Source organism: Brevibacillus composti, from assembly GCF_016406105.1.
In the GTDB taxonomy this organism is placed as follows: domain Bacteria; phylum Bacillota; class Bacilli; order Brevibacillales; family Brevibacillaceae; genus Brevibacillus; species Brevibacillus composti.
In genome coordinates this window covers 3,780,164-3,837,834 of sequence record NZ_CP066308.1, presented here as the reverse complement: position 1 = coordinate 3,837,834, position 57,671 = coordinate 3,780,164, and the positions used below count along the sequence as shown (strand labels likewise).

Annotated in this window: 50 protein-coding genes and 1 pseudogene (2 of these 51 running past the window's edge); 35 read left to right on the top strand and 16 right to left on the bottom strand. The window is 56.0% G+C overall.

The window, feature by feature from the left end:
• Together JD108_RS19270 and JD108_RS19265 are read right to left on the bottom strand one after the other, a co-directional pair.
• Positions 1-1,039, bottom strand: the 5' portion of a protein-coding gene (locus JD108_RS19270) for a sensor histidine kinase (RefSeq protein ID WP_198827568.1). Its footprint begins 377 nt before the window's first position; only the first 1,039 of its 1,416 coding nucleotides appear in the window; the start codon lies at positions 1,037-1,039; the stop codon falls past the left edge of the window.
• Positions 1,029-1,703, bottom strand: coding sequence for a response regulator transcription factor (locus tag JD108_RS19265; protein WP_198827567.1), 675 nt, complete (start codon positions 1,701-1,703; stop codon positions 1,029-1,031). Before JD108_RS19265 ends, JD108_RS19270 begins: the two co-directional genes overlap by 11 nt.
• Positions 1,704-1,965: 262 nt before the next feature.
• Between JD108_RS19265 and JD108_RS19260 the strand changes: the two genes are divergently transcribed.
• Positions 1,966-2,715 (top strand): stalk domain-containing protein, encoded by a 750-nt coding sequence (locus JD108_RS19260; protein ID WP_198827566.1) that lies wholly within the window; start codon positions 1,966-1,968, stop codon positions 2,713-2,715.
• A gap of 62 nt (positions 2,716-2,777) precedes the next feature.
• On the opposite strand, the gene JD108_RS19255 is transcribed toward JD108_RS19260, so the two are convergent.
• Positions 2,778-3,656: a LysR family transcriptional regulator gene (locus JD108_RS19255; protein ID WP_228728216.1), complete on the bottom strand. Its 879-nt coding sequence runs from the start codon at positions 3,654-3,656 to the stop codon at positions 2,778-2,780.
• A gap of 129 nt (positions 3,657-3,785) precedes the next feature.
• On the opposite strand from JD108_RS19255, the gene JD108_RS19250 reads away from it, so the two are divergent.
• From JD108_RS19250 to JD108_RS19210, 9 genes are all read left to right on the top strand, one after another.
• Positions 3,786-4,568, top strand: a complete 783-nt coding sequence (locus tag JD108_RS19250; protein ID WP_198827565.1) for a SagB/ThcOx family dehydrogenase — start codon at positions 3,786-3,788, stop codon at positions 4,566-4,568.
• A gap of 26 nt (positions 4,569-4,594) precedes the next feature.
• Complete coding sequence (locus JD108_RS19245) at positions 4,595-4,921, top strand: MGMT family protein (RefSeq protein ID WP_198827564.1); 327 nt, start codon at positions 4,595-4,597, stop codon at positions 4,919-4,921.
• Between the two features lie 338 nt (positions 4,922-5,259).
• The gene (locus tag JD108_RS19240; RefSeq protein ID WP_198827563.1) at positions 5,260-5,835 is read left to right on the top strand and encodes a DNA-3-methyladenine glycosylase I; all 576 of its coding nucleotides are present in this window, start codon (positions 5,260-5,262) and stop codon (positions 5,833-5,835) included.
• 43 nt (positions 5,836-5,878) lie between these two features.
• Positions 5,879-6,250 carry a GyrI-like domain-containing protein gene (locus tag JD108_RS19235; protein ID WP_228728214.1) on the top strand — a complete coding sequence of 124 codons (372 nt, stop codon included), beginning with the start codon at positions 5,879-5,881 and terminating at the stop codon, positions 6,248-6,250.
• A 475-nt stretch (positions 6,251-6,725) separates the two neighbouring features.
• On the top strand, positions 6,726-8,273 hold the full coding sequence (locus JD108_RS19230; protein WP_228728213.1) for an ATP-binding protein: 1,548 nt from the start codon (positions 6,726-6,728) through the stop codon (positions 8,271-8,273).
• A gap of 111 nt (positions 8,274-8,384) precedes the next feature.
• On the top strand, positions 8,385-10,946 hold the full coding sequence (locus tag JD108_RS19225) for a WG repeat-containing protein (RefSeq protein ID WP_228728212.1): 2,562 nt from the start codon (positions 8,385-8,387) through the stop codon (positions 10,944-10,946).
• Between the two features lie 139 nt (positions 10,947-11,085).
• A complete protein-coding gene (locus JD108_RS19220; RefSeq protein ID WP_198827561.1) occupies positions 11,086-12,459 on the top strand; it encodes an amidase in 1,374 nt (457 codons plus the stop codon).
• A gap of 477 nt (positions 12,460-12,936) precedes the next feature.
• The gene (locus JD108_RS19215) at positions 12,937-13,893 is read left to right on the top strand and encodes a tyrosine-type recombinase/integrase (protein ID WP_198827560.1); all 957 of its coding nucleotides are present in this window, start codon (positions 12,937-12,939) and stop codon (positions 13,891-13,893) included.
• Positions 13,894-14,108: 215 nt separating this feature from the next.
• Complete coding sequence (locus tag JD108_RS19210; protein ID WP_198827559.1) at positions 14,109-15,809, top strand: methyl-accepting chemotaxis protein; 1,701 nt, start codon at positions 14,109-14,111, stop codon at positions 15,807-15,809.
• Between the two features lie 45 nt (positions 15,810-15,854).
• Here the strand turns inward: JD108_RS19210 and JD108_RS19205 are convergent, their stop codons facing one another.
• From JD108_RS19205 to pdxR (JD108_RS19195), 3 genes are all read right to left on the bottom strand, one after another.
• On the bottom strand, positions 15,855-16,154 hold the full coding sequence (locus tag JD108_RS19205) for a hypothetical protein (RefSeq protein ID WP_198827558.1): 300 nt from the start codon (positions 16,152-16,154) through the stop codon (positions 15,855-15,857).
• Between the two features lie 169 nt (positions 16,155-16,323).
• The gene (locus tag JD108_RS19200) at positions 16,324-17,952 is read right to left on the bottom strand and encodes a formate--tetrahydrofolate ligase (RefSeq protein WP_198827557.1); all 1,629 of its coding nucleotides are present in this window, start codon (positions 17,950-17,952) and stop codon (positions 16,324-16,326) included.
• Positions 17,953-17,998: 46 nt separating this feature from the next.
• Complete coding sequence (pdxR, locus tag JD108_RS19195) at positions 17,999-19,468, bottom strand: MocR-like pyridoxine biosynthesis transcription factor PdxR (RefSeq protein WP_198827556.1); 1,470 nt, start codon at positions 19,466-19,468, stop codon at positions 17,999-18,001.
• 169 nt (positions 19,469-19,637) lie between these two features.
• Between pdxR (JD108_RS19195) and JD108_RS19190 the strand changes: the two genes are divergently transcribed.
• Positions 19,638-19,826 (top strand): hypothetical protein, encoded by a 189-nt coding sequence (locus JD108_RS19190; RefSeq protein ID WP_198827555.1) that lies wholly within the window; start codon positions 19,638-19,640, stop codon positions 19,824-19,826.
• Positions 19,827-19,928: 102 nt separating this feature from the next.
• Here JD108_RS19190 and JD108_RS22630 read toward each other — a convergent pair whose 3' ends face one another.
• Positions 19,929-20,447, bottom strand: coding sequence for an NAD(P)/FAD-dependent oxidoreductase (locus JD108_RS22630; protein WP_198827554.1), 519 nt, complete (start codon positions 20,445-20,447; stop codon positions 19,929-19,931).
• The gene (locus JD108_RS22625) at positions 20,434-20,784 is read right to left on the bottom strand and encodes an NAD(P)/FAD-dependent oxidoreductase (protein WP_198827553.1); all 351 of its coding nucleotides are present in this window, start codon (positions 20,782-20,784) and stop codon (positions 20,434-20,436) included. Before JD108_RS22625 ends, JD108_RS22630 begins: the two co-directional genes overlap by 14 nt.
• A 17-nt stretch (positions 20,785-20,801) precedes the next feature.
• On the opposite strand from JD108_RS22625, the gene JD108_RS19175 reads away from it, so the two are divergent.
• From JD108_RS19175 to JD108_RS19155, 5 genes are all read left to right on the top strand, one after another.
• Positions 20,802-21,260, top strand: coding sequence for a DUF2167 domain-containing protein (locus JD108_RS19175; protein WP_407649447.1), 459 nt, complete (start codon positions 20,802-20,804; stop codon positions 21,258-21,260).
• Between the two features lie 452 nt (positions 21,261-21,712).
• Positions 21,713-22,111, top strand: a complete 399-nt coding sequence (gene tnpA / locus JD108_RS19170; protein WP_198827552.1) for an IS200/IS605 family transposase — start codon at positions 21,713-21,715, stop codon at positions 22,109-22,111.
• 3 nt (positions 22,112-22,114) lie between these two features.
• Positions 22,115-23,170, top strand: coding sequence for an RNA-guided endonuclease TnpB family protein (locus JD108_RS19165; RefSeq protein WP_198827551.1), 1,056 nt, complete (start codon positions 22,115-22,117; stop codon positions 23,168-23,170).
• 197 nt (positions 23,171-23,367) lie between these two features.
• Positions 23,368-25,650 carry a DEAD/DEAH box helicase gene (locus JD108_RS19160; protein WP_198827550.1) on the top strand — a complete coding sequence of 761 codons (2,283 nt, stop codon included), beginning with the start codon at positions 23,368-23,370 and terminating at the stop codon, positions 25,648-25,650.
• Positions 25,640-27,076 (top strand): ribonuclease H-like domain-containing protein, encoded by a 1,437-nt coding sequence (locus tag JD108_RS19155; protein ID WP_198827549.1) that lies wholly within the window; start codon positions 25,640-25,642, stop codon positions 27,074-27,076. Before JD108_RS19160 ends, JD108_RS19155 begins: the two co-directional genes overlap by 11 nt.
• A gap of 120 nt (positions 27,077-27,196) precedes the next feature.
• On the opposite strand, the gene JD108_RS19150 is transcribed toward JD108_RS19155, so the two are convergent.
• Complete coding sequence (locus JD108_RS19150; protein WP_198827548.1) at positions 27,197-27,778, bottom strand: GNAT family N-acetyltransferase; 582 nt, start codon at positions 27,776-27,778, stop codon at positions 27,197-27,199.
• A 101-nt stretch (positions 27,779-27,879) separates the two neighbouring features.
• Here JD108_RS19150 and pdxR (JD108_RS19145) point away from each other — a divergent pair, with 101 nt between their 5' ends.
• Complete coding sequence (gene pdxR / locus JD108_RS19145) at positions 27,880-29,301, top strand: MocR-like pyridoxine biosynthesis transcription factor PdxR (protein WP_198827547.1); 1,422 nt, start codon at positions 27,880-27,882, stop codon at positions 29,299-29,301.
• A gap of 40 nt (positions 29,302-29,341) precedes the next feature.
• Positions 29,342-29,725, top strand: coding sequence for a DMT family transporter (locus JD108_RS19140; protein WP_198827546.1), 384 nt, complete (start codon positions 29,342-29,344; stop codon positions 29,723-29,725).
• Positions 29,726-29,738: 13 nt separating this feature from the next.
• Here JD108_RS19140 and JD108_RS19135 read toward each other — a convergent pair whose 3' ends face one another.
• Positions 29,739-30,029, bottom strand: coding sequence for a hypothetical protein (locus JD108_RS19135; RefSeq protein WP_198827545.1), 291 nt, complete (start codon positions 30,027-30,029; stop codon positions 29,739-29,741).
• A 104-nt stretch (positions 30,030-30,133) separates the two neighbouring features.
• Here JD108_RS19135 and JD108_RS19130 point away from each other — a divergent pair, with 104 nt between their 5' ends.
• The gene (locus JD108_RS19130) at positions 30,134-30,829 is read left to right on the top strand and encodes a hypothetical protein (protein WP_198827544.1); all 696 of its coding nucleotides are present in this window, start codon (positions 30,134-30,136) and stop codon (positions 30,827-30,829) included.
• Between the two features lie 127 nt (positions 30,830-30,956).
• On the opposite strand, the pseudogene larE reads toward JD108_RS19130, so the two are convergent.
• From larE to JD108_RS19110, 4 genes and pseudogenes are all read right to left on the bottom strand, one after another.
• Positions 30,957-31,538 (bottom strand): annotated as a pseudogene (gene larE / locus JD108_RS19125) (ATP-dependent sacrificial sulfur transferase LarE); the annotation flags it as partial.
• Positions 31,535-32,815: a nickel-dependent lactate racemase gene (gene larA / locus JD108_RS19120; protein ID WP_198827542.1), complete on the bottom strand. Its 1,281-nt coding sequence runs from the start codon at positions 32,813-32,815 to the stop codon at positions 31,535-31,537. The pseudogene larE and the gene larA, both read right to left, overlap by 4 nt.
• A 108-nt stretch (positions 32,816-32,923) precedes the next feature.
• The gene (locus JD108_RS19115; protein ID WP_198827541.1) at positions 32,924-34,042 is read right to left on the bottom strand and encodes a 2-keto-3-deoxygluconate permease; all 1,119 of its coding nucleotides are present in this window, start codon (positions 34,040-34,042) and stop codon (positions 32,924-32,926) included.
• Positions 34,043-34,062: 20 nt separating this feature from the next.
• Entirely contained in the window at positions 34,063-35,208 is a 1,146-nt protein-coding gene (locus tag JD108_RS19110; RefSeq protein ID WP_198827540.1) for a glycerate kinase, read from the bottom strand.
• A gap of 191 nt (positions 35,209-35,399) precedes the next feature.
• Between JD108_RS19110 and JD108_RS19105 the strand changes: the two genes are divergently transcribed.
• The 12 genes from JD108_RS19105 to JD108_RS19050 all read left to right on the top strand — a co-directional run bounded on the left by JD108_RS19105 (position 35,400) and on the right by JD108_RS19050 (position 52,872).
• Positions 35,400-36,494 (top strand): CdaR family transcriptional regulator, encoded by a 1,095-nt coding sequence (locus JD108_RS19105; RefSeq protein ID WP_198827539.1) that lies wholly within the window; start codon positions 35,400-35,402, stop codon positions 36,492-36,494.
• A gap of 635 nt (positions 36,495-37,129) precedes the next feature.
• A complete protein-coding gene (ltrA, locus tag JD108_RS19100; protein WP_228728210.1) occupies positions 37,130-38,404 on the top strand; it encodes a group II intron reverse transcriptase/maturase in 1,275 nt (424 codons plus the stop codon).
• Positions 38,405-38,427: 23 nt separating this feature from the next.
• Entirely contained in the window at positions 38,428-38,919 is a 492-nt protein-coding gene (locus tag JD108_RS22925; RefSeq protein WP_228728209.1) for a hypothetical protein, read from the top strand.
• 24 nt (positions 38,920-38,943) lie between these two features.
• Positions 38,944-40,020, top strand: a complete 1,077-nt coding sequence (locus JD108_RS19090; RefSeq protein WP_198827537.1) for a YhgE/Pip domain-containing protein — start codon at positions 38,944-38,946, stop codon at positions 40,018-40,020.
• Between the two features lie 138 nt (positions 40,021-40,158).
• Positions 40,159-42,537: a DUF7408 domain-containing protein gene (locus tag JD108_RS19085; protein ID WP_198827536.1), complete on the top strand. Its 2,379-nt coding sequence runs from the start codon at positions 40,159-40,161 to the stop codon at positions 42,535-42,537.
• Entirely contained in the window at positions 42,534-43,460 is a 927-nt protein-coding gene (locus JD108_RS19080; protein ID WP_198827535.1) for an ABC transporter ATP-binding protein, read from the top strand. Before JD108_RS19085 ends, JD108_RS19080 begins: the two co-directional genes overlap by 4 nt.
• Positions 43,457-44,347 (top strand): ABC transporter permease, encoded by an 891-nt coding sequence (locus JD108_RS19075; protein ID WP_198827534.1) that lies wholly within the window; start codon positions 43,457-43,459, stop codon positions 44,345-44,347. Before JD108_RS19080 ends, JD108_RS19075 begins: the two co-directional genes overlap by 4 nt.
• Positions 44,347-46,113, top strand: a complete 1,767-nt coding sequence (locus tag JD108_RS19070) for a coiled-coil domain-containing protein (RefSeq protein WP_198827533.1) — start codon at positions 44,347-44,349, stop codon at positions 46,111-46,113. The genes JD108_RS19075 and JD108_RS19070 overlap by 1 nt, the downstream gene beginning before the upstream one ends.
• Positions 46,114-46,170: 57 nt before the next feature.
• The gene (locus JD108_RS19065; RefSeq protein ID WP_198827532.1) at positions 46,171-47,154 is read left to right on the top strand and encodes an AAA family ATPase; all 984 of its coding nucleotides are present in this window, start codon (positions 46,171-46,173) and stop codon (positions 47,152-47,154) included.
• Positions 47,151-48,032, top strand: a complete 882-nt coding sequence (locus tag JD108_RS19060; protein WP_198827531.1) for a DUF58 domain-containing protein — start codon at positions 47,151-47,153, stop codon at positions 48,030-48,032. The genes JD108_RS19065 and JD108_RS19060 overlap by 4 nt, the downstream gene beginning before the upstream one ends.
• A gap of 15 nt (positions 48,033-48,047) precedes the next feature.
• Positions 48,048-49,985 carry a vWA domain-containing protein gene (locus JD108_RS19055; RefSeq protein WP_198827530.1) on the top strand — a complete coding sequence of 646 codons (1,938 nt, stop codon included), beginning with the start codon at positions 48,048-48,050 and terminating at the stop codon, positions 49,983-49,985.
• The gene (locus tag JD108_RS19050) at positions 49,975-52,872 is read left to right on the top strand and encodes a VWA domain-containing protein (RefSeq protein ID WP_198827529.1); all 2,898 of its coding nucleotides are present in this window, start codon (positions 49,975-49,977) and stop codon (positions 52,870-52,872) included. Before JD108_RS19055 ends, JD108_RS19050 begins: the two co-directional genes overlap by 11 nt.
• A gap of 148 nt (positions 52,873-53,020) precedes the next feature.
• On the opposite strand, the gene JD108_RS19045 is transcribed toward JD108_RS19050, so the two are convergent.
• A complete protein-coding gene (locus JD108_RS19045; RefSeq protein ID WP_198827528.1) occupies positions 53,021-53,422 on the bottom strand; it encodes a hypothetical protein in 402 nt (133 codons plus the stop codon).
• A gap of 656 nt (positions 53,423-54,078) precedes the next feature.
• Here JD108_RS19045 and JD108_RS19040 point away from each other — a divergent pair.
• Positions 54,079-54,846, top strand: a complete 768-nt coding sequence (locus tag JD108_RS19040; RefSeq protein WP_198827527.1) for a class I SAM-dependent methyltransferase — start codon at positions 54,079-54,081, stop codon at positions 54,844-54,846.
• A gap of 119 nt (positions 54,847-54,965) precedes the next feature.
• Here JD108_RS19040 and JD108_RS19035 read toward each other — a convergent pair whose 3' ends face one another.
• Positions 54,966-55,820 carry a DegV family protein gene (locus JD108_RS19035; protein ID WP_198827526.1) on the bottom strand — a complete coding sequence of 285 codons (855 nt, stop codon included), beginning with the start codon at positions 55,818-55,820 and terminating at the stop codon, positions 54,966-54,968.
• A 273-nt stretch (positions 55,821-56,093) separates the two neighbouring features.
• Here JD108_RS19035 and JD108_RS19030 point away from each other — a divergent pair, with 273 nt between their 5' ends.
• From JD108_RS19030 to JD108_RS19020, 3 genes are all read left to right on the top strand, one after another.
• Positions 56,094-56,495, top strand: coding sequence for a hypothetical protein (locus JD108_RS19030; RefSeq protein ID WP_198827525.1), 402 nt, complete (start codon positions 56,094-56,096; stop codon positions 56,493-56,495).
• Positions 56,496-56,609: 114 nt separating this feature from the next.
• On the top strand, positions 56,610-57,248 hold the full coding sequence (locus JD108_RS19025) for a SurA N-terminal domain-containing protein (RefSeq protein WP_198827524.1): 639 nt from the start codon (positions 56,610-56,612) through the stop codon (positions 57,246-57,248).
• Positions 57,249-57,410: 162 nt separating this feature from the next.
• A protein-coding gene (locus tag JD108_RS19020) for an MDR family MFS transporter (protein WP_198827523.1) crosses the window boundary here: on the top strand, positions 57,411-57,671 show its beginning. 1,197 nt of this gene lie beyond the right edge of the window; 261 of the gene's 1,458 nt are visible here — the first part of the coding sequence; the start codon lies at positions 57,411-57,413; its stop codon lies beyond the right edge, outside the window.

The following is a 57,671-nucleotide window of genomic DNA, read 5'->3' as shown; positions in this document are numbered from 1 at the left end:
AGGCAGGCGCATGAAAATGAAGATGCAGATTCCGCTGCTGCGCCAGCGTGCGGGTGGAGTGGACCAGCTGCCCGGCGGACGAAGCGAGGTCGAACGGTTCAAATATCAGGGCATCAGGCCGATCCGTATCCGAGCGTGCCAGGGTGAGCAGATCGCTGACCATTTTCGCCATTCGCTTCACTTCGTTCTTCATGTTGACCAGCACGTTTTTGGAAAAGTCCGAGAGGTGCTCTCCGTCCTCCATCTCGAATACATCCAGAGAGGAATGAAGGATGCTGAGCGGCGTTCGCAGCTCATGGGAAGCGTCGGCGATAAATTCCTTTTGTCTTTGAAAGGATTGACGTATGGGGATCATCGCCCGTTTGGACATGAAGTAGCTGAGCAACACGGCAACGCCCAAGAACAGAATGCCGAGCACGATCAGCACGGTTAACAGGCGCTTGGTCAGCTCATAGGTAAACGTAATATCCCGTCCCGTATAGAGGAACCCGACCAATTGCCTGTTGTCATAGACGGCTCGTCCGGTCATCATCAGCTGAATATCCCGCTCTTTCGCCATATGGCTGTTCGACGCGGCATTGTCTCCCCGTTTGTAGGAGGGGGGCGATAGCGTCATGCTTTCATAGCGGACTTCCCGCTTCCCCGGTATCCAGTCTTTTACCATTTCCAGCAGCTCCGGCTGCAGCCGGCGATTCCACTCGTCACCGATGATCAACTGGCCGTCCGGCTCTATGAAGTAGTAGAAAAACTGCTTGCCGCTCTCCCGGATGGTGTTGAGCTCGTCATCCAGCTCCATATCGCCCAGGTTTTCTTCCGGCAGGGCTTCCTTGATGGCTTGGACTTGCTGCTCCGTGCTGGCATGCAGCTGTTTTTCCTGTTCATAGAAAACAGCGAAATCGACCAGAAAATAGACGATCGTGATGAAGAGGGAGAGAAAAATCATCATGATCGCGCTGTACTGGAGCGCCAACCGGGCTTGCGTATGTACAAAAACGTCCCTTTTCCACGGGCGATGCCGCGAAAACCAGTTAGAAATCAAGCTTGTATCCCACCCCGCGAATACTTTGTATATAATCTTTTCCGCTGGTCCCGTTCAGCTTTTTCCGAAGCAGCTTCACAGTGGCATCGATCGTTTTCAGGGAGACTTCCGCCTCGTGTCCCCAGATGCGCTCATAGATCAGCTCGCGGGGCAGGACCTGGCCCCTGTTGCGTATCAGCAGATCGAGAAGCTGATACTCTCGCGGCGTCAGCTGTATTTCGCGATGTTCATCAAACACGGTGCGATTGGTCAGGTTTACTTTGATCGTATCCAGCTGGATCAGTTGATCCTGAATCGGGGCAAAATTTCGCCGGCTGACGGCACGTATCCTGGCCAGCAATTCGTCGATCTCAAAAGGCTTGACCAGATAATCATCCGCTCCGGCATCCAATCCGTTGATCCGGTCTTCCAGCGTATCTTTTGCGGTCAGCATGATGATGGCGCCCGTATAGCCTTGCTCTCGCAGGGACTTGCAAATATGTACGCCTTCTATGCCCGGCAGCATCCAATCGAGAATGAGTATGTCATAGTGGGCTTCCGTGGCATAGTCTTTCGCTTCATCACCGGTGGTGACCCACTCTACCTGATACCCTCCTTTTTTCTTTAAAAGGTGGGCGATCAGTTGGCCCAGCACGAGATCATCCTCGGCAACCAAGATTTGCACAATGCTTCCCCTCCTTATCGTACATCCGGTCCGGAAAGGAATTTTTTCCTTCTACCTATCATCGTAGCTCATTTCTGTAAAAAAAAAATAAAAAAGTAACGGGAAATATTCCCTGGCTTTTCACCGTATTTTCACCGTTTTGTTTTAAATTGTTGATGATAGAAGGCATTTCGTAGCTCACTAGTTCCATGTGCTTACGGAAAAATTTGTACATATAGGTACAAACGAACAGCCAAAAGAAATCATGATGGGAGAGGTACGTATGTGGAAAAAGAAATGGGTGTCCGTCTTGTCTGCTGTTGTCCTGACAGGGGCAGTTCTTATGCCGATCAGTACGGATGCGGCTGTCGGTAAGAAGAATGTTCAAGCTTCTTACAATAATATCAAAATCCTGTATAACGGGTCAGTGGTTCCTACACAACTGGAGCCGTTTATCGTCAACGGCAGCACCTTTATCCCGCTCCGCATGATGGCGGACGTGTTTAACAAGGACGTCACCTGGGATGGCACGACTTACACCATCAATGTGAAAGACAGACCGGATGGCCGCATCGCTTCACTGGAAGCGCAGCTGGCGGAAAGAGATTCCAAGATCAAGAGCCTGGAATCCAAGATTGCCGATCTGGAGGATGAAATCGACGATCTGGAATCGAAAAAGAAGAAAAGCAGCAGCGACGATGATTTTGATGACGACCTCGCAGATCTGGAAGACTATCTCAACGACGAGTTCGGTAAATTCGAAGGCATCACGTGGGATATCACCCTGGATGGGGACGATGAGGACGATATCAGCGTAGAGATTGAGGTAGACCTGTACGACTACGAGGATGAATACAAATCTCTTTCCAAAAGCGATATTCGGAGCTTTGTAGAAGATATCTGCGATGCCATCTGGGATGATTTCGACTCGGCTGACATTGAAGGAGTGATCATCGACATTGACGCAGAAGAGGATCTGTACGAATTCTTTGGCGATGGCTACGATCAAGATGTGGAGCTGAAGTCTCTCTAAGATTTTAAAAAAACAACGCAAAGATCTTGCAGCCAATTCAGGCGGCAAGATCTTTTTCTTTTCTACGAAAAAGCAGTCATTTTCGTTTTCATATATTCCTGGCTATGCAGGATGAACTCCGCCGCCATCGGCGAGACGGATGCAAAGCTGCGCACGCTGATGACCAGTTCACGAGTGATCACGGGCCGTAGAGGAACAGAGACGACCTTTGGCAGCACTTCGGGCATGTAGAGCTGGGGCAGAATCGTGACCCCGACCCATTCTTGCACCATCGCCAGAATCGTGGTCACATCCCTTACCTCAAAAGTAACGGTGGAGGACAAGCCGTTTTCTTGCAGCAGTTTTTTGATACAGTCATCTTTGGGCATGATGAAACAATTTTTACGCAGGTCGGAAAAAGTAAGATAGGGTGCATGCTGCAGCGGATGATCCTCTGGGAGAAAGACCATCATCTGATCAGTGGCAAGCGGCACAAATTCCATCTCCTTGCCCGGGGCAGTGGTAAAGCAGACATCGATCACCGAGCTGTTGATCCAGGTGTTTACCTCCTCGTACTCCCCCTCAAACAGCACGATTTCCACCTGAGGATAGCGCTTGCGGAATGAACCGATCAAGCCGGGCAGCATCTTTGTGGATACGCTGTGGATAGCGCCGATTCGCAATGTGCCGGTTTCGATTCCCTGTGCGGCCGCGGCCTCCTGCTTCATGCAGGCGGTGATCCGCAGAATCTCCCGGGCTTGGCGCAGCATGCGCTCGCCGATGTTGGTCGGGATCACGCCCTTTCGACTGCGGTGGAAGAGCGGGATCCCCAGCTCCTTCTCCAGACTTTGAATCATCTGGGAGACGGCTGATTGGGTAAACCCCAGGGTGTCCGCTGCTTTCGTCACATTTTTGGCTTCGGCCACCGCGACAAACACTTGCAATTGGGCCAGTGTCATCATAGAAACTCCCCTTTTCCATTAGTTCAATCTAATGAAAAGTATTAATAATCATTGTTTTACTAATGAAAACGCGATTCGTATACTCGATTGTAGTCAGTAGGTGATAGAAAAACAAGAGGAGGCTTCATCATGCACCCGGAGTGGCAACGAATATGCAATCAGTTTTTGCTGGCGACATCCTATGCCGCAGGCGATTTGGAGGAGGGCTGGGCGGCCCGGTATGATTTTTCCAAAAGACCGCCCACCTATTTGCGCTATGAAAACGCGGAAATGCGCATACCCTTGGGAAAAAGAGAGCTGCCGCCCTCTCCCGATCTGTGGGAGCTGATGCAGAATCGGCGGTCCAAGCGAAACTTTTTGCAAGACCCGCTTTCTTTGAATGAGCTGAACATCCTGCTGTGGGCGACACAGGGGATTACCGCGGACATGGGCGATTATCAGCTGCGGACGACACCCTCGGCAGGGGCCTTGTACCCGATCGAGACCTATCTGTTGGTAAACAATGTGGATGGATTGGAAAAAGGACTGTACCACCTGGATGTAGAAGAATGGTGTCTGGAAGGCTTGAAGCTCGAAGATGTCTCGGAAACGGCGTATCAATTGACAGAAAATCAGGAGTTGACGCGGCGTGCAGCGGTCAACTTCGTCTGGACGGCAGTCGTCGATCGCACCAAAAGCAAGTACAAGGAGCGGGCGTACCGATACATCTGGTGGGATGTCGGCCATGTGGCCCAGAACCTGCATATCGCGGCGAATGGCTTGGGGCTCGGCGCAACGACCATCGGGCATTGGTATGATAAAGAGATGAATGAATACCTGGGAATTGACGGTCAAAACCATCTCTCGGTCTTGATGGCATCCGTAGGCAAGGTGGAAGGCAGGGACTGGATCCACGACCGCAGACCGACATAAGCAGCAGACAGGATGTGGGGATATCTGTGACAACCGAGAAACCGCTCAAACCTTTTACAAAGAGAGCTGTCCAGCTTATTCGGCAGATTCCGGAGGGGAAGGTCATGACCTACGGCCAAATCGCAGCGCTCGCGGGCAGTCCGCGCGGTGCCAGGCAAATCGTCAGAATCCTTCATTCGATGAGCAAAAAACACCGGCTGCCCTGGCATCGGGTGATCAATGCAGCGGGCCAAATCAGCTTGCAGGACGACGAGTTTCGAATGACCCAGCTTATGCTGCTGCGCGGAGAGGGTGTCGAGGTGTCGGACAGCGGCTCTGTCGATCTAGCACGCTATCAATACCATCCGGAATAAAAAAGAAACACAAGAGGTGTCAGCCGCCATGATGCGAGAACCTCGGCGAAACAGATACAGGCATCCGCTGCAATCGGATGCCTGTTTGCGTGGTCTATTGGTATCTTTCTTTGAATGCGATTTGAAAAAATAAAAAAACCAAGCTTCTCTCCGCGATACGCTTGATTCTCTACCGCTACTGACGCGGAAAATCATCCGAAAGTTGCAAAAAGAGGCAGCGGGATGCGCGGGAGGCAGCGCCACAAAATTATTGTGGAAATTTCTTGCATCGGGCTTTTGTACGTTATATGATGAAAAAGGGAATGTATGTTCGTTATAAAAGGAAAGGAGGCGCGGCGATGAACAGATGCGGATGGGTCACGCAAGATCCTCTCTACCTCGATTACCACGACAAGGAGTGGGGAGTGCCTGTCTACGATGACCGGCTGCTCTTTGAATTCCTCAACCTGGAGGGTGCGCAGGCGGGGCTGAGCTGGCTTACTATTTTGAAAAAAAGAGAGAACTATCGGCAGGCCTTTGACAAGTTTGAGCCGGAGAAGATCATTCGGTATGACCAGCGAAAGTTGGACGAGCTCATGCAAAATGAAGGCATCGTGCGGAACAAGCTGAAAATTCAAGCCGTCGTGACCAATGCCAAGGCGTATTTTCAGGTGGCGGAGGAGTTTGGCTCGTTTTCCGCTTACCTGTGGTCTTTTGTCGACGGCAAGCCGATTCAGAACCATTTCCGATCGATGAGCGAGGTGCCGGCTTCCACAGAGTTGAGCGACCGCCTGAGCAAGGACTTGAAACGGCGTGGGTTCAAGTTTGTCGGCTCGACGATCTGCTACGCGTTTATGCAGGCAGTCGGAATGGTAAATGATCATCTTGTCGATTGCATCTGCTACCCGGGAAATGAGGCAAAGCAAGACAGCTGACAGGATAGCGACGGCTGTATACCTAAGGAAAAGAGGAATGTTTATGGAACCCAAATTCGTAAGCCTGGACGCGATGTATCTGACGGGAATCGCCACCCGGACGACAAATGCAGAGGAAATGAGCGAAGCTGGAAAAATTGCCGGTTTATGGGAGCAGTTTTTCGCCACGGGCGTCACCGGGCGGATCGGCGATATCAAACAGCCCCACTATACGTATACCTTGTACGCCCAGTACGAAAATGGCGCGCAGGGCGAATACACGGTGCTCATCGGTCATGAAGCGCATGCGGCGGATGGTGCGGAGGAGGGGCTCGAGGCCATCGCGGTGCCTGCGGCCAAATACGCCGTCTTCACTACCGAGCGAGGACCGGTCGGAGAGGTCGTGACCGAGGCCTGGCAAAAAATTTGGGCGTGATCCGCGACGGCGGCAGAACGCCGCACTTTCACCGGGGACTTTGAACGGTACGATGGCCGTGATTTTAACCCGCAGGATGCCGTGGTCCAGATATTCGTAGCGGTGGAGTAACGCTTTGTTGACAGTCATGCTATGGGGACATCCACCTGCACTATACACAATCGCATAAAGGCCATATTGCCAATGGTCTTACACCCGCTCGCGCAGCGACCGCTTTCCTGTAACAAGGAAGAGAGGTCGCTGTTTTTTGCTTCGAGACCCCGGTTGGAAAGCATATGAAAAGGGTCTGGGGAACGGCGGCCGGAATCATTTGCGAATGACCCCGAGGTTTTTGTTCGATTGGATAAATTCACAAACGAAAGAGGAATTTCCAAAGATGAAAAGAAGAAATGTTCTTATGACGATTTGATTAATTATCCGAAAGTAATGAGAGAATCCGATCATGTTCTCATACAAGAGGGGAAAGGAGCAAAAGGTGGACGTCAAGGAAAGTCATCAGTTGAGAAATGAAGTGCATTTGAGTCAACTGGCTTCAGTAGGCCAAATTGCGGCGGGAATTGCCCACGAGGTAAAGAACCCCCTCACAGCGGTAAAGGGCTTTTTGCAACTTCTCAAAGAAAACCATGATGAGATGTACGTGGAAATTGCCCAGTCGGAATTACAGAATGCTCTGGCAACGCTGGAAAATTTATTGCACGTATCAAAACCTGATCTGGAAAATGAACCCCATCAAACGGTCAACCTCTCCGTCGAACTGGAGGCGCTGGTCCATCTCTTTCAAGACCAGATTTATCGCGTCCAAATACATAAGCGTTTTCAAGATACGGATGCCTATGTATTCGGGAAAAGAAACCAGTTAAAAAAAGCGCTGTTCAATCTGTTGAAAAATTCTTTTGAAGCGATTCCCGAAAAAGGAACCATCACGCTCGAACACAAAGTTGTCGATGATCATGTCGTTGTTTCGATTGAAGATACCGGAACGGGCATCCCGCAGGAAAAATTATCGCTGCTTGGCACCCCGTTCTTTTCTACGAAATTGGACGGGACAGGGATGGGGCTGACCCAAGTATTCTCTGTGATTTATCAACATGGAGGGAGGATTCAGGTGTATAGCAAGGAAGGTGAAGGTACGAGGTTCGTCTTGAGCATCCCTAGGGAATCGAAAAAGATGACGCGTGGAGTGGTAAAAATGGATTTGCAACTAAGAGAGGACGAAGAATTGCGAGATTTCTTTATACATAATCGCGAAGTATTTGAAGAGTGTCTGCTATCGGAAGCTGCCAATGTGAGAGAAAAGATTGCAGAAATCCACGAAGTGGGCAATATCAATTTAGTGGCTAACGCACACAAGTTGGTTCTTTATATAGTAGATGGCCGAGTCCACGATGTCGTTTCTTTCGCGCAGCAGGAAGGGATGAGCTGGGCGAAAAATTCCCTGACGCTCGCTTTTAATCTGGAATGGATTCAGGCGGTACGCCGGGTGCTCTTGGACTTCCTGTACAATTACGACCGCATGAGAAATGAAGGCAACAGCCTGGAGAGCTTTTACAACCGTGAAAAACAGATCAACAAGCTGGTGGACCAATTTCTGAACTATTTCATTATGAGCTATTCCAACTACAAGGATCAGCTGCTTCAGGCCCAAAAAGAGCTGGTGGACAATTTATCCGTTCCGCTGCTCCCTCTTACGGCTTCCATGAGCATTCTGCCGTTGGTCGGGGCGGTTGACGAACACCGCTTGTCCACCATCGAGGACAAGGTGATTGCCCAGATCGGGGCGACGAGAATCGAGGTGCTGATCTTTGACCTCTCCGGTGTCGTCCATATGGAAACCAAGGTCATTCACCGCTTCCTCGATATTCTGGGAGGTATCTCGATGATGGGGTGCCAGGCCGTAATCACGGGAATCCGGCCGGAGATCGTGAAGACGATGATCGCCAACGGGATCACTTTTGAGAACAAAGCGATTACCAAAGGGACGCTTCAACAGGCGTTGAGCGAACAGCTCTTTAAAAAAGAATAGTCTTTCTGCAGCAGGTGCCCACTTCCGATTGCGGCGATTACGCAACCGAGGTGGGCACCACCTATATCCACCCACATATGATATCCCAAAAGATGTATGGGAGAGTCGCGTATGATGTGGGAAAACAAACTGCAAGATGAGGTGCAAAAACTCTTGCCGATTGGGGCAAAACTTGTGGGGGCGCAGGCAAAGGGGGCGCTTGATGACTCCCCCTCGCCGTTCATTCAGCTGAGTGATCTGGATGGAGATGGGGAAAAAGAACTGGCGGCCATCTATCGCTGGGTGGGAGAGACTTTTTTAACGGTATGGAAAAAAGGGCAGGATGGCTGGTATGCAGTCCAGACGCTTTCCAGCCGAAAAGCGGCCATTCGTCATTTTCAGACAGCGCCTGTCACAGGAAGAAAAAAGGCTCAGCTCATCATCGGGTGGAGGCTGGCTGGCGAGGATGCACTTGCGGGAGCAAGCAATATGACGGAGGGATCCGATCCGCTTCGGGAGGATATGGCGGCGCAGCCCGCAGCTCTGGCTGTCTATGAATGGACGCCGCGTGGGCTGGTGAACAGAGTGGGCAGCCTCCTTTCTTTCGAGGAAATCGAGGTGGACGATCTTCCGTCAGTTGCAGGCGGCGATGGCGTCCATGAAATTATCCTATGGCAGCGCGAGCCCGGCGTGGCCGGGGGCCCCCATGCCAATATCTACAAGTGGAACGGCAGCGAGCTGTCGCTCGCAAATGACCGGTATCCGGCTTTTTTTCAGCAGCTGGCTGCATCCCTCCAGGAGAAGACGCAAGAAGAACCCGGAAGCACCCAGCTGTGGTATCAACTGGCCCGCGCCCAGCAAAAGGCTGGGCAGCCCGCCCAGGCGGTAGCGACCTTGGCCACAGCGGTGAAGTTCGGTCCATCTGCCAAGCAGGAATGGGAAGGATTCATCCGTTTGATTCGGAGGGAATTGGAGTCCAGGGCTATGGCTGCGCTCTTTCCGGCCTCGGTAAAGACGGCGGAGGGCGTGAAGTGGGGGTACATCGACGGAAGCGGGCGCTTTGTGATCCAGCCACATTACGAATATGCCGAGGACTTCCAGCAAAATGGCCTTGCCATCGTCCAGATGAACAATCGCAGCGGACTGATCAATAAACTGGGCTCCTTTGTCGTATCGCCGGTCTATCAATCGATCGCTCCCTTCTCTGAAGGGCGGGCCGCCGTCATCGACGACCGCGGTTTTCGGGTGATCGACGAGAAGGGGAAGATCTTGACGCCCCAAGCCTACTCGTATATCGGGACGTACAAAGAGGGGCGGGCTCTCTTTAACAAGACGGATGCACAGGGCCGATCCGCATACGGGTACCTGGACCGGGACGGAAGGGAAGCAATAGGGGCCCAATACCTGGCGGCCACTGATTTTCAGGATGGCAAAGCGGTGGTGCAGGTGCGGGAAGGAGAATACGCCCTCATCGACACAAGCGGCCGGATTCTGCAGACGTATCCCTATGCCAGCGTCGGGCCGCTGGGAGACGGGCTGCTTGCTTTTGCCCGGACAGCGGATGGCCCCAAGGGCTACCTCGATGAGTCGGGGCGCGTTGTCATCGAGCCGCAATATTCCGTCGCTCTGCCTTTTGAGGACGGGCGGGCCATCGTCAATGCTTCCGCCGATTTTACCCAAAACCAGTACGGTCTGATCGACAAGACCGGCGCCTATCTGATACCGCCGGAATATAACGATTTGGAGCTATTGGGCGAGGGACGGGTCGCGCTCGGCAAAGCGATCGACCCGAATCGGCCTTATCTGGGCTCGACGTACGCCATCGCCGATGCCGATGGTCCGATCTTGACCGACTTCCTCTACGAGAACGTCGGCAGGTATAAAGAGGGCGTGGCTTCGGTGAGTGACGGGAGAAGCACCTTTTTCATCGACAGGAGGGGACAGCGGGTCTCGAATCTGCCCATCGTCCCCGGCAGCGGAACATTGACGCTGATGGGAGAGCTGGTCAAAGCGGACGTGGATCAACGGGTCTCCTACTACGATCGCAACGGGAAACGGGTCTGGCAGCAGAATACGATCATACCTCTGCGGGAGCCGTACCGGATCGTCGAACACAAGTATGCGCCCAACAAGAACTACCTCGTCTACTATCCGGAAATCAAAGGGATCGCCAATCGCGCCGCACGGGAGGCGGTCAACAATCGCCTCAAGGAGCTTTCCCAGGTCAAGCCGATCGATCCGAATGCACAGCTGGACTACAGCTACAGCGGAGATTTTGCCGTGGCCTTTTTCCGCAAACAGCTGGTAGAGCTGGAGCTGACCGGCTACAATTTCCCGTTCGGAGCGGCTCACGGCATGCCCACGCGAATCTATGTCCCGATCGATCTGGTCAGCGGGCGCATCTACAGCTTGAAAGACCTGTTCAAGCCGGGCAGTGATTACGTCCGGGTGCTGAGCGAGCTGGTCGGCAATCAAATCAGAACCAATCCGGAATATTCCTACGTATTTCCGGACAGCTACAAGGGAATCAGTCCCGACCAACCCTTCTACGTGAAGGCAGATGCGCTCTACCTCTATTTTGCTCCTTACGAAATTGCGCCGTATGCAGCGGGCTTCCCCACCTTCCGCATCCCGTTTTCGGAGATTTCCGGGATCATCGACGAGAGCGGCGAGTTCTGGAGGTCGTTCCACTGAAAGGATGTCCCTCCCTTGCGCCATCCGGCTGCATAAAAAGACGGTCCGAGACTCCTGATTAGCGTAGACCGTCCTTTTTGAAAGGGGTATGATAGATTCGATACCGTGCAGGAAAGAAAGCAGGGGAGGGGTTCAGACCATGGATGTGTACACACTGGCGAAAGCCATTCGGGAGAAGAAAATATCTCCGGTCGAAATCGTCGGCCAGACGCTGGAGGCGATAGAGAAACAGAATGAGACCCTGAACGCTTATATTACGATTTGTGCGGAACAGGCCCGGCGGGAGGCGGCCCAAGCGGAGGCCGAGATTATGCGGGGGGAGTGGAAAGGGATCTGGCATGGGATTCCGGTTGCCATCAAGGACATGATTTTTACGGAGGGCGTCCGCACGACGATGGGCTCCCAGATTTACGAGCACTTCGTACCCGCTTACAGCGCCACTGCCGTGACCAGATGGCAGCAGGCCGGAGCGATCGTCATCGGCAAAACGAATACACATGAATTTGCCTACGGGCCGACCGGAGACGTCTCCTTTTTTGGGCCGTCCCGCAATCCCCACGATCCCCGGAAAATTACAGGGGGCTCAAGCGGCGGTTCCGGTGCAGCGGTAGCAGCCGGGCTGGCTTATGCCGCCTTGGGGACGGATACGGGCGGATCGGTGCGGATTCCGGCGGCCGCCTGCGGCATCGTCGGGATGAAGCCGACCTTTGGCCGTGTCAGCAAGTACGGCGCGTTTGACCTCGGCTATACGCTGGACCATGTTGGCCCGATGACCAAAAGCGTCAGGGACAATGCGTCGCTCTTGCAACTGCTGGCGGGCTACGATGAAAACGATCCCTATACGCTCACCCAGCCAGCTGATGATTACGCGGCGCTGCTCGGCGAGAGCGTGCGCGGAAAAGTGATCGGCTTGCCCCTCTGGTACTACCAGCATGTCGAAGAGGAAATCAAGCAGGCGATCCAGCAGGTGGCTGCCGTATACCGGGAGCTGGGCGCGGAGATTCGGGAAGTGGATCTGCCGGGGATCGATGAACTGATGCAGGGACAGCGGATTACGATTCAGGCGGAAGCTGCGGCAATCCACGAGCGGACCTTGCGCGATCACGCGGATGCGCTGCAGCCGGAAGTGCGCGAGCGACTGATGGACAGCACAGACGTGCGGGGCTACCAATACGTGCAGGTGCAACAGCGCCGCGGCCAGTTGCTGGCGCAGTTTAACGAGGTGTTCCGTGAGGCGGATGTCCTGTTGACGCCGACCTTGCCAATTCTGCCGACAGATATCGGGCAGCGGGACATCATGATCGGCGATCATCCGGACGGGGTTCGTCCGGCTCTGCTGCGGCTGACCTCGCCGACCAATTTTACCGGCAATCCGAGTCTCTCTGTGCCCTGCGGCTTTTCGCAGACGGGCTTGCCGATCGGCTTCCAACTGATCGGGGAGCATGGGCAGGAGGCGAAGCTGTACCAGTTTGGCTATGCCTATGAGACAGCGACCGGCGCCATCGAAAAGTGAGCATGGGCCGGAGATGGCCGATTATTACAAATTAGAGAAAAACGTCGAAAATCCATTTACAGACGGGCCTGAAACATGGTTTATATGAGAGTCGGGACGAAAATAATGCCGTGGATGCCCGCTCGATCATGAGGGGAACCAGGGGTTTCAGCGTGAGTAAGGGAATGATCCGGGGATTGTCTTCCATGGGGTGCTGCATAAAGCAAGCTGTCCGGTGCGAGTCGTTCCCCGGCGAATACCATAGACGCTCCTCCTTGGGGGGATCGTAGCACCGAGGAAAGACACTTTTCCCGGGAAGCGCAGCACCCATGAAAAAAGCCGTGAAGCTCACGGCTTTCTTTTATGGATATCGATAGAAAAACTTGTGGAGATGGGAGAGGGGAGTTCCTGTTTTCTGGTAGTGATGGGATCTGTCGGGTTTATGAAACGGTGTCGTACAATGTTTGTTGTGCGACAAAGAAAGGGGATATTTGAACTGTGGCAAAAGACAGCTTACTCACAAACGAATGGGTTCAAATAAAAAACGGAAACCTTACCGACGAACAGGCGATTTCGCTTTTTTTACACATCCGGACGAACTCCGCCTATACCTTTCGCAACTATCAGAGAGCCATCGCTCAATTCCGTGCGTTTATCTCCTACAAACCGCTTCGCGAAGTGACCTGGAAAGATATCGAGTCCTACCAATACAGCTTGTCCAAAGGTCCTGGCGGCAAAAGGGGCCAACCGTTGGCGCCGGCGACGGTGGCCAGTCTGCTTGCTCCCCTGCGCTCCCTCTACAAATGGGGATGCGACCCGAATCTGAAGCTGTTTCCGCAGGACCCCACTTCGTCGACGCGCTCTCCCAAAGTACCAGTCACGAGCAAACATCACTTTTTGACACAGAGGGAAACCGTCCTCTTTCTGAACCAGCTAAAAGCGCAAGGAGCGCGGGATTATCTGATCGGCCTGACTCTCGTGCTGCTGGGATTGCGCGTGTCCGAACTGACGCATATGCGGTGGAAGGATTTTTATACCGATCCAGCCGAATCCTCGATCTGGCTCTCCGTCGAGCGGGGAAAGGGCGGCAAGCAACGGGACGTAAAAGTTCCACAGAACTTGTGGCAATTGTACAAAGAATACGCCGAGACTTTTCCCGCGAAAAATGTTGAGGATCGCGTGTTCCCGCTGTCTGTGCGGCAAGTGGAACGCATCATCCAAATCTCCCGGGAGAACAGCAAGATCGGGAAAAAAGTCACGCCACATTGGCTTCGCCATACGAATGCGACCCTTGCCCTGCTGGGCGGTGCCTCTCTTCAGCAAGTGCAAGAGAATTTAGGGCATGCGTCGATCACGACCACCCAGCGTTATTTGCATACGGTCGAACAATTGCAAAAGGCAGCTCCCGACTTTGTCGAGAACTGCCTGAAAGAAGCACTGAGTCTAAAGCAATAGGATATTGCTCACAATGATAGTTGATAGAATTGGGACAATTATCTATAATTGGGTTGAATTTTGTTGAATTTTGTCGCACAACAAACATTGTACGACAAAGAGAGGTCAGCGGGACCTAACGCATACAAATTGTCGCTTCTTTCAGCCGTTTTGACCCGTTGAAATCAGTTGGAACTTGTAGTGACGTACTAACGAACCGGTAAGGGGTGTGGGTGATGAAGCGGAAAGTCACGATTGGGCAAAAACTGATTGGCGGTTTTTTAAGTATTGCACTGCTGCTGGCGTTGACGGCAGGAGTAGCGTATATCTACTTTACGGAGGTAGACGAGTCCTACTCGGACCTGGTGGACAGGCGGGCAGTTATCTTGCGGCATGCGCAAAGCCTGCAGGTGCTCTCCGTAAAACAGTCCAACAGCTTGCGGGGATATGTCATGACGGGGGAAAAAGAGTTTGCCGTCAATCTGCAAAGCTATGAACAACAGGCTCAGGAAGTCATGAAGAATATGGAGGCCCTTCTTCAGAGCGATGAGAATAAACAAGTATTGCAGGAGTTTGCCAAAGCAAGCGAGGACTTTAAAAAGGAGTACACGAAACTTCTGCAGATGATAGACAGGCAGGAAGATTCGGCGAAAGTGACCGAGTACTTCATGCAGCAGGTCCTGCCTCTCGGAAGGAAATTGGAACCGGTGATTGACCAGATCGTGACCAGTCAGCTGCAATCGATGGAGGAAGGCAGCAGGGCCAACTCGGCAGCTGTGGACACGGCCACGGCCAACCTCGTCTGGTTCAGCGCGGGGGCATTGGTGCTCTCTATTCTGATCGGCTACTTCATGTCGCGGATGATCGCCAAACCGATCGTTCAGGTCGCCCGGGCGGCGGAACTGGTGGCGGCAGGGGATTTGACCCAGGACGAGCTTCGCGTGAAAAACAATGACGAGATCGGGGAGATGGCTCGCTCCTTTAACCACATGGCGGCCAATCTGCGCAATCTGATTCAACAAATCAACATCGGCGCGGAGAATGTCGCAGCCTCTTCAGAAGAACTGTCAGCCAGTGCCGAGCAAACCAGCCTGGCTTCGGAAACGATCAGCTCCGGCATTCAGGAAGTGGTGTTGACGGCGGAGAAACAGGCCAGAGGCGCGGAAGAAAGCGTGGAGGCCATGAATGAGATGGCGCTGGGGATCGAGCACATCGCCGAACAGACGGAAATGACGTCGTCTTTGTCGCGGCAGGCATCGCAAAAATCAGAAGAAGGAAACCGAACGATTCAGCAGGCGATTTCCCAAATGGATGCGCTGGATCATACGATTCAAGAATTGGCAAAAGCGGTGCAGGACATGGGCGATCACTCTCAGCAGGTGGGCAAGATCGTCGAGGTCATCTCCGGGATCGCCACGCAAACCAATCTGCTGGCACTAAATGCGGCGATCGAAGCGGCCAGAGCGGGCGAACACGGGCGAGGTTTTGCCATCGTCGCCGATGAGGTGCGCAAGCTGGCGGAAGAGTCGGCTCGTTCCGCCGACCAGATTATCCAGTTGATTGGCGCCATGCAGAAAAACACCGAGCAGACGGTCGAGCGCATGGAAAAGGGGATTTCCGAAGTGGAAGAGAGCATTCAGACCGTACATACAGCAGGTGAACAGTTTAGCGAGATCAAATCGTACGTCGAGCAGGTATCGGAGAGGGTTCAGGCCATCACTGCCGCTTCCAGACAAATTGCTGCCAGCAGCCAGCACGTCACGGCATCCGCCCACATGATTCTGGACGGTTCCCGAACGGTGGCAGCCAGCTCGCAAAATGTATCGGCTGCCTCAGAGGAACAGCTCAGCAGCGTGGAGGAAGTCACTTCCTCGGCTGAATCTCTGGCCGAAATGGCGGAAGAGCTGCGCTCCTTGGTGGCTCGATTCCGCGTCTAGCGGTGTCTAGCGGTCTGTGAGCGGGAGTTTGGCGGATCGCCGGATCTAGGCCGGACGTCTGTTGATCTCCTCCTGCACGACGAAGGCCAGGTCATCATTCCCGAAGAGAGAAAGGACGCCGAGCAAGGTCTGATCCGGTATCTCCTCCGCTTCTTCTTTTGGCACCGTGAGCTCCACCATTTGCTGCAGCAGCGGGTTGGCAGTCTGCCCAGGATAGGCCCGGCGGTACAGTTCGTGTGCATCCAGTCCGTGATTGACGCACCACTGGGCAAACACGAGGATCATCATGCCCTCGTCACGCTGGTAGTTTTCCACGATTTTCTCTTCCCATTTTTTTCGATCCATGTCCGTCTCCTTTGCGTGTATTGGTCGATGCGGTTGGTTTGCGGCCGAATGGTGATGTTTCCTTTCACTCATCCATTGTAGAGAGAGTCAGGAGCACGGGCAAGTGAGGAGTCGGACAATCGCTTGAAAAAAGGTGCGGGGGTACATGCCCCCGCACCTTTTTTGACCCCTAAGCCAATCCCTCTACCTCTCCATCCTCATTGAGAAACACAGATTCCGCTGCGGGCTTTTTGGGTAGACCGGGCATCGTGACGAGGCTGCCCGTCAACACCACGAGGAAGCCTGCGCCTTGGGAAATGCGGATTTCGCTGACCTGTATCGTAAAATCGGACGGCGCTCCGAGCTGGTCGGGCTGATCCGAAAACGAATAAGGCGTCTTGGCCATGCAAACCGGGAAATGGGAGAGGCCCATCTCTTCGGCTTTCCGCATGGTCTGCAGGGCTGCTTTGGAGAAGCGGACACCGGCTCCCCGATACAGCTTGGTCACGATCCTCTCGATTTTTTCGCGGATCGGGAGCTGGTCCTCGTACAAATACGTAAAGGAAGAGGCGGACTGTGCAGCTTGAATCACTTTTTCAGCCAGATCGATGCCGCCTTCGCTGCCCTCCGCCCAGACGCGGGAGAGCGCGACGTCCGCTCCGAGCTTTTGGCACAGGGCGATTACTTCGCTTTGCTCCTGCTCGGTGTCCGTATGGAAGCTGTTGAGCGCGATCACGACAGGAACGCCAAAGGAACGGAGGTTTTCCACATGCCTTTGGACGTTGGCGAAGCCGGCACGCAAAGCATCCAGATTCTCCTCATGCAGCTGGGCAACCGGAATGCCGCCATTGTATTTCAAGGCGCGAACGGTGACGACCAGGACAGCGGCAGAGGGAGTCAGCCCCGCTTTTCGGCATTTGATGTTAAAGAATTTCTCCGCGCCCAGATCGGCCCCGAAGCCCGCTTCGGTTACAACGTAGTCGGCCAGCTTCAGCCCCAGCCGGGTGCCGATGACGCTGCTGCAGCCGTGGGCGATGTTGGCAAAAGGTCCGCCGTGCACAATCACCGGGGTGCCCTCCGCCGTCTGCACCAGATTGGGTTTCAAGGCGTCTTTCAACAGGACACACATGGCGTCAACGGCTCGGATATCGGCGGGTGTCACCGGCTTGTCATCCAGATCGTATCCGATGATGATCTTGCCCAGCCGGTCGCGCAGATCCGCCAGGCTTTCGCTGAGGCAGAGAATCGCCATGATCTCCGAGGCGGTGGTAATCAAAAAGCCGTCCTCTCTGGTTTGTCCATTTCCGTCTCCCAGCCCGATCACGATGTTGCGCAGGGCGCGGTCATTCATGTCCATGGCACGCTTCCAGACGATTTTTTTCGGATTCAGCCTGCGCTCATTGCCGTGATGAATGTGGTTGTCAATCATCGCCGCAAGCAGGTTGTGGGCCGAGGTGATGGCGTGAATATCACCCGTAAAGTGGAGATTGATCTCGTCGGCGGGAAGAATCTGGGCCCGGCCGCTGCCGGTGGCTCCTCCCTTCATCCCGAGACAGGGTCCCAGCGAAGGCTCCCGGAGGGCGGCGATAGCTCTCTTGCCCAGTTTGTTCAATGACTGCGACAAGCCGATGGTCGTCAAGGTCTTGCCCGCTCCTGCCGGATTGGGGTTCATCGCAGTGACCAGGACCAGTTTGCCGTCAGGCCGGTCCTTCACCTTTTCCCACAGCTCAGGAGAGAGCTTGGCCTTGTACTTTCCGTATAGCTCCAAATCCTCTTCGTGAATATCCACAAGCTTGGCAATGTCGGCGATAGGTTTCATAAAATGGATGCCTCCATAGAATGCTTTTTTTCGATCATATTCTATTTCAACAGAGGGGGTCTGATGTCCTTGAAAAATTCTGAACAGCTTCCCGGTATGCTTCCGCAAAACGCTGGATTCCTTCCTCGATCGACTTCTCTTCCGCCCGGCCAAAAGTAAAACGGATGGCATGCTTGTCTGTGCCCAGCACATTTCCGGGTACAAAGACGACTCCGCGGCGGATGGCCTCTGTCAACACCGCATTCCCGTCCAGCTCATTGCGGAACCGGCACCAGAGATGAATGCCTCCTTCGGGGAGGAACAGCTCTACCTCATTCCCCAGCTTTTCCCGGAGTGCTTTGACAAAGCGTTCGCGTCTTGCGTGCAGCGCTGCCCGCAAATGATCCATATGTCCCTCGTAGTCGGGGGAGCGCAAAAACTGGTGGGCGACCCACTGCGGAAAGATGCTGTGGCCAAAATCAACCTGTTGCTTGGCGTCGGCGAGGCGTTCGATCACCGTCTGAGGGCCGATCACCCAGCCGATCCGCAGTCCGGAAGCGATGATTTTGGTCAAGGAGCTGATGTAGAGGACGGTGCCATTTCGGTCCAGGGATTTCAAGGTAGGGACAGGTGTCCCGGAAAAAGCGGTCATGGAATACGGATCATCCTCGATCACCGGTATGCCCAGTTCGGCAGACAGCTCCAGCACGCGCTGCTTACGTGCCGGGGAGAGTGTCGCTCCCGTCGGATTTTGAAAATGAGGGTTGAGAAAGACCATTTTCAGGCGATGCTCGCGATGCAGGGCGAGGATATCATCCGGATTGATTCCGTCCCGATCTACCGGCAGATAACATAGTTTCAACCCGGCAGAGCGAAAGGAGCGCAAGGAGTAGCAATAAGACGGGTCCTCGATGGCAACGGCGTCACCCGGTTTTAGCAGACATTGGATTACCAGGTACAGCGCCTGCTGCGCTCCGGACGTGATCAGGATCGAAGAAGGCGTGGCATTGATGCCGCGCTCCTGTCTGACGTGTTCGGCGATGATCGCTCGCAGCTCAGGGCTTCCCTGCGGGTGGTCGTAGCCAAGCTGCCAGTCAAAAGGCTGCTCAGACAGGATGCGGCGAAAGGAGGCTGCCGGGAAGAGATCAGGAGACAGCTCCCCGCTGGCGAAGTCGATCAGATCGTGATCCAGCGTCTCTTTGCGAATGTGGCGGAGCAGCGGGGCATTGGGCAAAAAAGCGCCGTTTTCCACCAGTTTTGGCCAGTTTGGCAGGCGATGGCGGGCCAATCCCCAGATGTCGCTGCTGACCCGGGAGCCGCTCCCCTGCATTCGTTCGATAAGCCCGAGAGCCCTCAGTTCTTCATAGGCGGAGACGACAGTGCTGCGGTTGACGTTCCATTCTTTGGCCAGTGTCCGTTCGGATGGCAGCTTGCTGCCTGGCGGAAACTCCCCGCTGGAGATTCGCCTCTCGAGATCCTGCGCAATTTGTTTGTAGAGAGCCGGGCGCCGTCTTTTGGGCTCATTCCAAACAGGCATAGGGAAACCTCCCTTCGAATCTGCATTCTTACCTCTAAGGATAGGGAAGTGGATGGTCAAAATAAACCCCAACTGGATGGTGTTTTTGTGACAAAGTCGACGGATAATGAAAAGTGGAAAGAGGGCATCGTTGCCAAAATGCAAAAAAAGAAAGAAGAGTGAGGCAGTCATGACAACTCCGATGATACTCGTGATTGTAATTATGGCTGTAGGCCTGGTCGCCACACTGCTGGTCGGCTTTGGCCCCAAAGACAAGCCATACGGTTCCAAAGCTCTCGGTCATTGGAAAAGGATGGGGGTCTACTATGGCTTGTGTGCCGTACTCCTGATCGTGATTTTTCTATATGTATTTACCTGAGTTGTGCGTGTCATCCACGCGAGGACATGTGCCCACGAAAGGGTAGGAAGAAGGCTCCGCCGAAAAACAGGCGGAGCCTTTTCGTTTTGCCTGCGGTCTCCTTCAAACCATCGGCTCGGCGTGCGGGGCCGAACGGTTTTGCCGATACAGCGAAAGATCCGGGTGCGTGCCGGCCACAATCACATCCCGCAGCATTTTAGCCAGCATCATGCTATAAACAATCCCGCTATCCCCATAAGCAAATAAAAAATACCAGTCCGGGTACTCATCGTAGATGCCGATCATCGGCAAGCCGTCGTTCGTCCCCCCGTAAAAGGCAGCCAGATAATAGGCGGGTTGCAGATGCAGACCGGGAAAAAGTTGGCGGCATGCCTGGAGCAGCTTGTTCTTTTTTTGGGTCAGCAGGGAATTCCGCTTGTCCGCCGAAGCCGTCGTCTCATCCAGTCCGCCGATGATGACCCGGTTATCCTTGGTCGTGCGCATATAGATGTAGGGGCGGGCGGTTTCCCAGATGAGGGTCCGCTTGTACCATGCCGACAAGTCGTGTACCGGCTGGGTGATCACTGCATATGTACTGATGACGGATGCTTTTTTCTCGCGCTTGAACTCAGGGTCCCTCACACCCGGCGGCCACGATCACATTACGGGCTCGGATCCGATGTCCCCGCTCCGTCAGGATCAGACTGCTCCCGTCCTTTTCCCTCTTTCTTCCCGTCACTTTGGTGTTTTCAAAGATGCGAACGCGGCTTGCCCGCGCTTTTTCGAGCAGTCCCAGCGTAAAGGTGTACGGATTCAGCTCCGCTTCGCCATAGCTGTAGATGGCGGCGGGGCGGGAAAAGGGGTAGTGCCGGCTGAGCTGTTTTTCTTCCCAGTACTCCACCGCAAAGCCGTGCCGCTTCAAAATCTCGTAATCCTTTCGCAGTTGGTCTACATCCTTATCCGAGCTGGCGTAGTACAAGCTGTCCCGGCGCAGAAATTCGGCGTCGAGGCCTGGACAGCTATAAAAAAGGGACAGAGGCGGCCAATGAAGACCGGGCTCCGGAAGAGCGGATCTATGTCACCGGATGGAATGTCGAACCCTTCTATGATGAAAAAACACATACGCTCGAGTGGTCCATGCTCGGGGAGGATGCACAGAAAAACCCTTTGGTAAACTACAATGTCCAGATGCTGACGCGCAAAGGTTTTGTCTCCTTTTTGCTGATTACTGATCCGGCTCATCTGGATCAGGATAAGAAAACATTGAAAGAAGCCATCATCCCTACTTTTCATGTCAAAGAAGGAAACCGCTACGAAGATTTTGACGCTTCGACGGACAAAGTCGCCGAGTTTGGATTGGACGGATTCGTCCTGGGCGGGCTGGGCGTGGCGCTGGCGAAAAAAGCGGGCTTGCTCGGGGTCTTGTTGTTGTTCTTGAAAAAGGCTGGGTCCTGATCGTCGTTGCGATCGGGGCGATCGGAAAATTCCTGTTTGGGCGGAAAAAGAAGACGGAGAGTACGGCCGGAGGCGAGTTCTCCGCCGAACAGCCACTATCGACGGAGGAGACAGGGGAGCACTCCCCGACCGATCAGGGGGAAAGACCGCCGACCCAACAGCCGCCATCGATGTAAAGCGGGTTGGGGAGCATCGCGAAAAAGTAAAAAGGAAAGGCACCGAGGGCATATGCCGTCTCGGTGCCTTTTTTCACGTAAAGGCCTTCTATAACCCCCTTTAATGGGTTACAGTAATTGCCGACTGAAAGCCCACGGTTTAATCGTGGGATGAAAGACGGCTTGGCCCGAACATCCCTGTACGGGATGAGCAGAGCAAACTCTCAACATGTGTGCGAGTATGTTTCTTTTTGTCAGTTTGTTGTAGTTTAATCGCAAAACTGATACGGTGTTTGTATGGGACAAGAATATAGACGTACAGCTAACACAGTATCTTTAATCAATTATCATTTCGTTTTCTGCGCACGTTATCGAAGAAAAGTATTCGTGAAGCAGGTGGGAATTCGATTCAAGGAAATACTTGAAAAAATATGCCAAGAGAATGACTGGCATATCTTGGCATTGGGAGTGATGTCAGATCATGTCCATCTTTTCATAAACTGTCTTCCCACCCATTCTCCATCAGACGTTATGGCAAAAGTGAAAGGAGTGACTTCTCGAATACTAAGGCAAGAATTCGAGCATCTTGCTCATTTGCCTAGTCTGTGGACACGCTCTTATTTCGTCAGTACAGCAGGAAACGTATCAAGTGAAACTGTAAAGCGTTATGTGGAAGAACAAAAGAAAAGGGGGTGAAACATGCAAGCCTTAACCGTTAAGATTCGCATATTTCCTGATCAACCAGATCTTCTTTGCCAGTTAGGTAAAGAGTATGTTCGGGTAGTTAACCAACTGAGTGAACAGGCGGAACAACTTGGAGTGTTTCCGAAAGTGACAACCAAAGATGTAGAATCCAACCTTCCCTCTGCTGTCTGTAATCAAGCCATTCGTGATGCCGAGCGTGTGTACCGAAAAATGAAGAAGTTGGGCATTCGCCCAATTCTTAAAAAACCTGTCTATTTTATCAACAATCAAAACTATTCTATCTCTGAAAATACAGTTGCCTTTCCTATCGTTCTTGATGGTAAGACAAAGAAGACAGCATTTCGTGCGAATCCAACGTATCGGGATATGGAGTTGTTATGTAAAGCCAGGCTTGGACTGATGCGAATCGTTGAAAAATCAGGAAAATGGTACGCTCAAATTTCGTTAGAAGTTCCAACCGCCGAATCGAACGGTGAACACATGATGGGTATTGATCTTGGTCTGAAAGTTCCTGCAGTTGCTGTAACATCCACGGGGAAGACCAGATTTTTTGGAAATGGCAGACAGAACAAGTACATACGCAGAAAGTACCAGCAACGGAGGCGTAAATTAGGTAGACTCAAAAAGTTGTCTGCCATTCGGAAACTTGGGAACAAGGAACAACGTTGGATGAAAGACCAAAATCATAAGATCAGTCGTCAAATTGTCAATACAGCGGTTCAAGAAGGCGTGTCAATTATCAAGCTTGAACGACTAGAGAATATTCGCAAGACGGCAAGAACAAGCCGTAAACACGCAAAGAATCTGCATCGTTGGACTTTCTATCAGCTGCAACAATTCATCTCCTACAAAGCAAGCCTTTTCGGCATAAAGGTTGTGAAGGTTAATCCTGCCTACACTTCTCAATCTTGTCCTGTCTGCGGGGAGAGAAACCAGGGAAGAGACAGAAAGTACGAATGTTCATGCGGATTCCATGCTCATCGTGATCGGGTTGGAGCGATGAATATCATGCGTCAACCTGTGACAGATGGTAACAGTCTGTCAGCCTAAGATGCTATACGCACTGTCTTAGGACGGGCTGATGAGACAGCCCTGAACTTGGGGGAACTACGGATAGCAGAAATGCACTTCCGACTACCACCCAAGAATCCTACGGATACCAAAGGCGTCAGCTTGCGGCTTTAGCCGTGGGAGTCTCAAACCCGGAACATATATTCGTAGAATAGAGGGGAAGTTGGTGTGCGGACGTGAAAAGAAAACTGACGATTGCGGAAATCCTGGAGCAGTTCCGCCAGGACGAACGCTACTCCCAAAATATCGTGCACTGGACGACGATTCCTCCGCGGGAGGCGGTGACCGTGCCATTTCCCGCCGGGCTGGACACGCGCATCCGGGAGACGCTGATCAAGCGGGGGATACCGGCGCTCTATACGCACCAGGAGACGGCCTTTCGCCATGCCAGAGAAGGCCGGCATATCGTGGCGGTGACCCCGACGGCATCGGGAAAAAGCATGTGCTACCATCTGCCTGTCCTGCAGACGCTGACGGAGGACCCCGATGCCCGCGCCCTCTACCTGTTTCCGACGAAAGCGCTGGCCCAGGACCAAAAAAGCGAGCTGCATGAGCTGATCGGAGAGATGGGGCTGTCGATCAAGTCGGACACGTATGACGGGGATACCCCGGCGCAAATCCGGCAGACGATCCGCCAGGCGGGACATATTGTCATTACCAATCCCGACATGCTGCATTCGGCGATCCTGCCGCATCACACCAAGTGGGTCTCTTTTTTTGAGCATTTGAAATACGTCGTCATCGACGAGCTGCATACATACCGCGGCGTCTTCGGCAGCCACGTGGCCAATGTGATACGCCGCCTGAAGCGCATCTGCGCCTTTTACGGCAGCCGGCCGCAATTTATTTGCACGTCGGCGACGATCGCCAATCCGCGGGAGCTGGCTGAGAATCTGGTCGAGGAGCCGGTCGTGCTGGTGGACAACAACGGCGCTCCCACGGGGAAAAAGCATTTCCTGTTCTACAATCCTCCCGTCGTAAACAAGCAGCTCAACATCCGGCGCAGCGCGACGCTGGAGGCGCGCGACATCACAGCCGCCTTTTTGACCAACGGGATCCAGACGATTTTGTTCGCCCGCAGCCGGGTCCGGGTCGAAATTCTGCTGAAATACCTGCAGGAGCTGATCAAGCGAAAGCTGGGCGAGAAGACCATTCAGGGCTATCGCGGCGGGTATCTACCCAGTCAGCGGCGGGCGATTGAGCGCGGGCTCAGGCAGGGGGACATCATCGGGGTGGTCAGCACCAATGCGCTGGAGCTCGGGGTCGACATCGGTCAGCTCCAGGTATGCGTGATCACGGGCTATCCGGGCTCGGTGGCGAGCACCTGGCAGCAGGCGGGCCGGGCGGGCAGGCGGCAGGACGAGTCGGTCGTCGTGCTGGTCGGCAGCTCCACGCCGCTGGATCAATACGTCATCCAGCACCCGGAGTACTTCTTTGAGCGCAGCCCGGAAACAGCGCGGATCAATCCGGACAATCTGATCATCCTCGTCGACCACATTAAATGCGCGGCCTACGAGCTGCCCTTTTCCAAGGGAGACCGCTTTGGGCGCGCGGAGATCATGGAAATTCTCGAATTTTTGACGGAAGAACAAATCTTGCATCACGCCAAGGGGAAATGGTTCTGGATGAACGACTCTTTCCCCGCCCACAATATCAGCCTGCGCTCGGCCTCGCAGGAGAACGTGGTGATTATCGACATCTCCGAGCGGGGCAATGAAAAAGTGATCGGGGAGATGGACCGCTTCAGCTCGATGACGCTCTTGCATGAGGAGGCGATCTACCTGCATCAGGGGACGCAGTATCAGGTGGAGAAGCTGGATTACGAGGAAAAGAAGGCGTATGTGCGCGAGGTGCAGGTGGACTACTACACTGACGCCAATCTGGCTGTCCAGCTGAAGGTGCTGGAGGAAGACCAGACGAGGCGGCTGCCGGAGATGGAATTCGCCTACGGCGAGGTGACGGTGAATGCCATGGCGACGATCTTCAAGAAGATCAAGTTCGAGACGCATGAAAACATCGGCTCCGGTCCGATCCACCTGCCGGAGGAGGAGCTGCATACCAATGCAGCCTGGCTCAGCTTTTCGGAGTCGATCCTGGAGACCGTGGGCAAAAGCGAGGTGGAACGCGGTCTGGTGGGGCTGGCGCATGTCCTCCAGCACGTCGCGCCGCTGTTCGTGATGTGCGACCGGATGGACCTGCACGTCATTCCCCAGCGGAAAGCCATCCACTCGGGAGCGCCGACGATCTTCCTCTACGACCGCTATCCCGGCGGCATCGGCCTGTCCGAGCAGGTGTACAAGGAGATGGATACCATCCTTTTCCGGGCAGAGGAGTTGATCCTCTCCTGCCCGTGCGAGAGCGGTTGTCCGTCCTGCGTCGGGGCGGCGGAGGAAGGCGGCAAGGAGCTGGCCCTGTCGCTTTTGCGGGTAGCGCAGGGAGGAAGCCTGCATGTCTCTTAAGAGCAAGCTAAATCGGTTCAAGGGGCATTTGACCCGGGAAGCCCAGAATCCGCCCCCGTCGTCCGGAGATGGTGCGGCTGCTGTCCGGGAGGCGCCGGCGGATGGGGTCGCGGAGGCTGAGGCTCCAATCGCACCCATGGCTCCGGCGGCACCGGAGGAAGTGCTTGCGGCGGCACATGCAGCTCCGGCGGCTCCGGCCGACGGGCCGGCGGCCGCATCGGCAGCCATCCCCTTCCTGCAAAAATGGCTGGACCTTAGCGCCCGGCCCTATGTCTGGGAGGATGAATACGTGATGGTGCGGGAGCTGCGCTACCCTGCCAGCCAGCGGCACGGGCGGTACGCTTTCTCTGCACTTCACGAGACGATGGCGGCGTGGGAGCAGGCCGGATTGCAGCACCCTTTGTCGGCGGCGGGGAAGCAGGCGGAGGATCTCTTGTTTTTTGACACGGAGACGACCGGCCTTCACGGCGGGGCGGGCAATACCGTCTTTTTGCTGGGACACAGCCGCTTTGAGGGGGATGAGGTGGTCGTCCGCCAGCATTTTTTGGCCGCTCCGCATGCCGAGGCGGCGCTGTACCACTCCTTTTTGCAAGATTCGCGGACGGCGACCGATCTGGTCACGTACAATGGCAAGTCCTTCGACTGGCCGCAGGTGAAGACGAGACATACGCTGCTGCGCGATTTGGTCCCCAGGCTGCCGAGCTTTGGCCATTATGATCTCTTGCACGGCGCCCGGCGGCTTTGGCGGGAGGATCTGGAGTCCTGCCGCCTCTCGCTGATTGAGCGGGAGAAGCTGGGGGTCGTGCGGGAGGATGACGTGCCGGGACACCTGGCGCCGATTCGCTACTTTGACTTTTTGACGGACCAGGACCCGGATACGGTGGCGGGTGTGCTGCGCCACAACGAGATTGACGTCCTGTCTCTGATCACGCTCTACATCCATCTCTCCGCCCTGCTCCTGGCCCGCGAGCAGGCAGAGGGGAGCGGCGAGGAGCGTTACAAGGTCGGACAGTGGTATGAAGCATTGGGCGATCTGGAGCGGGCGATGGAGGCGTACCGGCAGGCCGCCGATCGTGCTCCTGAGCTGCATCACAAGGCAAAGATCGCGATGGGGCGCTGCTACAAGAAGCGGAAGGAATGGCGGCAAGCGCTCCAGCTCTGGGAGGAGGTCAGCCAGTCGGGCACTCCGCTTTCGGAAGAGATCCTGACCGAGATGGCCAAACTGTACGAACACCAGGTGAAAGACTTCGAACGGGCTCTGTTCTGTGCGGAGCGCGCCTACGAGCGGTGGAGGCAGAAAGCGGCACTGCTCCGCCGCCGTTCGAAAACGGAGGAAGCCGCCTACCGGAAGCGGCTGGAGCGATTGGCGCAGAAAGCGGCGCAAGGGACGGCTGATCAGGCGGAATACGGCCCGGGCTTGGTGTAAAGAAGGACAGGGAGATGGGAAAGGACAAAGATCGTGCGCTGTTGGTTTCGATCCAATCCAAAAACCCGCGGGACAAATCTCGCGGGTTAATTTATGATCGGGCAACTTTTTGGCGGCCGTCTACGCCTGCGGCGCGGGTTTGCCGTACTTTTCCCGATATTCACGGGCCAGGATGCTCATCAGGATAGAGTCGTGGTATTCGTGGTTGTAATAGAGGGCTTCGCGCTGCACGCCTTCCTGGGTGAAGCCGACTTTTTCGTATGCGCGGATCGCCTGCGCATTGTAGGAAAAGACGTTCAGCTCGATCCGATGCAGATTCAAGATGCCGAAGCCGTAGTCCAGGAGCAGCCGCATGGCTTCGCTGCCCAGCCCATTGCTCTGATGCTGCGGCTGCGGAATGGCGATGCGAATATTGCAGTTGCGGTTTGTTTGGTCAATCGACTGCAGGGCGATATCGCCGATTACTTCATCGTTATCGCGCAGGGCGATCAGCAGCAAGAGGCTGGAGGAATCCTTGGACTTGCCGTCGAGGTAGCGGTGAATTTGCTCGCGGGTGAAGCTGTTCTGCGTGCCGGTCAGGCGGCGGGCTTGCGGATGGAAAAGCATGGAAAAGTACAGGTCGGTATCGGCCAGTTCGACGGGGCGGAGGTAGACGCGTTCGCCCCCCAGGAATCGGACGGGTTTGTTTTCGAATGTTTGCATGATGGAATGCCTCCTTTAGATAGGCTTACTATAGCGGAAAAGTGTATACTCAAAAATAGGCAGATTTGAGAAAAAGAAAAGGACAGATGGAGGCAAGAGAGATGCTGTTCACCCCACAGATCGACGAAACGAGCCGGAAGCCTCACTATCTCCAAATCTACGAGCAAATCAAGCGGCAGATCATCGCGGGCAGTCTCTCGGAGCATGATAAGCTGCCGTCTGTTCGAAAGCTGGCAGATGCCCTCGGATTAAGCACGACGCCGGTAGAGACGGCGTACCAGCAGCTCATCGCCGAAGGCTTTATCAGCAGCCGCCCCAAAAGCGGCTACTATGTCCAGCCCATGTCCGATCTCCACCTCCACCGGGATCAGGAACCGGAAAACAAGATCGCCGTCGAGCGTCTCCCGCATCGGGACACTTCGCCGTACCCGTATGATTTTCACCTTTCCAAAAACGACTTTTCCCAGTTTCCCTTTGCCTTATGGCGGCGGCTGTTCAACCGCGTCCTGACTGCAGAGAATCAGGAGATGCTCTTTTACGGAGATCCGCAGGGGGAGCCGGGTCTCAAGCAGGAGCTGGCCCGCTATCTCTTGCAGCTGCGCGGCGTGGTTTGCTCGCCGGAACAGATCGTCATCGGAGCGGATCAGCACGGGCTTCTGTCCCTGCTCGCGCAGATGCTGAAAGGGGACGTGCAGCGGGCAGGCGTAGAAAATCCCGGCTATCCCCTGCTGCCCTCCACGTTTCGGCAAAACGGCTATGAGGTGGTGCCGATTCCGCTGGAAGAGGATGGCCTAGATGTAGGAGAGGTAGAGCAAAGCGGGGTGCAGCTAGTCTCGGTCTCGCCCTCGCACCAATACCCGCTCGGCATGATTATGCCAATCGCCAAAAGACTGCGGCTCCTGGAGTGGGCGCAGCGGACGGGGAGCTACATCATCGAGGACGATTACGACGGCGAGTTCCGCTACCACGGCAGACCCGTGCCCGCGCTCCAAGGGCTGGTCCCGGATGCACGGGTGGTCTATATGGGCGGTTTTTCGCAAGTGCTGGCCCCGGCTCTCTGTGTGTATTACATGGTTTTGCCGGTCGATTTGCTCCCGGTGTATGACCGTCTGCTCCGCGAGCTGCTGCTGGAGCAGTCCGCATCGCCCCTGCACCAGCATACCCTTCAGCTGTTCATGCAGGAGGGGCATTTCGAAAGACATGTGCGCCGGATGCGCAATGTATACCGCAAAAAGCATGACGTCCTCGTGCAGGCCGTACGAAAGCATATGGGCGAGCGGGCGGTGCTGCTGGGAGAAGATGCCGGCTTTCATCTGGTGCTGCGCGTCAGGCATCATCTGGAGGAGCGAGAGCTTTCCCGGATGGCGAGGGGAGCGGGCATCCGGCTCTCATCGACCGCCTACACGTGGATGACCCCCCGGATGGAAGAGGAGGAAAAAGAGTTCATCCTCGGATTTGCGGGAATCGAGCTGGATCGGATCGAGCCGGGCATCGAAGCGCTGACGCGGGTCTGGTGGGGATAGGTAGGCGTTTTACAGAGCGATTGTGAGAAGGAGGAGTATCATGAGTTGGTTCTATCTGTTCCTGGCTATCTTTCTAGAGGTGGCGGGGACCACCTCGATGAAGTTGTCGGAGGGGATGAGCAAACCTATTCCGACGATTGCGATGTTTGTCCTCTATTTTTTCAGTTTTTCGTCCCTGAGTCTGGCGCTGAAACAGCTGGAAGTCGGCACGGCATACGCCATCTGGTCCGGTCTCGGCACGGCAGCCATCGCGCTCATCGGGGTCTATTTGTTCAAGGATTCGTTCAGCCTGCTAAAGGGCGTAGCGATTCTCCTGATCATCCTCGGCTGCGTCCTGCTGAATCTGGACAGCGGCGGCGAGAAGGCAGGAGCCCCGCTGGCCACAAACAGCAGCGAGGCGGGCAATCAGAGTGGCGTCTCTTGACGAGCGGCTCTCCCTAGATCTCGTCCGGCTTCATGTGCTTTTTCACGACCCGAAAGAAACCGACCGCGCACAGCACGATAATCGCGGCCCAGGTGAACAAAAAGCCGATGCCCAGTTCGATATCGGCTCCGGCGAATTCGTTTTGCCGGGCATTTACCAGGATGTAGACGAGCGGGCTGGCGAGGACCAGGTACACGGCAAAGAAGGAAAGCAGCTTTGCCGTCGATTTCTTCTGAATGGTAAGATAAACGAACAGATGGGAGACCAACAACAGGATAAAGGTAACAGCCGTAAGCAGCATCATCGCGATCGGACCTCCTCGTTTTTCTAAGTGGGGGCTGCAATGTCTTCCTGTACTACCATAGTCAAAAAAGGAACGGCAATCAAGAAGGAGAGGAGCGTGAAGGCTTGCAATACGGCAAGGATACGCTGTTGATCGTAAATATGCTGGTCTATGCCGCGATGCTGCTCGCACTTTGCATCATCTGGGTACGCACGCCCAGGGAAAAAGAGCCGCATCTGCCGTGGAAGCTGATCGGCTATGCGTATTTGGCCATGTTTCGTCTTTCCCTGAATCAGTTTCACTTGCCACTCGGGCTGGTGTTCGCCGCGCTTTTGTTGAAGCGGACGACGGTCAACAAACAGGCGAAGCTCCGCGCTGTCTGGCTGGGGGGGATTCTGTTCGCCGCGAGCTTTTTGCCCGTGGCCGACTGGGTGGAAGATGCCCGCTATCCCCGCACCGAGATGGCGACTTACCTGAACCGGGACTTGACGGGAAAAGGGTTCAATCTCCTGTTTGAGCGGGAAGGGAGGAGGTTCTCCTTTCTCACGGAAGATGACGCGGAAGGCAGGGGGATCTACGAGGCGCTTCGTCAGTCTGCCTATGTGGAGGAGAATGATGACCAGAGAGGGAGGGATACCAGGTACAGCATGAATCTGCATCAGGATCACGAGGAAGGGATGGAGCGCTTTCGCCGGCTTGATTTTCGCGTCTCGGCAGACGGCAGCTATCTGACGCTCCGCTATGAACAGCGCTTGTACGCCTTTCGGACCTCGCCGGAATTCCAGCGGCTGTTTCAGCAGATCGTACGGGAGCGGCAGTGAGGCTGTCCCGGTGGCCCTCATCAGGCAGTCCCCCGAGAAAAAAGCGAGCCAGATGAACACTCTGGCTCGCGAGACAAGATATTTTATTCAGCTGCTGCCACGCTAACCAACACCTGGTTCATGCTGCCTTCGTCAGTTTTTCTGGCGTAATCTGTTCGCCATAGGCGATGCGCGAAGAGAGGCAGGCAAAGGAGGGCTTGTTCCAGGTGGGAAGCCCCAGCTCGCGCGAAAGCTGGCGGATTTCTTCCTTAAACAGCCCGGCTTCCTGCAGCGGCGCGCGGACCCCCATCTCCCGGGCGGCACGCGTCCCGGGCCGGTGCTCGCTCATGTCGTCGGCGATCAAGCCGTAAACCACATTTTGATAGCCCTTCTCCTCCATGATCGGCAAGAGATGCTCGAACAAGCTCTTTTTGCAAAAATAGCAGCGGTTCGCGGTATTCTCCGCATAGCCGGGAATCGCCAGCTCCGATGTCTCGATCACCTGATGCGGGACATTCAGCTGCAGCGCCAGCCGTTTGGCCTCCTCCAGCTCTGAGGAAGGATACGTCTCCGAATCAGCAGTCACCGCAAGCACCCGCTCCGGCCCCAATACCTCCACAGCCACCTTCAGCAAAAAGGTGCTGTCCACACCGCCCGAAAACGCAACGACGACGCGATCCAGCCTTCTGATCATCTCCCGAAGCGCTTCCAGCTTTTGCTCGGCGGTCATGGCGTATTTCCTTCGTCTTCATCCACGTACGGAATGGTCAGCGGACCGAGCGGGAGCACCGCTACGCTCATGTTTTCGCCGTACTTCGCTTTCAATTCCGCCAGCGTCTTCTCGATGTCGCGGGTCGGGATCAGCTTGGCCATTCTCACATCTTCGTCGGACAGCGAGGAATAGACATAGACATCCGCCCAGACCTGAATGACGGCCTGCTTCTGCACCTGCCACTGGTCAAAAATCTTGAAGCCGGGGTCGTTGATCATCTCCAGAATCTCCTGCGGCGTCTCTCTCATTTTCAGGATGCTGGCGTAGTTCCCGTGATTGGGAAGGCCGTCTGAGCATTCGGATGCGCAGATGATGGCGCCGCCTTTTTTGACGATCTTATGGGCCGCACTCATGCCTTTGACCGCTTGATACAGATTCTGATCCAGCGGATAGCCTGAATTGGAGGTGATCACCACGTCAAAACGGTGATCGCAGCGGATCATCGCATGCTCCTTGGCATAGGCGCATCCCCGGTCATGGGCTTCGTACAGTTCGCCGGCAAATACGGCGGTGATTTCCTTTTCCCGGTTCAAGGTGACATTGAGCATAAAGTCCGGTTTGCACATGGCGTTGATCTCCCGCGTCATGTCCTGGACGGGGTTGCCCACCATATTGCCCCAGGTGGAGAGCGGATCGCCGATCATCCGTGCATTGTGAAAGGTCTGGATCGTCTCGATTCCCGCGATGCCCGGCATGATGCCTTTGGGCCCGCCGGAGAATCCGGCGAAAAAGTGCGGCTCGATAAAGCCGGTGACTATCTTGAAATCAGCCTCCACATACTCCTTGTTCAGATAGACATCGCAGCCGAAGCGGCTCTCGCCCACTTTGACCAGCTCGTCTTTTTCGTGGCAGTGGTGGTTGATGACGCGGATATTGTCCACGACCCACTCGCCCAGCATCTGGATAAACTCTTCGCGCGTCTGGTCGCGATGGGTGCCGGTGCCGTTGATCACCACGAAGTTTTCCAAAGGAACGTGAGAGAGCTCCTGGATCAGCCAGGGGACCAGCTTGTGGTTGGGCGTGGGCCGGGTAATGTCGCTGATGACGATCGCCACTTTGTCCTCTTGGCGCACCAGTTCGCGCAGGGGAGCGCAGCCGATCGGATTGCGCAGGGCCTCCCGTACCGCCTCTTCATCATTTGCCAGTCCAGGCAGGTTCTTCGGCTCCAGAATCACGGAGTCGTCTGGCACTTCTATTTCCAAACCGTGTTTACCGTACAGCAATGTCGTTTTCATGATTCTCTCCTTTTCATCCAAAGACTTTGGACTTGTGCATGGTTGTCTGGCAGCTGAAGAAATATCCCTGCCCCTGACGGCGTGTCAGGGGCATATGGGCAGGGTCTTTTAGCGATTTACGGCAGCATGGGCAGGATTGTCCATTTCGTGGGACTCCAGTCTGCCGTTGATGCCGCGTTTCTTTTGCCAGTTGTCGATCATAATGACGGCGATCGGGCAGAGGATGGCGGTCGTCAGCGTAGAGATGGAGATCTGCGCTGTCGCAATATTCACCATGTCTTGGTAAGCTTGCGCATCGGCAGCGGACATCATGCCGGAGCCGGCCGCTACGGTTGCCGCTGCAGCGATGGCAGCCGGTGTCCCTACGGCGTTTCCGGCGGTAGAGGCTTCCGCCACCGGAGCGATGTGGCTCTTTTCACGGAAGAGCTTGAACACGAGCATCCCTGTGCCGCCCGTCAGGATGGTGGTCATGAAGCCGAGAGCCAGTCCGCCCAGCAGCACCTCCGGCTTGAGGAAGGTCGCGAAGTTCATCCCCGCGCCGAGAGAAAAAGCGAAGAACGGGACGGGAAGCAGTTCCCCCGCTTTTAAGAAATCGCGAATTTCCGGGTCCAGATTGCCCAAGATCATGCCGATCCCGATTGGCAAGAGTACCGCGATAAAGGCGATGACCGGGAAGTTTGCCCCGAGCATCCCGAGTGCCATCAGCGTAAAGAAAGGACCGTCGTTCAGCGAGAGCACTGCCACCGCACCGACGTCCGAGCGGTTGCCGTACTGGGAGGTGAGGGCCGCGTACATGCCGCCGTTTCCATTGGTCATCGCCGCGATGATCGCCATGGCAGAGAGGCCGAGGAAGCCGTTCATCATGTCACCGGACAGCTTGCCCCACATAAAGCCGACGATCACGCCCGTGAAGTATTTGCTCGCGGTCAGCAGGACGCCTTTTTTCAGGGCTGTTCCGCCTACGCGGAGATTCATCTGGCTTCCACAGCAGAACAGGAAGAGGGCAATCAAGATAATCGAACTGTTTTTAAAGAGTGCTTCGGAGAATCCGCCAATCCGCAAAAACTCATAATGGCCATCACTGGTGGCAGCGACGCCGAGAGACTTCAGAAAACTCATGATAAAGGGTAGATGCATTTGGTCAATCGTGTTCAGCAGAGCACCCAGGAGCAGAGGAACAACCATGAGTCCGCCTGGAACCTTTTCGATCGTGCGTTTGATTTGCATGAAAAAACCCCCTTATACGATTATCTTTGATTGGTGGGACGTGCCAGATACGTGCGAAGCACTTGCTCCGCTGTTTGAGCCAGCAGCTCCGGGGCCCGTTTCATCGCTTCCTCCAGTGTCATCGGCGCATTGATAATGCTATGAATGCTATGAATTCCGTACTGATAAAGCGTATCGATGCCGCGACCGATGGATCCGGCCAGAACGAAAACCGGAACGCCTCGTTGCTGGGCTTCTTGCGCTACTCCCATCGGAGTTTTGCCAGAGGCTGTTTGAAAATCAATCTGTCCTTCCCCGGTGAAGACGAGATCGGCATTCTCCAGATGCTTGCCTAGCTGGGTGTACTCCATCACGATGTCGATGCCCCGTCTCATATGGGAGGGGAAAAACGCTTGAAAGGCACCGCCAATTCCGCCTGCCGCTCCTGCGCCTGCCAGCTCGTGCAGCCGGATGCCCGTCTTGGCTTCGACCAGGTCGGCCCATTTGGAAAGGGAGCGGTCCAGCCGGTCCGCGATCTCCGGCGTGGCCCCTTTTTGCGGCCCGAACACATGAGAAGCGCCGTGCGGTCCGACGAGCGGATTTTGCACATCCGAAGCGATCAAAAACTCCGCTTCGCGAATCCGGGCATCAAACGCGCTGTCGTCGATGGACACGATGTTTTCGACAGCCGCGCCGCCAAAGCTGACGGATTCTCCCCGGGCGTCTAGCAGCTTCATGCCGAGGGCCTGCAGCATGCCGATGCCGCCGTCATTGGTAGCGCTTCCACCGATGCCGAGGATAAATCTGCGGCAACCGTCGTCCAGCGCTTGTCTGATCAGTTCGCCCGTACCATACGTCGTCGTGATCAGAGGATCTCTCTTTTCGCTTGGAACCAGACACAAGCCCGATGCGCTGGCCATTTCAATCACACAGGTGACTTGATCTCCGAGAATGCCGTAAGCGGCCTGGACCGGCGTGTGCAGCGGACCGGTTACGGTGACGTTCACCTGGCGTCCCCGGGTGGCGGCGACCAGGCTGTCCATCGTTCCTTCTCCGCCGTCGGCGACGGGCACGAGGACCGTCTGGGCATCAGGCAGGACCTTTTTGACGCCGGCTTCGATGGCAGTGGCAACGTCAATGGCAGACAGGCTTCCTTTAAAAGAATCGGGTGCGATCACAACCTTCACTCTGACATTCCACTCCTAACGTTAAGCGCTTTCAAAACTTTTTTTCATTATAAAGAGGGAAGCGGACGGAAAGCATCGGTTACCATCCATAAAAAACGGGTAGAAATATTCGCGCAATTTTGTTTATCATAGATAAACGACCGGAAATACTGAGGATAGAAAGGCAAGATGACAGGATGCTTACCGCGAAAATGGCAAGGCAAATTGTACGCGAGACCATGAACCGTTTGAATCGAAATATCAATATCATGGATCACACCGGGACGATCATCGCGTCCGGAGACCTGTCGCGCGTCGGAGAAATTCACGAAGGAGCGGCGGATGTCATTCGCTCGGGCCAACTGCTGATGATCACCCGGGATAACCAGCATCTCTATAAAGGGGCACGACCGGGGATCAATCTGCCCATCGTCTTTCAGGAAAAAATGATCGGCGTGATTGGGATTACCGGGGAGCCGGAGGAGATAAGGGAGTTCGGCGAGCTGGTCAAAATGATCACGGAGATGATGATCAACCAGTCTTTTTTGGCCTCCCAGATCGAGTGGAAACAGCGGATGAAAGAAATGGTCTTCGAGGAGCTGATCGGACGGGAGCCCAATGTCGAATCGGCAGAGCAGCGGCTGAACCTATTGAAAATCAAGCTGCGGGCACCCTATCAGGTCTCGCTGATCGAACTGCGCGAGCTGCCCATGCAAGCGCAGGAGCTGATCCAAAAAGTAGAGGAGCTGCTGAATGAAATGCAGCTGCTGGTCGGATTCCGCAGCGTCAACCGCTTGTTCATCCTCACTTCCGGCCTCGAGGAGCAAGCCGTCCGGAGAAAGCTGGAGGAGATCCAGGGATTTTTGCGGCAAAAGGAGATCGGCTTTAAAATCGGCCTGGGCTCCCAGGTGATGGAGACGAGCAAGATCGCGGCATCCCATGAGGAAGCGAAGCTGGCTTTGCTGCTCGGGGACCCTGGGCGAGGCCTGATCTCCTATCTCGATGTGGAGACCAAGGCGCTGATCAACCGCATCGACCCGCAAGTCAAACAGAAATTTGTCAACCGGGTATTTGCGGGAACACCGCACACCTCGATTGAGACGCTGGAAGCGTTTTTTGCCTGCAATCTGAACATCGGGGAAGCGGCAAAACAACTGTTTATTCACCGCAATACGCTGATTTACCGGCTGGGGAAAATCAAGGAGCGGACAGGCTACGATCCGCAGGTTTTTCACGATGCGGTGTCGCTTCAGTTGGCGGTATGGATGTATCAGAATCTGGAGAGAGAGGATGGCATTCTCGACTGAACCCATCCCAAGCTGGACAGAATGATAGAAGCAAAAACAGAGGAGACCGGCTGCCTGATGCCGGTCTCCTCTTCTTGTGCGCCCAGCATGGGCGATCATCTATAGGGTGAAAGTCCCGAACGGGGGCTGGCGAGCGCCTACCGTTAGCCAAGAGCAAGGGTGTCCATCGTGAGGTGGAATCTGAAGGAAGCTGGAGGCAAATGCTCGACCCAAGGTACACGAACCCAATTTGAGGCTAGGGTAGTCGGATGAGCCTGCAAGACAAGGCGAAGTCCTAAGCCGCCAAGGACTACTCTAGTAAACTTGGGTGGGTACATGAGCGGAAAGATGACGTTCTTACCTGGGGAGGCCTGTACGAACGCCATCTGACGATGGTAACCGGAGCCGTGAGGCTCCGCTGAACGTACAGGAGTCAGCAGAGGCCGTAGTACGCGAGTACGGGACGCCGGAAAGCGGAAGGGCTGAACGCCAACTCAAGGACGAACCAGAATCTTTCGAGACATTCGATGTGTAGAAAGCAGAATTCCGAAAGGAACTCCTTCGGGAAAGTAGGGGTGAAGCCCCGAGGTTACCGGAGAGGGCAGAGCATCGACCGGCAAGACCTGAGTCTCGTCCTGCGAAGGGAGAAGTATCGAGTGGAATTGTTGGAGCAAATCCTGGAACGGAAGAATCTCTTGGAAGCCCTAAAGAAAGTGGAGTCCAACGGTGGGGCGGCAGGCATTGATGGGGTTTCAACCGAACACCTCCGAGCCTATGTCGTCGAACACTGGGAAAAGATTCGCCAGCAACTGCTGGACGGCACCTATAAGCCTGCTCCTGTCCGAAGGGTCGAAATCCCGAAACCCGACGGAGGAGTCAGGCTATTAGGTATACCTACCGCACTGGATCGTATGCTCCAACAAGCCATTCTCCAAGTATTGACACCGATCTTCGATCCGGGGTTCTCGCCAAATAGCTTTGGCTTCCGGCCGGGAAAACGGGGACACGATGCGGTGCGTCAAGCGCAAAGATTTATCCGTGAAGGATACCGAATCGTAGTGGACATCGATCTGGAGAAATTCTTTGATCGTGTGAACCACGACATCCTCATGAGCCGCGTTGCGAGGAAAGTGAAGGACAAGAGGGTTCTGAAACTGATTCGCAAATACCTGAAGTCAGGCGTAATGGCAGGAGGGATTGTGAGCCACACAGAGGAAGGCACTCCTCAGGGCGGCCCGCTTAGTCCATTACTGTCCAACATTATGTTGGATGACCTGGATAAGGAATTGGAGCGTAGAGGACTGCACTTCAGCCGTTTTGCGGATGACTGTAACATCTACGTGAAAACAAAACGTGCCGGAGAACGGGTAAAAGCTAGTATCGAGCGATACTTGGAGGGGAAATTAAAACTCAAGGTAAACAAGGAGAAAAGCGCAGTGGAAAGGCCGTGGAAACGCAAGTTTCTGGGATTCAGTTTCACAGCGCAGAAAGAGGCAAGGATTCGTATCTCTCCGAAGTCGCTCAAGCGGGTGAAAGATAAGATTCGGACATTGACCAAACCGACATGGAGTATTTCCATGAAGGAACGGATTCAGCAACTGAATCAATATCTAATGGGGTGGATTGGCTACTACGCACTTATTGAAACCCCAAAACCACTTGCAGAGTTGGAATCATGGCTAAAACGCCGGTTACGGCTCTGTCTATGGCACCAATGGAAACGGGTTCGTACTCGTTACCGCGAACTTCGGAAATTAGGACTGACACATCAACAGGCCTTCGAAATTGCGTCCACGCGCAAAGGCGCGTGGCGCACCTCAATAACTCCCCACTTACACAAAGCCCTTGGGAATGCCTACTGGCAATCCCAAGGACTCAAGAGTGTAACCCAAAGATATTTCGAAATTCGTCAAGGTTGGCGAACCGCCTAGTGCGGAGCCGCATGCTAGGTGGTGTGAGAGGTCGGGGGCTAGCCGCCCCCTCCTACTCGATTGCCTGCATGCCATCATTTTGCAAGGCCGCCTGGCTGATGCTCTTCCCCTTCTGCTGCAAGCTTCGCTATCATTTGCTCACACCACTGGATGTAGAGCCGCTCGTACTCGATCCCGAACTCGATGACCGGCAAGGAGGCGGAATGAGGGGCTGTTTTTTCTGCGGACGCCTGCCGGCTCCGCATCCCGGCCGCCGCTTGCAAGTAGGCGGCGAGCCGCTCTTCATGCTTTTTTTCATGTCCGCGAACTGGGTGATCATCTGCGAAGGGGCGATCAGCCAGGAATTGTATACCTTTAGCAGAAACTCGTCACGGATGGTCTCCAATCCGGCAGGCTCCATCGTCCAGAGGATCAGGGCATCCCGACCGGCTTCCGTTATTTCGTACAGCTTGCGTGCGGGCCGATGGGTATTCTGTTCAATCCCCCGCAGCCTGACGAGTCCTTCCTCTTTATAACTTATAAAAAGAGAGGGGAAAGGGATGGGAACTGCCTGGAACAAGTACATGAGACAGCCGCAGACGATGATTGCGGTGGTTGTGGCCCTTATGGCACAACTCATTTTTTGCACAGTCTGGATGACAGCGTACGATGGGGTATGGGATCGAATCGATCAGCTTCCAATCGCCATTGTAAATGAGGACGGAGCCGCTGGTGAGCGGTTGGAGGAGAATCTGCGTGCCGCTTTGCCGTACAGGGCAGTCTCCGCCTCAAAAGAGCAGGCGCTTCTCCTGCTGGACCAAAGAGCGGTGCACCTCATTGTGACGATACCAGAGGGATACCACCGGGACCTTCCTGCGGCTGGACAGGCAGAAAAGGCTGATCAGGCAAGCAAGCTGCATTACACCATGAATGCGTCCAATCCCCAGATGACCGTAAGCATCATGAAAGCGGGAGTCGAGCAGATGACCGCCCAGTTGTACCGCCAAGCAGCGGCCGACATCGAGATGATTCACCCTGTAAAGGGGATGAACAATCAGATGATACCGATGATGCTGGTTCTCGCCTCCTATGTCGGGGCCATGCTGATGGCGATGAATCTGCATCAGGCGTCGCAGGCGATTGCAGGCTCTCTTGCCAGATGGCAGCATATGGGGGCCGGCACGGCTGTGACCGCCGGTGCAGCGGCATTCATCGCAGCCGTCGGCACAGGGCTTATCGTCGCTTTTGGGGGGCAAATGCAGGGAGGGATCATTTCTTTTGCGCTCTTTCATTTTCTGACGATCCTGACTTTCATGGTTTTTGCCCAGATGTTCGTCGCGTTGTTTGGCATGGCGGGCATGCTCATGAATATGGCCGTGCTGTCTCTGCAGCTCGTGACCTCGGGAACTGTGGTGCCAAGAGAATTGCTCGGCGATGTCTACCAGTGGATCGGCCAGCTTTTGCCTGCCACCTACGCCGTGGAGGGATATATGAATTTGCTTTTTGGCGGGGCGGGTACAGAAAAAGCGGCAGGGGCTCTGGGCGTGATATTGCTGGCTGGCGTGCTTCTCGCTTCGATCGTTCCAAAGGGCAAAAGGCAGGATGAAACGAGAGAAGAAGCAAGACAGCTCGCGTAAAACGCCGTATGTGGCTTTCCTTCTGACGTCAGAAGGGAGCCATTTTTTTCATTTCGGCCAGCTGTAGCTTTTCCGCCGTTTCAAACGTCATAACCCATACAAGTTTTATCAGATCTGTCTTCGGTGGAGGTAGGAGAGATGAATCGTACAAAGTCCAAGCAATGGCTCTTGGCTTTTTTGAGTTGCTTGCTGCTGCTCACATGCATGCCGGTCGGATGGCTGCCAGGCGTACAAGCGGAGGGGGCGGTCCAACTTGGCGTGATTGCCGGGATTGGCGGAGATTACAAAGAAACGTCATTCGTTCCCGTGCAGGTGACGGCAAGCAACAGCGGAGCGGATATCGAGGGCAATCTGGTCGTCACTGTCGGAGACTGGGGAAGCAATCACCTCAATGTCGCCTATTACCAGCCGATTTCGATCGCCAAGGGCGCGACCAAACAGGTCACGATCTCGGTTCCCGGCAACCAGGTGGGGCCCAATACCTACGTATCGCTGATGCAAGGGGACAAGGTCGTCGCAAAAGCCTCTGTCGGCGGCAGGCGATACAGCGGGGACACACTGTTCGTAGGGGTGCTGGCCTCGCATCCGGACACGGCCAACTTCCTCGGAGCCATGCCCAAAACAGCGTTCAACAATCCGGTTCGCGTCCTGCCGTTAAAAGCGGAACAAATGCCGGTAAACCGCACGCAGCTGCAGATGGTGGATGTGCTTTTGCTGAACAACTTTGCGTTGGACAGTTTGAGCGGACAGCAGATCGACGCGATACGCCAATGGACCATGGCGGGCGGGCTGTTGATGATCGCGGGCGGCGCCCATTACGGAAAGACGGCGGGAGAACTGAAAGACCTCTCGCCAGTGGAGGCAACCGGGGTCACCACGGTTGCTGCCTTGCCCGCACTGACCGTAGACAAAAACAACACGCCCGGGCTGGATCGCCCGTTTACCGTCAGCACCGGGGTGTTGCGCGAAGGCACGGCTATATACAGCGAAGCGGGAATCCCGCTCGTGGCTGTCCGCACAGTGGGTGAAGGGAAAGTGATGTACGTCGCCTATGATCTGGCAGAGGAACCCGTAGCCAGCTGGAGTGGGAACAGCCGCTTTTGGGCAGATGTCCTGAACAAAGGCTTTGGCACCACGATTCATCGCATCCACCGAAGTCCCATGGACGGGATCTGGCCGCTCGATCATGCCGCGGACCGGATTCCAGCCCTGAAAATGCCGGACATCAAATGGCTGGCGCTCTTCTTTGCCGTGTATGCGCTGATAGCGGGGCCGGTGATGTTTTACCTGTTGCGCCGCAAGCGCAAGCAGAGCTGGATGTGGGGAGCTGTGCCTGCGCTCGCGGTGGTGACGGGGATCGCCATTTTTACCGTAGGGGCGTCGCAGCGCGGGACCAAGCCGCTCTTGCACCAGGTCGGCTTCATTCAGATGCTCGGGAACGGGTCGGCTCAGGCAAAGGCCGTTGCCGCGATGTTCGTCCCCCGCAGCAGCGACTATGAGATCGAAGTGGAAGGCAGCGGCAGGAGCTGGCCTATTCTGCCCTACCGTCCGGACCAGACGCAGCCCAAAGCCTGGGTATGGTCGCAGGCGGATCGGACGCAGATTCAGTTCAAACAGGTCGAGTTCTGGTCGATGCGCAAAGTAGGGACGGAGCAATTCCTGTCGGATGTCGGCACATTTGAATCCGACCTCCGCTATGTCGAGGGGGGGCTCCGGGGAACTGTCACCAACAAGTCCAAGTACACACTCCGGGATGTCACCGTGGCTACCGACACGCAAAACCAGCGGTTCCCGGAAATCGCGCCGGGGGAGACGATCACGGTCGAATTGAAATTCGATCCCGCGACGCAGAACCGTCCCTATCGCGGAAGCCGGGTCCACCAATTCATCCCTGCGCAATACCAGGGAAATGCGGGGCCCTATAACAACAGCAGAGAGGGGCAGATCGTCGATATTCTCGAAGAGTCCCATAACCTTGCGGGAGCGCGAAAGGCGCCTGTCACCCTGGTCGGGTGGATGGATGCGCCCGCGGTCGAGATCGGGATCAAGGACCGATCCTACAAGCCGTACAATATTTCGCTGGTGGCAGCGCCGCTTTCCATCAAGCCTTCACCGGACGGCTACACCTTTGTGCCCTCCGGCGAAATCGAGGCCGTCCGCATCGGCTCAAGCCCGGGTGTGGATGACGTGGGAGACGGATACATGATGCAGGGCGGGGAGATCACATTTGACTTTCCCATCCAGCCGAAACAGAAAAACCTGGCGATTTTCAAGATCCACCTGTACACCTGGTCGAACGACAACACGCCGTTTGACAAGCAGGTCTACAACTGGAAGACGGGCGAGTACGATTCCTATGACAAGGCATTTGCCAGCAACATCATGGCCCAGGAGAAGACATCTGTCTACCTGTCTGCGGAAGGCACGCTCCGAATCAAGTTTTCCCATAGCTTTAATGAACATCGCCACTTGGGTCTTCCGGTAATCAGCGTGGAAGGAAAGGTGATCCAACCGTGATCAAAATCGATCAATTACGCAAAAAATACGGCAAGATGGAAGCGCTGAAAGGACTCAGCCTGGAAATCGGCAAAGGAACGGTATTCGGCTTCGTCGGACCCAACGGAGCGGGGAAATCGACGACGATGTCCATCCTCGCGACACTCCTGGAGCCGACCAGCGGCAGTGCCTACGTCGGGGGGTATGAGGTCACCAGACATCCGCGGGAGGTGCGCAAGCTGATCGGATATATGCCGGATTTTTTCGGCGTGTACGACAATTTGACCGCGGAGGAGTATTTGGACTTTTACGGCGCCAATTACGATATTCCGCCACAGGAACGACGACAGATTATCCCCCAGCTCCTGGAGCTGGTCAATCTCAGCCACAAGCGGGATGCCTATGTCGATTCGCTCTCGCGGGGAATGAAGCAGCGTCTCGGCCTGGCTCGCTGCCTGGTGCACAATCCCGAGGTGCTGATCCTCGACGAGCCTGCCTCCGGTCTGGACCCTCGGGCCCGGATCGAACTCAGGGAGATTTTGAAAGAGCTTCGCGACATGGGCAAAACGATCATCATCAGTTCGCATATCCTGCCCGAACTGGCGGAGATGTGCGATGTCATCGGAATCATCGAGGAAGGAAATCTGATCGCGTTTGGCCGCGTAGATGAGATCTACGCCAAAATGCAGGAAAAGCGGGTGCTGCGGATTCGTCTGCTCGATCGGCTGGAGGAGGCGGTCATTCAACTGAAGCAACAGCCCAGCGTCTCAGGCGTCACCCGGGAAGGAAACTGGCTGGTCGCTGGCTTTGCCGGGGATGACGTGCAACAGGTCGAACTGCTGCAGACGCTTACACATGCCGGTTTTCCAGTCGCTGCGTTTAATGAGGCTGAAGGGGACCTGGAAGAAATCTTTTTGGAAATCACCAAGGGGGTAGGCTCATGAATGTCTTGCGACGGCTGCAAAATCCAGTGCTCTTGAACGAATGGAAGCTGCGCATGCGGACCAAGCGCTCCCCGTGGGTCATCAGCTTGTATTTGCTCGTGCTGGGAACTGTGGCACTCACCTTTATCTACTTGATGACAGGGGCGGGCACCTATTACAACCCCAATCAGTCGCGTGAACTGTTTATGGTGCTGTCGCTCTTGCAGCTTGCGATGATCTGTTTTGTCGTGCCAGGCCTGACGGCGGGCGTCATCTCCGGGGAGCGGGAGCGGCAGACGCTGAACATATTGCTGACGACCAATGTGAGCGCCGCCAAGTTGATTCTCGGCAAATGGCTGGCTTCGCTCAGCTTCATGACGTTCCTCGTGTTTGCCACGATTCCGCTGTACGCGATCATCTTTTTGTACGGCGGGGTTTCGCCGTTTGAACTGGTGCAGGTGTTTGGATTTTATCTGGTTACGATGCTGGGGCTGGGCAGCGTAGGTGTGCTTTTGTCCACGCTGATCAAACGAACCGGTATCGCGACCGTAGCCAGCTATGCGCTGGTGTTTGGCTTTGCGGCGGGCACCAGCATCCTGGCGGAAGTGATTCGGGAATTCATCCGCTTTCGGATGAGGATGCAAAATGCGACCAATCTCGTGATTCCAATCTGGCCCGATTTGATGCACAGCCTCAACCCGTTGTTTGCGATGCTGAGCATCTTTGAAGAAGGGCCTTTCCGCGGGCTTCGCGGATCGGGGAACAGCGGTTATGCGATATTGGCGCTCGATCCCTACGTCATTTACGGTTTGTTCTTTGCCTTCGTGACCCTGATCTGCCTGTCTCTTTCTATTCATTTGATCAAACCGGTGAAATCGCGCAGACGTAAATCCACAGTCCAGGAGTGATGAACGTGTTTGGTCCGCCCAGAAAAGAAAATCTGGAGACGCTGCTGCGGCCGATCGGCCGGCGTCTCTGGTATCAAAACAGCGCCCGCTGGCTGACGGCCGGGGCCATGTGGGGGCTGGGAGGAAGTCTGCTGCTTCTGCTCCTGGCCCGCCTTTTTCCCCTTCCGCATTACAAATGGCTCGCGCTGACCGCGCTGCTGGCAGGTTTGGCAGCCGGAGCCTGGCGCTTGTGGAGATCGCGGCCGACAGAGCGTGAATGCGCTCGCCTGGCTGATCGGCACGGCCTCGGCGAGCGCGTAGTGACGGCGCTGGAGCATCGGGAGAGCAGCGCGCCTCTCGCCGTCCGGCAGCGCGAGGATGCCGTCGACCGGCTGCGGCAGGCATTGCCCCACATCCTGCAAAGCATGCAGGTATGGCAGCTGATCCGCAAACAGGTGTACGCGGCGGCAGGTGTGGCGGCTGTCTGTCTGTTGCTGTTGATCTGGCCGAATGTACAGGATGAGCGGCTGGCGCAAATGGCCGAGGAAAAGAAGGCCCAGGCGGCTGCACAGGACACGCTCGACAAGCTGCAGCAGGAAGCGAAGGCCAAGGAGGGCTTGACCGACGCTCAGAAAAAGCAGCTGGAGGAGATGATCGCACAAGCGAAAAAAACGCTCGCCGAGGCAGAGAACCACGCGGAGCGCATGCAGGCAGTAAAAGCGGTCGAAAAGCAGCTGGAGAAGTGGAAGCAGGCCGAGGAGCGCAAACTGGCCGGATTGCAGCGGCTGCAGCAGGCAGTCGGCCAGCAGGCGGGCATGCAGGGCGTGGGAGCCGCGATGAAAAGCGGAGATCGACAGGCGCTGGTGGATGCCCTGCAGGAGACAGCCAAAGCGGTAGCAGCCCTGAAAAGCGAAGAGCAGAAAGCGCTCGCGGAGGCCCTGAAAAAAGCTGCCGAAGAGCTGTCCAAGGAGGGAGCGGCAGCGGGAAACAAAGAGCTCGGCAAGGTGGCTGACGAGCTGAAACAGGCTGCGGAGCAGTTGGCCCAGGGGAACGTCCAGCAGGCCTTTGCTCCGCTTGAGACTGCTCTCGTGCAGGCCCTCCAGCAGATGGATGCGGCACAGTCGGGAGCGCTGCTGGCCGCTCAAGCGATGGCCGCGATGCAGCAATCGCAGATGATGCTCGCCAGTTCATCACAGGCCGCTTCAGCCGGACTGGCCGGAGTGGGCGGGATGAACGGAGCGGGGACGGCCGGAGCGGGTGGCGCCCCGACTGGCGGCGCTGCTTCAGGCGGCGATGCAGGGGCCGGAAGCGGCTCAGGTGAAGGAACCGGCGCAGGAGACGGCGCGGGTGATGGGCAAGGCGATGGGGCTGGAGAAGGAAATGGCAGCGGCAACGGATCGGGCAATGGCAACGGATCGGGCAACGGATCGGGCAACGGATCGGGCAACGGATCGGGCAACGGCGCGGGCAGCGGCGCGGGTTCGGGCTCCGGCTCCGGTCGAGGCCCGGGAGCGGGTCTCGGATCAGGCAGCCGGGAGCTGGTCACAGTGCCTACCGCCCGGATCGAGGGCGGCGGACCGACCGACACCGTAGGGGGACCGCTCGGAGCCGGGCCCTCCCAGACGCGCCAGAGCAGCCAGACGCAGGTGACAACCGGGGGAGCGCTCCCTTACGAGGAAGTGTACAAAGAGTACGAGCAATTCGCCCGCGAGAGCTTGGAAAAAGGGACCATCCCGAGTGAATACCAGGACGTGGTCAAGGAGTATTTCAGCAAGATCGAACCGTAGGATGGCCGCGGGAATCGGGGAGCACCCGAGCAAGTACGAGTGAGGAGACGTGAGCACATGACACAACAAGCATGGGAAGAATGCCTCCACCGGGTGGAACAGGTGCGGGAGGAAATCGGCAAAGTGCTGGTCGGCCAGCGGGATGTGGTTGACCAACTGCTGTGGGCCGTCTTTGCCGGGGGGCACGCGCTGCTGGAGGGGGTGCCGGGACTGGGCAAAACCCTGCTGGTCAAGACGCTGTCCCAAGCCTTTGAACTGAGCTTTCAGCGCATTCAGTTTACGCCGGATCTGATGCCTGCCGATATTACGGGAACCAATATTTTGCGCGTGGACGAGAAGGGCCAGCAGTCCTTTCAGTTCCAAAAAGGACCGATTTTTGCTCATGTCGTCCTGGCAGACGAGATCAACCGGGCCACGCCCAAGACGCAGAGCGCCCTGCTGGAAGCGATGCAGGAGCGGACCGTATCGGCGGGGGGCGTGACTCGGGAGCTGCCCGATCCGTTCTTTGTCCTGGCGACACAAAACCCGTTGGAGCAGGAAGGCACCTATCCGCTGCCGGAAGCGCAGATGGACCGCTTTCTCCTGAAAATCGAGGTTCCCTTCCCGACTGAGGCGGAGCTGAAGGAGATCGTGCTGCGCACGACTTCCGGACAGTCCGCAGCCGTGGAAAAGGTAGCCTCCCCACGTGAAATCGCCGACATTCAGCTAGCGGCCCGGGACATCCTGGTCGCCGATTCGGTGCTGAGTTATGCGGTGAAATTGCTGATGGCCACGCATCCGGGCGAGGGGGCGACAGAGTCCGTGAACCGCTATGTGCGCACCGGTGCGGGTCCGCGCGGCGTGCAGGCGATGGTGGCGCTGGCCAAGGTGAGAGCCTTGCTCGCCGGGCGCTTCAATCTCGCCTACGACGACATTGAGGCGGTCGCACTGCCTGCCCTGCGCCACCGGATTTTCCTCAATTTCGAAGGGGAGGCAAACGGCATCCGCCCCGACCGGATTATTCAGGAGATCTTGGCCGGATTGGGGCACGCGCGGGCATGAGCGGGCATCTGCTGGACCCGGCCTGGCTCAGCAGGCTGGAGCGCATGCAAGTGCTGAGCAGGCGGATGGCGAGCGGCACACAGGCAGGGAAGCGCCGATCCAGGCAGACGGGCAGCTCGCTGGAATTCGCCGACTACCGGGCGTATGCCCCCGGAGACGACCTTCGTCAGCTCGACTGGAATGCCTACGGCCGGTCGGGAAAGCTGTTCGTCAAAAAATTTCTCGATGAACAGGAGCTGCATGTCACCCTGTACATCGACTGCAGCACCTCGATGGCATACGGCGAGCCTTCCAAGCTGGAGCGGGCCGTGCAGCTGGCCGCCGCTCTCGGCTACATCTCTCTCTGCCATCTGGATTACGTCTCCGTCTACGCATTTGATCAGGAGATCGTCGCGTCCCTGCGGAACCTGCAGGGGAAAAACAAAGCAGCACAGCTCTTTCAATTCCTCTCTTCGCTGACCGCAGGCCGTGCCGGCGATCTGGAAAAAGCGCTGCGCGCCCCCGGGGCGGTTCATGGAAAGCCGGGTATCTCGCTGATTCTGTCCGACTTTTTATTCGATGCGGGCTACGAGGCCGGCATTGCTTATCTGCAGGCGACACGGCAGGATGTGACGCTGGTGCAGCTCTTGTCCCCGGAGGAGAGGGAGCCTGTCTATCAGGGAGAACTTCGCCTCATCGACAGTGAGACCCGTCAGGGAAAAGAGATATCGGTTACCCGCGGCCTGATCGACGAGTATCGCAAGGCCGTGCGCGATTATCAGGCGGAACTGGCGCAGTTTGCCTACCGGAGGGGCATGGCCGTGCTCGATGTGCAAACCCAAATGCCGCTGGAAGATGTCGTCTTTCGGGTGTTCCGGCAGGCGGGCATGATTCGCTAGGAAGGAGGAGCTTTGATGCAGTGGATGGCTTTAGGCAACCTGGGTTTTGCGCTCATCGTCCCGGCGATCGTCGCTCTCTACCTGCTGAAGCGAAAGGTGCAGGACGTAGAGGTGCCCAGCACACTGCTGTGGCAGCGCACCCTGCAGAGCTGGGAGGCGGTTCGGCCCTGGGAAAAGCTGCAGCGCAATTTGCTCCTGCTGCTTCAACTATTGGCCGCCATCCTCTTGGTGCTGGCCCTGCTCCGACCGGCTGTACCCGCGGCGGGCGTGATCGCCGAACATGCGATTCTGGTCATCGACACCTCCGGCAGCATGCTGGCCAGAGAGGCTGACCAGGACGGCGAAAAAACGCGCTTTGCCCGTGCGGTTGAAGAAGCGCGGAGCCTGGTGGAGCAGCTGGGCAGCGGACAAGCGGTTACCTTAATCGAAGCGGGGCGGGAACCCAAGATATGGCTGTCCCGCAGCTCGGACAAACAGGCGGTGCTGGGGGCGCTGGACTCGCTTCGGCCCAGACCCGGCTCGGCCGATCAGCGAGCAGCCCTGTCGCTTGCCGGAGCGATTGCGGCCACCGAAGCGGGCAGCGGCGTGATGTGGTTTGGCGACGGGGGCGGAGAAGAATTGCAGGAGCAGGCCGGGCTCATCTCGATTCCGGGTCCCTTCCGGTTCTATCCGGCGGGTCATGCAAAAGAGAATGCGGCCATCGGCGCTTTCGTGACACAGGCGGGAGCAGCGGGGACGGAAGGGCTGCTGCGCATCGACAACTACGGCACCCAGCCGCAGCAGGGAAGGATCTCGATTTACGGATTGGACCAGGAGCTGCTTGACGTGGATACGTTTTCCGTGGACGGAGGGGCCTCCCAGACGGTGACGTTCGAGCGTCTGCCCGCCGCTTCCGCGTACAGGGCCGTGATTGATGCGGATGCGGACAGCCTTGCCGAAGACGATGTGAGCTGGAGCGTCCCCTATGCTTCCGGCAAAGGGCGTGCCGTGCTCGTCAGTCCGGCGGGCAATCGCTTTTTGCACCAGGCCCTGCAAACGGTGGGGCAGATGGAAGTGGAGACCGTAAGCGAGCCTCCGGCAACCAACAGCGGCGCGGCAGATTTGTGGATTTTTGACGGGATCGTGCCGGAGAAGCTGCCGGAGGGCAATATTCTGCTCATCGCCCCCCATCAACAGACGAGCTGGTTCCCGTATCAGGGAATAGCGGATGTAGCGGGGAGTCCGGAAGTGCTGCAGCAGGGCGATCCGCTGATGAAATACGTGGACTGGCGAGATGTCCACGTAGCCAAGACCGCTGTCTGGGGAGCGATACCCGGCATGCGCCCATTGGTACGGGCAGGTGAGACGGAGCTGATCGCGGCAGGGACGCTGGCGGGCAGAAAAGCCGTGATCATCGGCTTTGACTTGCACGACTCCGACCTGCCGCTGCGGCCGGCTTTTCCGATCCTGATGCAAAACGCAGTGGCCCGGCTATCGGCAGGTCAGACGGTCCCGATCGGTCCCGCTCAGCCGGGTGACGCACTCGCTATCCCGCTGACGCCCGGCGCGACGAAGAGGACGCTGACTCTGCCCGACGGAAGCACGCATACTCCGGAAGCACAAGGAACGACCTGGCTGTACCCGGTGCCGGAGCAGACGGGACTGTACCGCCTGACCGAAGAGACGGGTCCGTCCGATCCGCCCGCGGTGAGATATTTCGCCGTCCACATGAGCGAGTCGGAGTCCGACATTGCTCCGCGGACGCTGCGTGCGGCAAGCGGACAGCCGGATGGCCCGGGAGCTGGTGGAGAGGGGCAAACAGGTGGAGTGGACCAAACAGGCAGATCACCGGATGATGATCGGACGGGAAAAGCGCCGAGCACGACCGGCGTGCAGGAGCTGACCTACTGGCTCGCTGCGTTCGCGCTCCTGGCTGTGTTTGCGGAATGGAGGGTGTATCGACGTGGGTATTGACGTACAACAACCGTGGCTCCTGCTGCTGCTCCTCCCGGCCATCTTCGCGGTGATCCAATGGTGGCGCGGGCAGCACCAGATGCCAGTCAGCCGCAAAAGCGTCATCGTCGCCATTCGGACAGCCGTTTTTTGCCTGCTGATCTTGGCGTTGGCCGGAATCCAGCTGCTTTATCCCGTCCGTGCGGAGACGGTCGTATTTGTCTATGACCGCTCGGCGTCGATCAAGGACGATGCGCATTTGCTGGATTTTATGAAAAAAGCCGTCGAAAACAAGCGGGCAGAGGATCAGTACGGCATCGTGGCGACGGGAGCCGGTGCTGCGGTAGACCAGCCGCTCACGATAAACGGGCAGGTGCAGGCGGTAGGCGTGGAGGTGAATCGGCACGCCACCAACCTCGCCGAGGGGATCCGCTTGGCGCAGGCGATGATCCCCAGCGAGGCCAGGGGAAAAATCGTGCTGCTGACGGACGGACTGGACACCGAGGGAGATACTGCCCGCGAAGTGAAGCTGGCAAGAGAGCGGGGCATCGTCGTCGAGAGCGCCCTGTTCGAACAACCCCAAGGGGCGGAGGTGGTCCTGAGCGCTGTGCAGGTGCCGGACCGGCTGTACGCCGGTGAGGAATACACGATGAAGGTAGACGTGGACAGCACGCTGGCTACCCGCGCCACGCTCCGGCTCTACGAGGGGAATCGGGAGGCGGGCGCGCTGGTCGTGCAGGTGGAGAAGGGCAAAAACCGCTATCTCTTCAGCCAAAAGGCGATCAGCGAGGGTTTTCACCGCTACCGGGTGGAAATTGAGCCCGAGCAGGATACCGTCCAGGCGAACAACCAGGCTTTTGCCTATACGCAAGTGGCCGGAGCGCCTAAGATCCTGGTGCTCGAGGGTCATCCCGGGGCCGCGCAGAATCTCGTCGGAGCCCTTGAAGCGGCAGAGATTCAGGTGGATGTAAAGGAAGCGGCGCTGTTGCCGAAAGAGCTGGACGGCTACAAAGAGTACGCCTCCATCGTGCTGGCCGACCTGTCGGCTACGAGTATCAGCGAAGCCGACATGGAGCGGATCCGAACCGCCGTGCGGGATCTCGGGGTCGGGCTGATCATGACGGGCGGCTCCGAAGGTTTCGGGATGGGCGGCTGGTTTCAAACGCCGATCGAGGAGGCGCTCCCTGTGCATATGGATTTGCGCGGAAAGGAGGAGCTGCCGTCCCTCGGGCTGATGCTGGTCATCGACAAATCCGGGAGCATGTCAGCCGATGCCTACGGCGTCGATAAAATGGAGCTGGCCAAGGAAGCGGCGATCCGTGCCACCACCATGCTGGGTCCCCAGGATGAAATCGGCGTCATCGCCTTTGACGGGATGCCCTGGGAAGTAGTGCCGCCGCAAAAAGTAGCCAAGCGCAGCGAAATCCAAGGGCAGATCGGGCGGATTTTCGCCGACGGCGGCACCGATATCTTTCCTGCCCTGCTGATGGCTTCCGAGCGGATCAAAACAATGAAAACCAAGCGGAAACACATCATTCTCCTGACAGACGGACAGTCCGGAAGAGACGACGACTACCAGGGCCTGCTTCAGCAGCTCTCCGGCGAAAACATTACGGTCTCCACGGTCGCTGTGGGTGATGACGCGGACATTGGCCTGTTGGAGGAGATCGCCAAGTGGGGAAAAGGACGGTACTATTTTGCGGGTGACGCCGCCTCCATCCCCAAGATTTTCAGCAAAGAGACGGCGCTCGCCAGCCGCACCTTTATCGTGGAAAAACCGCAGGTGCCGGGCCGGACCGGCTCTGCCGACTGGGCGGCCCTGCGCCAGCCGCTGCCGCTCATGCGGGCGTATGTGGCTGCGACGATCAAACAGACGGCCGAGGTGCTCCTGCTCAGTCAGGACGCCGATCCGATTCTCAGCCGCTGGCAGTACGGATTGGGCCGCGCGGTCGCCTGGACCAGCGATCTCGAAGGGAAGTGGGCGCCGGACTGGGTCGCCTGGCCGGGAAACAGCAGACTCTGGACGGATATCGTCGGCTGGACGCTGCCTCAGGTCACGCCCGGCCGCTGGCAGGTAGAGACCAGGCTCGACGGCTCTCGTGGAGCGGTGACCGTCTCGCTGCCGAAGGGAGAGAAGCTGCCTTCAGAGCTGGAGGCCGTCGTCGTCAATCAAGCCATGCAAAGGGAAACGGTGCGCCTCAAGCCAATTGCCCCCGGCGTGCTGGAGGGGAGCTTCCAGGCTGCCGAACCGGGCAGTTATCTGATCCAGGTGTCGGAAAAAGCAAACGGCCAGGTCGTCGCCGGGCAAACGACGGGGCTCAGCGTCTCCTACTCGCCCGAGTTCGGCTTGCAGCAGGGGGGAGAGCAGCGGATGGAGGAGTGGCTCGCCACAGGCGGAGGGACGCGAATCTCCCGACCGGAAGAGGTCTTCTCCGGCAATCTCCCGTCCAAATGGGAGACGCAGCCCATCGGGGAGTGGCTGCTGATGCTGGCGGCTCTCCTGTGGCCGCTGGATGTAGCGGCTCGCCGGCTGCAGCTGCCGGATCAGTGGCGGGCGAGGGTGTATGCCTGGTTCCGCAAGCGAAGGTCAGGGAAAGTGGCCGAGCCTACGGAAAGAGCCGAAGTCCTGTCCCGCCTCGGCGAGAAGCGGAGCCAGCGGTCTCAGCCGTCCGCTGCACCCATGCCGGATAGCGGGAGAGAGGGGAGCCGGGCGGCGACCCGGCGGGCTGATTCCGGCGGGAAGCCAGGCTTGTCTCCAGTCGGCAGATCAACTGCCGACCGCTCAGGGGACACCAGCTCCGCCAACTCTGTCAATTCCGCCAACTCCGCCAACTCCGCCAACTCCGCCGACCCACAGAGCGAGACCATTAACAGGCTGCTCGCGGCCAAAAAGCGAAAGCAAAAATAAGCGATTTGACCGCAAAGACCGCCGACTAATTTTTCCAGCTATTTCAACGGGGACACTTGGGTTTGGGTTGAAGCGTACGAAAGAGCGGGCACCAATGACCAAAACTGAGTCAGAAGGTTTATAAGTGAGGGGGCGTCCCCTCGCTTTTTTATTTTATATTTTTTAGCACCACAACTTCTTGGAACCCCTCCCAATGAATCATTACCCTGACTTCTTCATCTGGACCTCGATATAGATCTGCTCCGGTGCCACCACCGATGAAGGTAACGGTTTGATCTTTTTTTAGTCTGGCTCCCTTTACCTCTCCACCGCCGAAGGGAGATGTAAAAGAAAAATGTATGTCACTATCTAAAGGAACGTTAGGCCCTATAAATGTCAAAGTTAGTTCTTGATCAACCCATGGTTGATCTCCTGTAATTCTAAAGTTTCCCTTCCAATGCTCACTTTCGCCGGAGAAAACCAAACGAGAACGTTCTTGGTTACTGTAAATACCTACAACGAGAAAAAGAGTAACGATTACTAAGAACGTCAATCCCGATTTCAATCTCACGTCCATCCCCCCTACGCCCGCGGCTTTATTGTCGCGCTGTTGAGTCTCGTCGTAACAATCGTTGCTGCTCTGACCAAAAGAAACGACCGCCCTTGTGCTATGGCTGGCTAAGGCGGTCGTTTCGTCCGTTTTTCGATTAAGCCTGAGCTGATCCCCAGTGGGAACCGTCTGCTGCACTTCACCGGCATGGTGCTACCAACACGGTGCTGGTGTTTTATCATTTTCTCCGTAAATCCGTCAAAGTTAAAAAATAAGGTTTACGTTACAGTTATTACCGATAACAAAATAGTAGCACCGTGAAATATTCGTTGACAACCGCAAAACCGCCAGGTAACGGCGGCTCCCGCTTATTTTCCACTCCTTTTTAACCAGTGATTCTCTTTTCTCCATCGTCCATGCTTTTCCCATATGCTGCCACTTTTTTGTAACGAACAAGCACTCACATCTATTCTAACCGAGCAGGTTGTTGTAAAATTATCCAAAGTTTGTCTCTTGCAACCGGGTACGCCGCTGGCATGTCATCGCGATTCCGTCCTCTTGGAGGGATACCGGCATAAAACCCCCACTAAGAGAAAGCGCCGAGCTCAAGCGAAGACATCCCTCGGGGTGGCGGGAGACAAGGGTAATTTCCATTTGCCAAGAGAGGAGATAGAGAATTGGAGAAAGCATCATGGTTGGAATGGCTGCGCCGGGAGACGGAGGTCCCGTTTGCGGGCTGGGATTTTTCCTATGTGAAGAAGACGGGGCGGCTGCAGGAAGCGCCGCTCGGCTGGAACTACACCAGCCTGGTCCAGCGCAAATTGCCGGAGGCGCAAGCACTGCTGGACATGGGAACGGGCGGGGGTGAATTTCTCGCCATGCTGCGGCCGCTCCCGGAACAAACCTATGCCACGGAGGGTTATCAGCCGAATGTGGTAATCGCCAGGGAGCGCCTGGAGCCTTTGGGGGTTACCGTGGTCGAAGCGGACGGGGAGGACACCCTGCCCTTTTCCGATGAAACCTTCGATTTGATCATCAATCGGCACGAATCTTTCGATGCAGGAGAGGTATTCCGCATCGCCCGAAAAGGAGCCACCTTCCTGACGCAGCAGGTAGGCGGGGAGAACGATCTCCTGCTTAATCGCTTGCTGGGGGCGCCGATCCCGCAGGAATACCTGCATTGGAATGCCCGCTATGCGGCCGAGCAGTTGGAGAGAGCCGGGCTTGTCCTGACCGATTGCCGCGAGGAGATGGTACCGACGCGGTTCTACGACGTGGGGGCGGTGGTCTACTACCTGCGGGCCGTGCCCTGGCAAATTCCCGATTTTACCTTGGAGAGATACGCCGACGGCCTGTGGGAGTTGCAGGGCCGGATCGAGAAGGACGGCTATCTCGACGTCCCCAGCCACCGCTTTTTGCTGCAGGCCGTCCGTCCGTTCGCCTAAAGTCCGCTCTTGCCATCCAATCGGAAATAAAAAAGGCACCGACTCCACGTGAGCGGTGCCTTTTGCCGTCTTTTCGCCAGAAAGCTACGGCGGGATCGAAAGCTGCGGCTGCGAAACAGTTACGACTGCGGTTCATTCGTCCAAGTGAGAGCGATTGTTCCCTGGCCGCCATGTACGCCGAGTACGGGGCTGAGCGGATAGACCAGCACCTCGACATCCTGGTGCTTGCTCTTGATCTGTTCTTTGAGCGCCAGGGCTTTTTCGATGACGTTGCCATGCAGGATTTCCACTTGCGACACGCGGTGCATCGAACGGGCCCGATCCAACTGCTCCATGATCCGCCGATAGGCTTTGTTTTCGGTACGCACTTTTTCAAACAGCTCCACTGCGCCGTTTTTGATGCAAAAGATTGGCCTGATCTGGAGCAGCGTGCCCAGGATCAGCTGCGCGTTGGACAGGCGGCCGCCCTTGTGGAGCTGGGACAGCTTGCCGATCACGATGTAGTTTTCGTTTTTGCTCGCTTCCCGCCGCAAGGTCTCGGCGATGTCCCGGTAGTCCATCCCTTGCTCTGCCAGCGCGAGGCCTTTGCCGAGCAAGGTCGTGATCGGGTAGGAGACGATCTGCGAATCGACCACTTCGACCGGAAATTCACACTGGGCCGCGGCTGCTTTGCTCGTCTGATAGGTACCGCTCAGCTTGCTGGACAGGTGAACCGCGATGGCGCAGTCATATGCTTCCGCCAGTTGTTCGTACAGTTCGATGAACTTGCCGATGGCCGGCTGCGAGGTTTTGGGAACGGTTTTCGAATGTTCGATTTTTTCATACAACTTTTCGGAGCTGAGATCCACCCCATCCTGATAAGCGACGTCATCAAAGATCACATCGAGAGGGACGATATGGATGTCGGCTGCCTTTCTCAATTCTTCCGGAATATAGGCGGTGCTGTCGGTAATCCAGGCGATACGCTGTGTCAAAAAAGAGCCCCCTTTGGTGTTCACTAGCACTATCATACTAGAAATGGTCCGGAGGAATCGCAGATTTTATGAGAAAACAGCGACAAGCATCTGGTAATTTCAGTGAAGCAGGCGGCAAGCGGTCGTTTCGGAGGCGAAACCGGCTTTCCCGTCACCTGTTTTCTGCCCTAAGTGAATGGAATACCGCCAAATTCAAAAAAATTGGGTAAACGGTACAAGCAAGTCGCGCTCACCAACATATATAAGTAGTATGGAGCGGGGGAGGTGGGTGCCATGACACCGGAGCAGCATGAGCCCAGGGACAGCGCAGGGCAAATGGATAAGCGCTTGGACAGTTTCGCAGAAAGAATCGACAAACTAGAAGTAAAGATATCGGTTGCGACCAAATGGCTGGAGAGGATCGAGCATCGGCTGGAGCGGATGGAGGAAGCGCGGGCAGAATTGCTGACAGCGATCACGAAATTGCAGACGGAACTGGAACTGAAAAGAGGACCGACAGAGAAAGAGATCATTTTGCAAATGCTGGATAACGACAAGCACGATATGCAGAAGCTGACCGATCTGATCGAAGGAGACAAGGGCAGAGCGCAGGAGCGATTTTTGCAGATATGGGCCGTCTTGGGACCGGTCATCGCCTCCGTTCTCTCATCCTTGTTTACGAGGTACTTTATGTAAAATTCGCCCAATTCGGTATTGTGGAAGGCTTGTGAAAAGCGATTCCATCTTTCTTCCGCACTCGGTGTCTATTATAATGGCACAAGGGATTTGAGAGGAAAGAGAGGACATACGATGAAAAAGTTCGATCTATCCATGCTTTCGATCGCGATTCTGCTTTTGGCTCTCGTGATTTTGGGGGTTGCCCTTAAGCCTGCGGATGACCCTGTTCTGGTCACCAGCAGCAGAGGCGACATCACCCAATCCGAGCTGTACGAACAGATGAAAGAAAGCTATGGGAAAAAGACGCTGGGCGTGATCGTCAGCCGCAACATGGTCGTAGAAGAAGCCAAGGACCAGGGCGTGTCGATCGATGAATCGGAAGTGGATCAGGAGATGAACAGACTGATCGAGCAACTCGGTTCCAGAGAAAACTTTGAGCAAACCCTGAAAAATCAGGGCTACACCGAGGAGGGCTTCCGAGGAACGGTGCGAACGCTTCTTTTGCGGGACAAGCTGTTCGAAAAGGTGTATCCGGTCAGCGAGCAGGATATTCAAGCCTTCTACGAAAAGAACAAGGACAAGTTCGGCAATCCGGCGCCTGATCTGGAGCAGGTGCGGCCGGAGATCGTCAAGCAGCTGAACAAAGAGAATCGCAAAAAACATATGGATGATTGGTTGATCGGGCTGGAGAAGAAATTCAATGTGAAGTTTCTGGACCCGTCGCTTGCGCCGGACGATGTCCTGCAAAATGCGGAAGCGTCTCAAAAATAAATACGCGACTCGCGCCATGCTTCGACCTGCATCGTGTTTGCCCGGTGCAGGTTTTTGCATTGACTTTTTTTGCATGTCCCCGTACCATAAAGCAATTCAAGCATAACGCCGGGCGGAAGCTGCCGATGCAGGCAGGTCACAAGCAAAGGGGTAGAAAGCGCAATGAAACCAGTAACAAACAAGCGAAACGTCACGATAGGAGTGATGATTGCCACTTTCCTGGCGGCGATCGAGGGCACCATCGTCAGTACGGCCATGCCGACGATCGTCAGTGATCTGGGAGGGCTGCATCTGATCAGTTGGGTCGTTTCTATTTACTTGCTCACGTCGGCCGTCACGACCCCGATCTTTGGCAAGCTGGCTGATTTGTTCGGAAGAAAAATCGTGTTCACCAGCGGCGCGATTCTCTTTTTGATCGGATCG

Coding starts and splice junctions, on each gene's coding strand:
- JD108_RS19165 (WP_198827551.1), top strand. CDS start 22,115: ATGCAAGCCTTAACCGTTAAGATTCGCATATTTCCTGATCAACCAGAT.
- JD108_RS19140 (WP_198827546.1), top strand. CDS start 29,342: ATGAGTTGGTTCTATCTGTTCCTGGCTATCTTTCTAGAGGTGGCGGGG.
- JD108_RS19155 (WP_198827549.1), top strand. CDS start 25,640: ATGTCTCTTAAGAGCAAGCTAAATCGGTTCAAGGGGCATTTGACCCGG.
- JD108_RS19105 (WP_198827539.1), top strand. CDS start 35,400: ATGGCAAGGCAAATTGTACGCGAGACCATGAACCGTTTGAATCGAAAT.
- JD108_RS19065 (WP_198827532.1), top strand. CDS start 46,171: ATGACACAACAAGCATGGGAAGAATGCCTCCACCGGGTGGAACAGGTG.
- pdxR (WP_198827547.1), top strand. CDS start 27,880: ATGCTGTTCACCCCACAGATCGACGAAACGAGCCGGAAGCCTCACTAT.
- JD108_RS19085 (WP_198827536.1), top strand. CDS start 40,159: ATGAATCGTACAAAGTCCAAGCAATGGCTCTTGGCTTTTTTGAGTTGC.
- JD108_RS19030 (WP_198827525.1), top strand. CDS start 56,094: ATGACACCGGAGCAGCATGAGCCCAGGGACAGCGCAGGGCAAATGGAT.
- JD108_RS19055 (WP_198827530.1), top strand. CDS start 48,048: ATGCAGTGGATGGCTTTAGGCAACCTGGGTTTTGCGCTCATCGTCCCG.
- JD108_RS19060 (WP_198827531.1), top strand. CDS start 47,151: ATGAGCGGGCATCTGCTGGACCCGGCCTGGCTCAGCAGGCTGGAGCGC.
- pdxR (WP_198827556.1), bottom strand. CDS start 19,468: ATGCCTGTTTGGAATGAGCCCAAAAGACGGCGCCCGGCTCTCTACAAA.
- JD108_RS19150 (WP_198827548.1), bottom strand. CDS start 27,778: ATGCAAACATTCGAAAACAAACCCGTCCGATTCCTGGGGGGCGAACGC.
- JD108_RS19090 (WP_198827537.1), top strand. CDS start 38,944: ATGGGAACTGCCTGGAACAAGTACATGAGACAGCCGCAGACGATGATT.
- JD108_RS19225 (WP_228728212.1), top strand. CDS start 8,385: ATGATGTGGGAAAACAAACTGCAAGATGAGGTGCAAAAACTCTTGCCG.
- JD108_RS19260 (WP_198827566.1), top strand. CDS start 1,966: ATGTGGAAAAAGAAATGGGTGTCCGTCTTGTCTGCTGTTGTCCTGACA.
- JD108_RS19220 (WP_198827561.1), top strand. CDS start 11,086: ATGGATGTGTACACACTGGCGAAAGCCATTCGGGAGAAGAAAATATCT.
- JD108_RS19115 (WP_198827541.1), bottom strand. CDS start 34,042: ATGCAAATCAAACGCACGATCGAAAAGGTTCCAGGCGGACTCATGGTT.
- JD108_RS19070 (WP_198827533.1), top strand. CDS start 44,347: ATGAACGTGTTTGGTCCGCCCAGAAAAGAAAATCTGGAGACGCTGCTG.
- JD108_RS19135 (WP_198827545.1), bottom strand. CDS start 30,029: ATGATGCTGCTTACGGCTGTTACCTTTATCCTGTTGTTGGTCTCCCAT.
- JD108_RS19190 (WP_198827555.1), top strand. CDS start 19,638: ATGACAACTCCGATGATACTCGTGATTGTAATTATGGCTGTAGGCCTG.
- JD108_RS19255 (WP_228728216.1), bottom strand. CDS start 3,656: ATGATGACACTGGCCCAATTGCAAGTGTTTGTCGCGGTGGCCGAAGCC.
- JD108_RS19240 (WP_198827563.1), top strand. CDS start 5,260: ATGAACAGATGCGGATGGGTCACGCAAGATCCTCTCTACCTCGATTAC.
- JD108_RS19075 (WP_198827534.1), top strand. CDS start 43,457: ATGAATGTCTTGCGACGGCTGCAAAATCCAGTGCTCTTGAACGAATGG.
- JD108_RS19200 (WP_198827557.1), bottom strand. CDS start 17,952: ATGAAACCTATCGCCGACATTGCCAAGCTTGTGGATATTCACGAAGAG.
- JD108_RS19235 (WP_228728214.1), top strand. CDS start 5,879: ATGGAACCCAAATTCGTAAGCCTGGACGCGATGTATCTGACGGGAATC.
- JD108_RS19205 (WP_198827558.1), bottom strand. CDS start 16,154: ATGGATCGAAAAAAATGGGAAGAGAAAATCGTGGAAAACTACCAGCGT.
- JD108_RS19210 (WP_198827559.1), top strand. CDS start 14,109: ATGAAGCGGAAAGTCACGATTGGGCAAAAACTGATTGGCGGTTTTTTA.
- JD108_RS19025 (WP_198827524.1), top strand. CDS start 56,610: ATGAAAAAGTTCGATCTATCCATGCTTTCGATCGCGATTCTGCTTTTG.
- JD108_RS19250 (WP_198827565.1), top strand. CDS start 3,786: ATGCACCCGGAGTGGCAACGAATATGCAATCAGTTTTTGCTGGCGACA.
- larA (WP_198827542.1), bottom strand. CDS start 32,815: ATGAAAACGACATTGCTGTACGGTAAACACGGTTTGGAAATAGAAGTG.
- tnpA (WP_198827552.1), top strand. CDS start 21,713: ATGGGACAAGAATATAGACGTACAGCTAACACAGTATCTTTAATCAAT.